We start from the raw sequence: 57,671 nt of genomic DNA, 5'->3' as shown, positions 1-57,671 counted from the left end.
GCTTCTCGTAAAAATTTTAAAGAAGCCGAAACCCAAAACAATTGGTTTAAAAGTGATTTTATAGACTTAAAAAAAGGCGATGCTTTACACCTTCCTGTTGCAGATAATAGTATTGATGTGGCAGCGCAAAATTGTTTGTTTAATATTTTTAAAACTGAAGAATTAAAAAAGGCTATTTCAGAAATGTATCGGGTTTTAAAACCACATGGGCGACTTGTAATGAGTGATCCCACTTGCGAGCAAACAATGAGCGAGGAACTCCGAAACAACGATAAGCTTAGAGCATTGTGTTTAAGTGGAAGCCTCCCTATAAAAGAATATGTAAAGATGCTTACCGATGCTGGTTTTGGAACCATCGAAATAAGAGCTAGAAAACCATATAGAATTCTAGATCCATTGCACTACAATACAGAAGAATTAATTTACATTGAATCCATTGAAGTGGCTGCCATAAAAGATCCAATGCCGAAAGACGGCCCTTGTGTTTTTACTGGAAAAGCTGCCATTTATTACGGTAAAGAGGATTATTTTGATGATAAAAACGGACATGTTCTATTACAAAACCAACCCCTTGCTGTTTGTGATAAAACTGCTAACACCTTGAAAAATTTAGAGAGAAATGATATTTTTATTTCTGAATCTACTTGGCATTACGACGGCGGTGGATGTTGTTAAACTATAACTTAACAGTAAAATCTAACCAATAACATATGTTTTAAAAAGTAAGTTATTGAATAATATTCCGACTTTATTATGGAAAATCCTTATCATAAAAATAGATTTTAAAAGCTAAGAAGAGCATCCTTTGGAAAAGTATTTCGACATTATAAAAAATTCGTATTCAGGATATTTTAATTACCTGATTTCTGAAATTACCAGCTTCCATTGGGAGAATTACTTTTATGGACTACTCATTATTTCTTTCACCATTTGGGGTCTCGAAATTTTATTTCCTTGGCGAAAAAATCAGAAAATTTTTAGAGAAGATTTTTGGTTAGATACCTTCTATCTCTTCTTTAATTTTTTCTTATTAAATCTTATTGCATTAATTGCACTATCCAATACCGCAGCCGAAATTTTTAATGATTTCCTAAATGTTTTCGGAGCTTCACTTTCTAATTTTCAACTTTTTGATGCTTCAAAACTACCTTGGTTATTAGGCCTATTTATCTTTTTTATAGTAGCCGATTTTATTCAATGGGGAACACATATTTTATTACACAGGATTCCATTTCTTTGGAATTTTCATAAAACACATCATTCCGTAAAAGAAATGGGATTTGCAGCTCACTTTCGCTATCATTGGATGGAACCAGTAGTTTATAAATCTATTTTATACATTCCTATTGCTATTATTGGAGGTTATAACATCGAAGCAGTGGCTATTGTTCATTTTTTTAATATTACTATTGGACATCTAAACCATGCAAATATTGGTTGGGATTATGGTCCGTTTAAATACATTTTAAACAATCCTAAAATGCATATTTGGCATCATAGTAAAGAAATGCCAAATAAATATGGGGTTAACTTCGGAATTACATTGAGTATATGGGACTATATATTCAAAACTAATTACATTCCTTACAGCGGAAGGGATATTGAATTAGGTTTTCATGATGACGATGAATATCCGAAGAAATTTATAAATCAGGAATTATATCCATGGAGTTCTAAAGAGAATTCAATAAACAAAAAAAAGTAAACTCCTTGCGGAAAAACTGCGAGGCATTAAGAGGGATAATCAACTACCTCGGGGCAAGCCCACGAGGTATTCAAAGGAAACAAATTTAACTCATTTCGACGCAGAGCGTCGGGGAATTAGACCCTCTATGAGGGATTAAAAATATTTAACCCTAAGCTCTTGGCAAACTCAGTACAGACTTTAGGGCATTAAAATCTTAAATAGTGAGTAAAAGCACTATTTTTCGCTCAAACTTAAAAAGTAAAGATGAGTTCAGTATATTTGAACTATAAATAATAAAAATATGGCAACTAATAAGATTCAAGATAAAATAGATGCAGCGCTTTTAGAAGAAAGAAAAGTTTTTCTTTGGGGCCAAGTAGATGATAAATCAGCAAAACATGTTATAGACAGATTGTTGTATTTAGATTCTATAAATAATGAAGAAATTAAATTAATAATAAATAGTCCAGGAGGGTATGTTACTTCTGGTTTTGCTATTCATGATACCATGAAGTCTTTAAAAAGTCCTGTTTCTACAATTTGTACAGGTTTAGCAGCTTCTATGGGTTCTATATTACTTTCAGCAGGAGAAAAAGGAAGACGTTTTGTTTACCCATATGCAAGAGTAATGATTCACCAGCCAAGTGGAGGTGCACAAGGACAAGCTTCTAACATTGAAATTCAGGCAAAAGAAATTATTAAAACAAAAGAAATTGGTGCAAGAATTTTAGCCGATAACTGCGGACAAGATTTCGATAAAATAATGAAAGATTTTAATCGTGATTATTGGATGGATGCCAAAGAATCTTTAGAATATGGTATTATTGATGGGGTTTTAGAATAAAGAACCATTTGTTTATATAACTAAAAGGATGTTTTACATGGTAGAACATCCTTTTTTTATGTTTTTTAAGTATCTTTCTTCATTGTTGTACAACTATCCAAAATGTAACGTTAATGATGTATCTAAAAAGATTACTACTCCTCTCTCTTCTATTAATTGGAGTTTCGTGTAAAAATACTTCAGAAGAAAAAGAAAACGCAACACTAGAACGTCCCAATATAATTTTTATCATGTCAGACGATCATGCTTACCAAGCCATAAGTGCTTATTCTGATAAATTGATAAACACTCCAAATATAGATAGGATTGCAAAACAAGGAATGCTTTTTACCAATGCCTCTGTTACCAATTCTATTTGCGCTCCTTCCAGAGCAGTAATCTTAACAGGAAAACATAGCCATATCAACGGAAAAATAGACAATAATTTCCCTTTTGACACTACCAATGTTACGTTTCCTAAACTTTTTCAGCAAGCGGGCTATCAAACCGCAATGTTTGGAAAGCTTCACTTTGGCAACAATCCAAAAGGAGTAGACGAGTTTAAAATATTACCAGGACAAGGAAATTATATTAATCCCAAATTTATTACCAAAGAAGGCGACACTACTATTACTGGGTATGTAACCAATATCATTACCGATCTAACTTTAAACTGGTTAGACAACAAAAGAGATGAAGAAAAACCTTTTATGTTGATGTATCTCCATAAAGCGCCACACCGACCTTGGTGGCCAAGTCCTGAAAAATTCAAAGAATATACACAAAAAACATTTCCAGAACCTGAAACATTATTTGACGATTATAAAAATAGAGGCACTGCTGCCAAAACTGCCGAGATGAATATACTTTACCATATGAGATATGGTCACGACAGTAAAATAAGACCAGAAACTTTAAAAAGAATGGGGAAGGTAACTCCAGAAATGGAACCTATTCCTGGTGGTTTTACGTATCCATATAGCAGAATGAATGAGAAGCAAAAAGCATTATATGACCCCATTATAGACAGTATTAATAAAGATTTTGAAGAGCATTGGCCAAATATGACCGATGAAGAAAAAATGAAGTGGAAATACCAACGCTATATGCAAGATTATCTAGGCACCATTGCTTCTGTTGATGATAATGTAGGAAGAGTATTGGATTATCTGGAGGAAACAGGACTTGCCGAAAACACTATTGTTGTTTACACCTCCGATCAAGGTTTTTACCTTGGAGAGCACGGTTGGTTTGACAAACGTTTTATCTATGAAGAGTCTTTTAAAACTCCCTTAATAATAAAATGGCCAGATGTTATCAAACCTGGAAGTAAAAACAACGATATGGTTCAGAATCTAGATTTTGCTCCTACTTTTTTGGATGCTGCTGGAATAAAAATACCAGAAGATATGCAAGGAGAAAGTATGTTACCAATTTTAAAAGGTAAAGACACTGCATGGACTAGAGATGCCGCATATTATCATTATTATGAATACCCAGGGGTACATATGGCAAAGCGTCACTATGGCATTGTGACCAAAGAATACAAGCTGATCCATTTTTATTATGATGTAGATGAATGGGAATTATACGATAGATTAAAAGATCCACATGAATTGAATAATGTGTATAACGACCCAAATTACCAAGAGGTAGTTAAAAAACTGAAAGAAAAACTCAAAACATTACGAGAAAAATATAAAGATTCCGAAGAGCTAGATCAGCATTACATTAATATGTATAAACAAAAAAATATAACTAAATAGGATAGCATCTTTATTGGAGCTTATTTTTTCATAACCTCATTATTTCTTTGCTCAAAAAAACGTTCCAAAACAGTTTGGGATGGTTTTTCTTGTACGGTAAACCTATTTTGCTCACTTATATGGTTGCCTCCTTGCGGGAACCACTTCCATAAAAAACCTCCAGCAAACCATGGTTCATCCCATATGTTTTGATAAAGTGATAATAAGCAATTGGTTTGTGCTTCATAATTGGCAGGTAACTTAGACCGGTCATGTTTCCATGGTTCTTTGCCAGAAAAATCTATACTTCGATAGCCATACTCTGTAAAAACAACTTGTTTTCTTTTCTTGGCTGCAAAGTTTTTCATTGTTTCTTTATGAACTTCCCAACCAGACTTTAAATCGGTTAAAGAAGGTGTTTTCTTCTCAGAAAGCGGGAAATAAGCATCAATTCCAATATAATCTAATTCATTCCAAAAAGGAACCTCTTGATATACATCCCAATTTTCTGCATACGTCAATTTTCCATGATATATAGTTCTAATCTTTTTTATAAGACGCTTAAAGAAGTCAGGCCTATTAACTACAAATTGATGTAACTCGGTTCCAATACAAAAAATAGCTATATTTAATTGAGAAGCTAGCGATGCAAAATCTAGAATATAGTTTTCATATTGTTGCTCCAACGCTATCCAATCTGCTTCGTTAGTCATAACTATATCTCCAGTAAATAAACCATTCCAAACCCAAAGTTGTGGTTTCAACATCACCTGAATATGGAGCGAATCTAAAAGCTCTTTATGCTGACTTATCCCTACTGAAGTTTCTCCAAACCACTGTTTTTCCTGATTATAAATGATTTTTGGATGATTAATATCTTTCATAAATGCAAAAGGCATTAATGAAACATAATTAGCATGTACTTTTATTATTTCTTTAACCTCCGTTATAGCCAAAGAGTCTTTTGAAGCTACTAAACTAACGCCATGAATTTTTTTCTCATGAGAAACATCATCAGATTTGCAACCTAAAAAAAATAAAGTAATACCTGTAATGAGTAATAAAAATCTATTCATCAATACAATATATAATGAACTTTTTATTTTGCGTAGCGCATGCTATGTCTTTCAAAAAGTGTCTCATCTAGACAAATTTCAGTTTATTTTCGGTTAAAAACAAAAAGTTTAAACCAGTTCAATATAAAAATTGGCAATTAGTTTTTCTAAATTAAATTATTATTGTGCTATAAAAGTTTACGGAATTTATTGAACTCCACTTATACCAAGGTTCAAATGGGTTTTCAAAATAGGCTCCTTGCTATCAATAAAAATAAATAAAAAAGGATTTTAGTAATGTCGCTTCTTTAAACTACTTATTTTATGATGATTCGCACTTAGTCTTTTTTCTTATAGCGAAGCGGTCTTTTATTTTTACTCAGAACAGGCTTTGGGGAATCCCCCTCAGTGAGGGATTTAATAGAAACTGAAATATTCTTTAAAAATGAAAGTATTCATACAAGCCTCATTTAAACAAACCCTTCTTTCACAATACAATTTAAAATTCTTCTAAATTAAAAATTATATATAAGTTCTTATCTTGTATAACGACATATATTCTATAGCTAAATTAATACATGAAACATATTGCAATAATTGGAAATGGAATTGCAGGAACTACTGCGGCAAGACATATCCGAAAACTAAGTAATTATAAAATAACCATTATTTCTGCGGAATCTAAATACTTTTTTTCAAGAACTGCATTGATGTATGTGTATATGGGGCATATGAAATTTGAACATACGCAACCTTATGAGAATTGGTTTTGGGAGAAAAATAACATAGCGCTTAAAGAAGGGTTTGTTACAGAAGTGGATACCGATAAAAATACACTTGTTTTTAAAGATGGCTCCACCCTAAGTTATGACAATTTAATTATTGCTTCAGGCTCTAAGCCTAATAAATTTGGATGGCCTGGTCAAGATTTAAAGGGAGTTCAAGGTCTTTACTCCAAACAAGATTTAGAACTTTTAGAAGTTAATGCTCCTAATAATAAAGCTTGTAAAAAGGCTATTATTGTTGGTGGCGGACTTATAGGTATTGAACTTGCAGAAATGCTTCGTACCCGAGAAATTCCTGTTACATTTTTAGTGCGCGATAAAGATTTCTGGGGAAGTGTACTTCCTTCTGGCGATGCTAATTTGATAAGCAAACATATTAAAACTCACCATATCGATTTACGATTAGAAACAGAACTTAAAGAAATTATCGGAGACGAAAATGGTCGTGTAAAATCTGTTATTACTTCAAAGGGAGAGGAAATTGAATGCAATTTGGTAGGACTTACTGCTGGTGTTTCGCCTGCTGTAGACTTTTTAAAAAATAGTTCTATTAAAACTGGAAAAGGCGTAAAAGTTAATAAGTATTTAGAAACTAATATTCCAAACGTTTATGCCATTGGCGATTGTGCACAACAACTTGAACCCACAGGCTTACGAAATCCTGTTGAAGCTGTTTGGTACACTGGCCGTATGATGGGAGAAGTAGTAGCACAAACTATCTGCGGAAATAAAACAGCATACAACCCTGGAGTTTGGTTTAACTCGGCTAAATTCTTTGATATTGAATACCAAACCTATGGTTGGGTGTGGGCAAAACCTAAAGATTATGAAGCTCATTTTTCATGGGAAGTTCCCAATGGAGAAAAGCGCATTACCTTGGCGTATCATAAAAACACCAATGCTATTCTTGGAGTAAACACTTTCGGAATTCGTTTAAATCATAAAACTTTTGATTCTTGGATTTCAGAAAAAAAAAATATTGATTACGTAATAGAACATTTAGAGAAGGCTAATTTTGATCCAGAATTTTACCATTCTCATTTTTCAGCCATCAAAAAAGCATTCAAAGAACAGTTAAAAACTGATAAAAATTGCATATGAATACCACAGTACAAAGAAACATGTCTTTAGCGGGAGAGCCTCCAGTAGCGCTTAATTTTCTTCAAAAACTTGCTGTTATTGTAGGAATGTTTGGTCTAGGAGTTTTACTGCTAGCTATTTTTAATGTAAACTTTCCTAATAAAACCTTGTGGTTAACGCTATCTCTTAGCTCCTTAATATTTGGAGTGCTACTATTTTCCTACGGAGCCTACAATAACAAATACGCTGGAATTAAAAACGATGCTGTGTGGTTTAAATCCATTTCTTCAAGAGGCTTTTTAGCTTGGCTTTTAGGGATTGCCCTTACTGGCTTTTACATTGTTTTATACTTTTACCCACAATATCTAGGATTACGAACAGAAGGAAGTAATGTAGGGCTTATAGGATTATTTGATCCATTAAGTACGCTTTTAAGTGGTAATCCTGCCAGTCAATGGTTTGTATATGGAACGCTGTATACCGTTGCTATTCTAGCTTTCGGAATTAAATTTTTGTGGAAATATCGCCATAATCGCTATGAAGTATTACGAACAATTAGTGTGATGTTTTTTCAATTATCCTTTGCGTTTATCATTCCAGAATTAATGGCACGTTTAAATAATTCTGAAGCTTATAATATTCCGTATTACGATTTAAAAAATATTTGGCCACTAAGCTATTACAATTTTGACCAATATAGAGTTGATGGTTTCATAAGCTCCGGAGATATAGGTCTTGCTTTGCTTATATTTGGAATTGTTTCTATTTTAATTATTACTCCTATTTTAACTTATTTCTACGGAAAACGTTGGTATTGTTCTTGGGTTTGTGGTTGTGGCGGACTAGCTGAAACTTCTGGTGATTCTTTTAGACACTTGTCCGATAAAAGTTTAAAAGCATGGAAAATAGAACGTTGGTTGGTGCACAGTGTTTTGGTGTTTTCTGTATTGATGACCGTAGCTGTAGTGCATAGCTACCTCAATTATGACGCTAGTAAATACTGGCTTAATAAAGATGCTTTTTTAATAAGCGTAGCTGTTTTTCTAGGGGCATTATTTGCAGTAATCTGGTACTTTAAAAGAGACGAATTACAAAAAGATGCTCAATATGGAGCAATTGGATACTTGGCTATTATTCTCGGACTCATTGCTATTCATTATTTCAGCGGGAGTAATATCTTTATTTTCAATCCTGAAACTCTTCGTAAAACCTATTCATTTTTTATAGGTTCTATTTTTTCGGGAGTAATAGGCACTGGTTTTTATCCCATTTTAGGAAATCGAGTTTGGTGTCGTTTTGGTTGTCCTATGGCAGCAATTCTGGGACTGCAACAACGTTTATTCTCAAAATTTAGAATTACAACCAATGGTGGGCAATGTATTTCCTGCGGAAACTGCTCTACTTATTGTGAAATGGGTATTGATGTTCGTGCATATGCACAAAAAGGAGAGAACATTATTAGAGCGTCATGTGTTGGCTGCGGAATATGCTCTGCCGTTTGTCCACGAGGGGTCCTTAAATTAGAAAATGAAAGTCCCAAAGGACGTATCAACAGTGATGCGGTTTTACTAGGAAATGATGTGAATTTACTCGATTTAATTAAACAAAATAAATAATACTATAATTTCTGTGCGACTCAACATTAGATAGTATTTTTGCAACCTAATTTAGGCGATTGTAAATGAAGCTCATTAAAGTTATTATTCCTGCTTATAACGAAGAAAAATCTATTGCTCATGTTATAAATGAAATTCCTGAAGTTGTTGAGGAAGTTATTGTTGTAAATAATAACTCTACCGACACTACAGAATTTGTTGCTAAAAAAGCAGGAGCTACTGTCCTTACTGAAAATAAAAAAGGATATGGGTATGCTTGTTTGAAAGGCATGGATTACATTGCAAAACAAAAAAAACAACCTGATATTATTGTTTTTCTTGATGGCGATTATTCCGATTACCCAGAAGAACTTACCAAAATTGTTGCCCCCATTATTGAAAATGATATTGATTTTGTTATTGGCGCCCGTGTTGAAGAATTCCGCGCAAAAAACTCAATGACTCCACAACAAATTTTTGGAAATTGGCTAGCTACAACCCTTATGAGGATATTTTTTAATGCTAAGTTTACCGATTTAGGTCCGTTTAGAGCTATTAAATATAATAAGCTAATTGCTTTAAACATGGAAGATAAAACCTATGGTTGGACAGTAGAAATGCAATTAAAAGCAATAAAAAAGAACTACTCGTATGTAGAAATTCCAGTACGTTACAAAAACCGAATCGGAGTTTCTAAAGTATCTGGCACTGTAAAAGGAAGTGTTATGGCAGGTATCAAAATATTAGGTTGGATTTTTAAATATAGTTTTAAATGATTTTAGAAATTGTTTCCTATACTATTTTAGTCATCTACGTTACTTCTTTGCTGCTTATTCTTTTTTATAGTTTAACACAATTGAATTTATTGATAAACTATTTAACCTATAAAAAAGCCCCGAAAAATGAACCGAAATTTAATTTAACACAACCCGAAGAAGTTCCAAAAGTTACCATTCAACTTCCAATATACAATGAAGAATATGTAGTAGATAGATTACTTAAAAACATTATAAAACTAAAATATCCTTCTGATAAATTAGAAATTCAGGTGCTAGATGATTCTACAGATGAATCTATTACAAAAACTTCAGAAATAATAAATAAATTTCAGCAAGAAGGAGTTGATATAAAACATATCACTAGAAAAAATCGTGTTGGATTTAAAGCTGGGGCTTTGAAAGAAGGTTTAGAGATAGCTTCGGGAGAATTCATAGCTATTTTTGATGCCGATTTTCTTCCAGCTCCTCATTGGCTTCAAAAAACTGTCCCCTATTTTAAAGATCCTGAAATTGGAGTGATACAAACCCGCTGGGGACATCTTAATCGAAATTATTCTTTGCTTACCAAAATTCAAGCTTTTGCGTTAGATATGCATTTTACTATTGAGCAAGTTGGAAGAAGTGCTAAAGGTCACTTTATCAATTTTAATGGAACAGCTGGTATTTGGAGAAAAGCATGTATTCTGGACGCAGGGAATTGGGAAGGAGATACACTTACCGAAGATTTAGACCTGAGCTACCGAGCGCAAATAAAACACTGGAAGTTTAAATATTTGGAAAATGTAGAAACCCCCGCCGAACTTCCTGTTATTATTAGTGCGGCACGTACACAACAATTTAGATGGAATAAAGGAGGTGCTGAGAATTTTAGAAAAACAGTTCGTAATTTATTAGCTTCCAAAAACATTTCTAACAAAACAAAGTTCCACGGATTCATACACTTACTCAATAGTTCTATGTTTTTGTGTGCATTTCTCATTTCGGTTTTAAGTGTTCCTATTCTCTTTATAAAACAACAAGATTTTATTCCAAATTGGGTTTTCAACCTTACTGGAATTTTTATTTTAAGCACCTTAATTCTTTATGTTTGTTATTGGTTTACTTATAAAAATATCCAAGGAAAGAGTTGGAAAAACATCCTTAGCTACACCAAAACATTCCTTACTTTTTTTACTGTTATTTTAGGTTTTACGCTTCATAACAGTTTTGCGGTTATAGAAGGCCACCGAGGAAAACGAAGTGAATTTGTACGCACTCCTAAATTTAATATCAAAAATATATCAGATTCATGGAGGGGAAATAAATATATTTCTAAATCAATTTCTAGAAATATTATTTTAGAGGCCCTGCTAGTTCTCTACTTTGCTTTTGGGATATTTAGTGCCTTTAAATTGAATGATTTTAGCCTATTTCCTTTTCACTTAATGCTGGTTATTGGTTTTGGTTTTGTATTTTTCCATTCAATTAGGTCAAGAATATAAATGTTAGATTATTGGAAAGCACATAAATTTCCGTTGTTATTTGTACTTGCATCCCTTCTATTTTATGCAAGCTTTGCGTACGATTTACAACGTGCAGACACTACAAAACTTTTAGGCTTATATATAGGCCTTTTTTTCTTTTTCTATAAAATAATTCAATTTGAGAAAAATAACTTTAGGTTTCTCTTGCTATTTGGAATTGCCTCTCGATTTGTATTTTTTGCAGCAACGCCCAATTTGTCACAAGACTTTTATCGGTTTATTTGGGATGGTAAATTACTTCTAGATGGAATAAATCCCTTTCAATATACCGTTGAGCAATTACTAGCTTCCGATTTTTTTTCTGCGGAAAATTATAAAGGCTTACAAGAAGGTATGGGAAACCTCAACGCATCTCATTACAGCAATTACCCTCCTATTAATCAATTGTTTTTTTATTTAAGTGCACTGCTTGGTGGAAAAACAATTTTAGGAAATATTATCATTTTACGAAGTTTCATCATTTTATCCGACATTGGGATTTTATATTTTGGGCGTAAGATTTTACAATTATTACAGCTCCCAAAACATCAAATATTTTGGTATTTTTTAAATCCGTTTATAATTATAGAACTTACCGGAAATCTTCATTTTGAAGGCATTATGCTATTCTTCTTTGTAGTTTCCTTATACTTCCTTCTTCAGCAAAAATGGATCATAGCCGCACTATTTTTGTCTATATCTATTTCTACTAAGTTAGTGCCACTGCTCTTCTTACCACTTTTTTTACGTTGGTTTTTAAAAGATTTTCAGCAAATAAAAGGAAATGCATTTCAGCTCATCGGGTTTTATTCAATCACTATTTTAGGCTTTATTGCTTCATTTCTTCCCTTTCTCTCCTCAGAATTAATAACTAATTATACGGAAACAATTGGACTCTGGTTTCAAAAATTTGAGTTCAATGCAAGTATCTATTATATCGTTCGAGAAATAGGATTTTACAGAAAAGGTTATAATATTATCGAAACAGCAGGAACACGAATGGCCATTGGAGTATTTATTTTTATATGGCTTTTAGCATTCTTAAGAAAAAACAATCAGCCAAAAACATTGTTTATTTCCATGCTTTTGGCTGTTAGTTTTTACCTTTTTATGAGTACCACAATACACCCTTGGTATATTGCTACGCCTCTATTATTGGGTGTTTTTACTAGCTATAAATATCCAATTATATGGTCTGCGGCTACTGTGTTAAGCTACCATGCCTACGCTCATCCAGTTTTTCAAGAAAATTTATGGATTGTAACGCTTGAATATTTAATAATTTATAGCTGTTTTATATACGAAGTGTTTTTTAACAAACGCCTAATCAAGTAACTCGGAATAAGCTACAAGGTATTCAAACAAAATAAATTTAACTCATTTCAACGCAGAGTCCTTAGGCAAACTCAGGACAGGCTTTGGGGAATTAAAGCATTTTTAAATTGATAACTTCTTGTTTTGTAAGATGTCTCCAAGTCCCTCTAGGCAAGTCTTTCTTTGTAAGTCCGCCATAAGCAACTCTATCTATCTTCAATATTTCATAGTCTAAATGCTTGAAAATACGAGTAACTATCTTATTTCTATTACTGAAGATTTTAATTCCTACCTCATTTTTATTTCCTCCTTCAATAAAAGTAATCTCTTCTACTTTTACCTCTTTTTCATCAATAACCAACCCTTCTCTCACTTTATGAAGGTCTTCATGACGGAAACTTTTATCTAGGGTAACATGATAAATTTTTCTAAATCCTTGTCCTTGCGTAAGACGTTTAGAAAGCTCTATATCATTAGTAAACAATATTAATCCTGTGGAGTTTCTCTCCAACATTCCTACAGTTGCAATTCTACTTTTTGTGGAGTTTCTTACCAAATCCATTACAGTACGTTTTCCTTTTTCTTCGGAATTTCCAGTAATAAATCCTTTTGGCTTATTCAATAAAACATATGCTTTCTTCTCTGGAGTAATGTTCTGTCCATCAAATTTTACTTCATCAGACAACTTTACCTTATAACCCATTTCGGTTATAACTTCACCATTTACAGTTACATTACCAGATGCAATATAAATATCTGCATCTCTACGAGAGCAAACACCGCTATTAGCTATGTATTTATTCAATCGTATTTCATCTGGAGATAACTGACTTTTCTTCTGTGTAGGAGTATTTTTTACTGGAGCATTTCCTCTAGCAAAACTCTTACTCTTCATATTCCCACCTTGTCTTCCTGAGAACTTTTTACTACCACCACCTTGCCTACTAGAACTCTTTCCTTTTCTGGATTTATCCTCTCTACTCATAAACTTATTTTTTGCAAAGATATGGTAATCAAAATCAAATAATAAAAGATTGTCAAAAGATAATTATAATTGGAAATATTGTTGTGTTATAAAAGTTAACGGAATTTATTGGACTCCACTTATATCAAGGTTTAAATGGAATTTTCAAAATAGACCTATTGCTATTAATAAAAATGAATAAAAAGAGGATTTTAGTAATGTTTTTTCTTTAAACTACTTATTTTAGGGTAGTTAGAATTTAGTCTGGCTCTAGTCTAGAATTGTGTTGTTTATTTGTTAGCTCTAATTCCAATCCAAATACCAATGACTTCATGCTTTTCATTTCTTTTGCTCGCCCAAAAGAAACGAAACAAAGAAAAAGGCGCCTTAACCAATGAATTTGTTCGACAACGAGGTCGAAAAAACGTAACCTAAACTCTGTATTGCTGTACTCCTGATTTCAGAGCTTTCGATCACTATTCTACGGATAAGGATTTTAGCTGCGCTAGCCATCAACGCTGTTTTTAACTAGAGCATTTAGTCTTTGCTCTTTTTTATACCGAAACGGACTTGAGTTTTTACTCGGACATTAGAATTGGAAACTAAACCACCCTGTACCCATAGGTATAGAAGTTAATAACAGGCTGGAACTCTATTTCCCACAAATGCTTCTTTTATTCCCAATAAGCGCCCTCCGAAAAAAGAGAATAATATAGCTGTGGATATGTAACTGAAATTTACAGAGCCTCATAAAAAATTACATAATTCTATTTAATACCAAGTCAATATCTATTAATAAAATACTTAGCACCCCAGAAACAATGATAAACTTTAAAATATTGTGCAGTACCAAATAGTGAATTTTTGTTGTGGAGCGCCACAGAAAAAATATAAATACAACCATAAGCAACATACAGGCATAAAAGAAAATATACATATATCCAACTGCAAAAGTTGTAACTAAAAGATAAGCGGGAATTAAAGTTAATAAACTCAAACAACTTATCAATATTTTTGACATCCGCTCTCCATAAACAACTGGTATTGTTTGATAATTATGTGCAATATCTCCTTTTATATTTTCTAAATCTTTTACCATTTCTCTTATCAGAATAATAAGAAATAAGAAAATTGCGTGTACGAAAATTACATGTTGAAAGTTTTTATAATAGACAAAAACTGCAAAAAATGGAGTAATTGCTAGCGTTGCAGAAACGAAATTCCCAATAAAAGGAATTTTCTTCAGTTTATGTGAATATAACCATATCCCAAAAATGTAAAGTGAGAAAAAAACTACTGCTCGGAACGACACATAGCTAGCAAAAATAACCGATATAAAATTCAGTATAAAATAAGTTGATAATTTGAATCGCTGACTTACCAATCTATCTAACATTGTTTTTGTAGGACGATTAATTAAATCTTTCTCAACATCATAAAAACTATTAATTATATATCCTGAGGCAATTGCAATAGCTGAAGCAACAACAATAGCGAATAAATTGGGATCGAATAAAATTTTCCGAACAGGAATATTAGGCGCCAAAATATAAATAGAAGTAAGGTATTGTGCAATAACAATAACCAATACATTATAGCCACGCACTACCGAAAAGAGGCTCAATAACTTTAAAAATAATAGCTTTTGCCCCCGATTAAACATAAGGAATGAGTTTTTAGAAGTTATAAACTACCTCCAATTTATGTCCTGCTAAAGCTTTCCTTGCTTTTTCAATATCTTGAGTGAATCCTAAAATGTACCCACCACCACCAGAACCGCAAAGTTTAAGATAATAATCGTTGGTATCTATTCCTTGCTTCCAAAGCTTATGAAATTGAGCAGGAATCATTGGTTTAAAATTATTCAAAACAGTATTAGAAAGGTTTTTAAGATTTCCAAAAAGCGACTTTACATCTCCCTTTAAGAAGTCGTCCACACAAGCATCTGTTTGCTTGATAAACTGGTCTTTCAACATATTTCTAAAACCTTCCTGCTTCATGTTCTCCATAAATATTTGCACCATAGGAGCAGTTTCCCCAGTAGTTCCACTATCCAATAAAAACACAGCTCCTTTTCCATCAATTGTTTGGGAAGGAATGCCAGTTGGTTCTATATTATCTTTAGAATTAATTAAAATTGGCAGACTCAAATAGCTGTTTAAAGGATCTAAACCAGAAGATTTTCCGTGGAAGAAAGACTCCATCTCACCAAAAATCTTTTTAAGTTTTAATAATTTATCTCTAGTTAAATTCTCTAATACAGTAATCTTATTTGTAGCATATTTATCGTAAATAGCAGCTACCAATGCTCCACTACTTCCTACCCCATAACCCTGTGGAATGCTACTATCAAAATACATTCCGCCAGCAACATCTTTATTTAATTTCTCTAAATCAAAAGTTACCAATTCAGGTTGTGAAGCCTCAAGCTCTGCTAAATAAATCGAAAATCGTTGAAGACTTTTATTAGATTTTTTTGCTTCCGCAGATAAATCATCACTTACTTTTAGTGCTCCATTATAGAAATTGTATGGTATAGACAACCCTTTGGAGTCTTTAATGATTCCATATTCTCCAAAGAGGAGTATTTTCGAGTAAAATAAAGGTCCTTTCATGTGTTTATTTTTTACCGTTTTTTAACGGTCACATGGAACATCCAAATAATCCTTTTACTATATGTCTAAAATTAGACATGGATGTTTCATATTCTAATACTAATGGATACTAATTAATAATTTCAATATTTTCTCCGCCAAGTATTTATAAATATAAACAATTTCAGCGGTAAAGGCAAAGTTCATTTATTATATAATGTGCTGCTTCAATAAATTATCAACTATCAATCGAGTAAGCTCCAAAACCAATTTGGTCGCAAATATACTGCTCGTTTTTACAATATGCAACGAGTTCATTTTTAATAAACTTCAAAACCTCCTCTTTTTCACTTTCTGGATATAACACATGTACATTTGCTCCTGCATCCAGCGTAAAACACACATTGGATCCAGTTGCTTTTCGAAACTCCCATATTTTATCAATAATTGCCAAGGTGTTTGGTTTCATCAAAATAAAATAGGGAATAGAGGTCATCATCATAGCATGAAGGGTTAAAGCCTCACTCTCCACTACTTCTATAAATCCTTTTATATTGCCCGTTTTAAATATTTCTATAAGCTTTGAAATATTTTTATGTGCTTGCTCAAAACGATGCTCTGCAAACGGATGACCCTCCATCAAGCTATGTCCTACGGTACTACTAACCTTTTTTTCTCCTACATCTACTAATAAAATAGTGTCTTGATAATTATTGAAAACATTGGCTACGTCTCCATCATACTTTACTCCAAATAAATCGGTGCTATTTGTTATTTGTTGATGCGCACCCCAGCCAACTAAAGGCCCTTCTATACTTCTACAAGCACTTCCTGAACCTAAGCGTGCCAAAAAAGACGCCTTTTCAGTAAAAAATGTAGTTGTAGTTTCAGGAACCAATTGCTTCTCCATACTCATTAAACACAAGGCTATTGCACTCATTCCACTTGCAGAAGATGCAATCCCACTACTATGAGGAAAAGAATTATGTGTTTCTATTTTAAAATGATAATCGGTTAAAAAAGGTAGATATTTCTCTATTCGCTTAAAGAAAGTTTCTATTTTAGGCGCAAAATCCAATTTTAATTCTCCATCTAAATACACCTCAAAACTAAAAGTATCTGTACTATTATTAGCTCTTTTTGTGTAGGACAACGTTGTCTTTGTATGGCAATTATTAAGCGTAAAACTGATAGAAGGATTTGCAGGAATTTGATGTTCCAACTTCCCCCAGTATTTTACTAAAGCTATATTACTAGGCGATTGCCAAGTAAAGCTCCCAGTTTCTAATTTGCTTTTATATGGAGATGGAATAAAACTAGCTACCGTCATTTAAAAAAAAAGTTTAGGCAAATATAACTCAAAGAAATATCCACCCCTAATTTTTATCGTTCCTATAAAACTAAAGGCCATAAAATAGGCTATCAATTGCAAGTCAACTCTCTCAAGACAAAACGTGAGACAATAAGAGAAAAATCAAAAAAAAACAAGCGTTAAAAACTGAAACCTCCCTTAATAAGTAAACTACCTCGGAATAAGCTCACGAGGCATTAGAAGAAAAAACTAAAAAACATTTCGAAGCAAGCTTCGGAGCATTCAAATCTCGATTATCGAGTAAATTACTTTGCACTAAAAATCAATTTGACACGAAATCAAAAATAAATCTTTTATTCCCTGCCTAACGGAACTCTTCTATGTTGTGAGAAAGATATATCTGTAAATTATGACAAAAAATTGTGTGAAATAATATAAAAAATAAGTTCATAACAATACTTATAAAACAAATATGAGATTTGAAAAATAAATTGTTATTTTAGTGCATATTTACGAGTGCTATGTCAAAAAAACTTACCAGAATATTAATTGCAGTAGTAGTATGTTTAGTTGTTGGCTTTCTCTCTGGATTTGCCACACAAAGCTCTGTAGACACATGGTATCCCACACTCAATAAGCCCTCTTTCAATCCTCCAAATTGGATTTTTGCCCCTGTATGGACAATCTTATATATTATAATGGGAATTTCCGCTGGAATTGTATGGGCAAGAGGTTTTTATCATTTATGGGTAAAAACAGCGTTGTATCATTTCGGATTTCAACTGTTATTTAATGCTATGTGGAGTATTGTTTTTTTTGGATTTCAAAAACCATTTTGGGCTTTACTCATCATAATAACACTTGTTGTCCTCATTTTACTTACCATTAAATGGTTTAAAGTAGTAAATAGGGTAGCTGCGTATTTGTTAATTCCTTACTTATTATGGGTTTGCTTTGCCACCATCCTAAATTTTAGCATTTGGCAACTTAATTAAGTTACTTCTGTTATTGCTTTAGCAACAATATAAGCACCCGTCCATGCATTTTGGAAATTAAATCCTCCTGTAATGGCGTCAACATTAATAACCTCACCAGCTAGAAACATATTCTTACAAATTTTACTTTCGTAGGTTTTAAAATTAATTTCTTTTAAATCTACTCCTCCAGCAGTTACAAACTCTTCTTTAAATGTACTTTTCCCATTCACATCAAATGTGGCCTCTGTAAGTTCTTGTGATAACTGCTGTAGTTGATTTTTATTAATTTCCGCCCATTTATGCAGATTTGTAATCCCTGAAACCTCTAATATTTTAAACCATAATCGTTTTGGAATCTCAAACGGACGCGTATTAAAAACAAGCTTTTTAGCCTCGGAAGTTTTTAATTCTTTTAAATCCGATAAAACTTCTTCCTGATTATATGTTGGTAACCAGTTTACTTGAATTTTAAACTGATAATTCTGTTCAAATAATTTACGAGCTCCCCATGCTGATAACTTTAAAATAGCAGGGCCGCTCATTCCCCAATGCGTTATTAAAAGTGGTCCTTTTGCAGTTGCTTTTTGTCCGTTTTCTAGTTTTATAGGATTATTTTTACGGTCTATTAATTTCACTTCCGCAGGAGATGAGAGTCCCATTAACCCATTAATTCGTATATCTTTGATGTTAAAAGTAAATAAAGACGGAACTGGAGATACAATTGTATGTCCAAGTGCTGCCAACTGATTCCATATTTTAGGGTTACTCCCAGTGCTGATTACAATTTTTTTTGTCTGAAAAATACCTTGTGAAGTTTCAATCTCCCATGAAGAATTTTCGGACGATAACTCTTTTATATTCTTAACTCCACAGCTGGTATTTACTTTTATACCTAACCGCTCTGTTTCTGCTAAAAAACAATCGATAATAGTTTGTGAAGAATCACTTTCTGGAAACATGCGCCCGTCTTCTTCAATTTTCAAAGCAACCCCTCTGTCTTCAAAAAAAGCAACCGTATCCCCGCTACAAAATGTATGAAAAGGACCTCTAAGTTCTTTCTCCCCTCTAGGATATGATTTTACTAATTCATTGGGAACAAATTCAGCATGCGTAACATTACAACGTCCGCCACCAGAAACTTTAACCTTGGTGAGTACTTCCTTTCCTCGCTCCAAAATAACTACTTTTAATTGCGGATTATGGGTTGCAATTTGTATGGCCGAAAAAAAACCAGCAGCGCCACCTCCTACAATTATCACATCGAATATCATGGCGCAAAGATACAGTTATTTTGAGTTTAATAGTTGATAGTTGATAGTACAAAAATTGATGAATTATAGGAAACAAGAATAAAGATGCTTCTCTGTTCTCTTATCTCCCGCATACTTTGTAATGAATACTTAATTCTGCTAACTGCTACTGAAAACTGTACACTACTCTTCAGACTCCCGATTATTTATTCCCGCATAAAGCATACTTTATACTTTGTACTCCGTACTCTATACTTAATACCGCCTATTATTCACTAATTCGTTCAGGAAAATCGGTTATAATCCCATCAACTTTAAAAGATTTCATTTTAGAAATATCGACTGGCTCGTTAACCGTCCACGGATATATTTTAAAATTTTTAGCATGCATTTTCGCTACATTCTCAGCGTTTAAGCTTTTATATGAAGGGTGAATAGCAACAGCATTTAGCTTTTCACCTTCTGCTATTGCATCATCAATTTTTTTACTGACTAAAATTCCAATTGGCATTTCTGGGTTTAAGCGATGTGTTTCTTCTAGCTCTTCCCATTTAAAGCTCGAAATGATAAAATCGGAGTTTTCCCATCCTTTTTCAGTTATGTACTGCTGAAGAATTTTATGGACAGGAACTGCTGTATTTGATCCTTTTAATTCTATATTGAGCACTACTCTTTTATCAATCAAATCCAAAACCTCATTTAAAGTTGGAATTTTCACTCCTCCTTCTAAAGACAACGTATCTAAAGTTAACTTTGTATAATTCTCTATAGAACCTGTAGCTTCTGTTAAACGGTCTACTGTATCGTCATGAAAAACAATTATAGAACCATCTGCAATTTTAAAAACATCTATTTCTATGGCGTCGGCTCCAAGAGCTATTCCTTTTTCTATGGAAGGTAAACTGTTTTCAACCACATGCCCTCGGGCACCTCTATGTCCAATAATAATGGGTTCTTGCATCTGACTATAACTTTGAAAAAACACTAACAGTGCTCCTAAAACAACTACTTTTTTTATCATTTTTATACAAATAAATATATCTTGAATAATTGATTTTTAAATATTTTATATGATTACAAAAAAATCACTCTCTCTTAAAAGCTGTTGCTTTATTTATTTTCCTTTGTGAAGGTTATTATTTTAGTCATAATTAATCCTTCCATAAGGGTTTCATATAAAATTTAGAGCTTAAAAATAAATGATTCTAAAGGAGCCAACGATACATTTATAAAACCTTCACCATTTCTTAATATTAGCTTGTTATTTTGTTGATATAACAAGTCCTCTAATTCATAGGTATTTTCCGATAACCCCCATAGAGAAATGATATCTTGAGGAATTCTAAGTTCAAACTGATGCGAAACTTCTGTATCAAAATTAGTAACCACAATTAGCTTTTCTTCCTTAGAGAATCTAACAAAAGAAAAAACACGGTGGTTATAATTTTTGGTATGTTCTTTATTATAATAATGAATTTCTCGACTCTCCCCAGTAAGGGCATCATTACTTATGGCAATATTCAATAAGCGTTTGTAAAAGTTACGCAACGATTTTTCTTCTTCGGTTGATTGTCCGCCATCAAATTTTCCTTTATTCATCCATCTTTGGTGGGCTGGAACTCCAATATAGTCAAAAATGGAAGTCCTACTTGGATCGCCAAAACCAGCATCCTCAGCGCCAGGCTCCCCCAATTCTTGTCCAAAATAAATCATTAACGGAGACGTTCCAATTGTTGCTAAAACCGTCATTGCAGGTTTTGCAGTATTAGCATTTCCAACAAACTCAGGACTCGCAATACGCTGTTCGTCATGGTTTTCAAGGAAATATAGCATATGAGATTCGATATCATTATACTTATTCCGAACAACTGGAATATGGTCTGTCCAGCCATAGCCTTTCATAATATGCTTCAACGAATCGTACATATCAACCTTATCATACAGATAATCCATTTTCCCTAAACGAATGTAATCTCGATATAAATCAGGATTGTACACTTCCGCCATTAAAAAGGCATCTGGATTTTTCATTTTGATTGCAGAATTCATATAACTCCAAAACTCTACGGGCACCATTTCTGCCATATCATAACGGAATCCATCAACCCCAAAATCAAGCCAATACAAGGCAATATCTTTAAACTTTACCCAAGAGGAGGGCACCTCTTTTCCTTGCCAGAATTCAAAGTGTTTTTTATAGGACTCGCTATCAAAATTTTCTGGTAACGTATCAAATTCTCTATGTCCTTCTGGAGATACTCCATAATTTACTTTTACCGTTTCATACCAATCGTTTTGATCTGGCTTAGAAGCTCTAGACCCATTTCCTGTCCATTTAGCAGGATTTTCATCAAATTCTCCATCAATTAAAGCATTTGCTTCTCCTCCAAGTGGCAAATATCCATCTCTCCAATCTGGAAGAGAAAAAGCTTCGTTTGGCGAATAATAAAAGTTATTATTTTTATGATAAACAACCGAGGTATCATCAGAAGCTCCAAAACTTTCTACACCTTCTGGATTGCTAATTCCCTCGTAATCTCGAGCCACATGATTGGGAACAATATCAATAATTACTTTTAAATTCTTGTGGTGAGTACGATCAATAAGCTCCTTAAATTCTGTTAACCTATTTGCGGGATTGGTTGCTAAATCAGGATTTACATTGTAATAATCTTTTACCGCATAAGGAGAGCCTGCACGCCCTTTTACCACCTCTGGGTCGTCATTAGAAATTCCATACTCCGTATAATCATTCACTAAAGCATGATGCGGAACTCCAGTATACCAAATATGCGTTATTCCTAAATCTTTAATTTCCTGCAAAGCTTTATCGGTAAAATCGGCAAATTTACCAACTCCGTTTTCCTCAATAGTCCCCCATGGTTTATTGTTGGTATTAGTATTTCCAAACAAGCGTGTAAACACTTGATAAATTACAATTTTTGAAGGTTTTACCTCCTTAGTTTCTTCCATTGTTTTTGTATTAGAACAAGCAACAACTAAAGATACTAAGATTATAAAAAGGAAGGTGCTTTTTAGTTTTATCATTTTACAAAACTTCAATAATATAACTCGTTTTCCCAGCTATTTCCAGTTTTTCTTCTAAAGAAAAATTCTTTTCAGAAATAATATCTTTCCCTTGTTTAGCCTCTTTTAAATTTTCTTTAAAGCGACTCAAATCTAAGCTACGGTTTTCACTACTATTATTAACAACTACCATTACCGTTTGGTTTTCATTACTTCGAAAATATACATACACTTCATTCTCTGGGAGGTATTGTGTTGTTTTTCCTGAATGAATTACCTCCTTATTTTTTCTCCAATTAAAAAGCTTCGAAGTAAAATTAAAATACTCATTTTGCGTTGCGGTTCGTCCGGAGGATAAAAATGCATTGTTAGAATCTCCTTCCCATCCGCCAGGAAAATCTCTTCGGATATCGCCATCCCCTTTTCCTTTGTCGCCTTTCATTCCTATTTCCGAACCATAATATAATTGTGGAATCCCTCGAACGGTAGCCATTAAGGTCATAACCAATTTATAATCTTCTATATTTTCATAAATTTGATTGATACGTCCTGTGTCGTGATTTTCAGCAAAAACAAGAATATTATCAATATCAGGATATAAAAAATCGTTTACAAAATTTTCATATAACTGAATCGTTCCTTTATCCCACGACGGATTTTCCTCATTAAAAACGCTAGTAACAGCGTCGTGCAACGTAAAATCCATTACACTCGGTAAATGCGTGTTATAATTTTGAATAGCTCCTACTTTACTATCCTTTTGCCAATAGGCAATTTGAGCTTGATCGTGCAGCCAAATTTCTCCTACAATATTAAAATTTGGATACTCATCCATAATAGCTTTAGTCCAAGTTGCAACTCCCTCTTTATCGTTATAAGAATACGTATCCACTCTAAAACCGTCTAAATTGGCATACTCAATCCACCAAATAGCATTTTGAATTAAGTAATTTAACACCAACGGATTTTGCTGATTTAAATCGGGCATCGTTTTTACAAACCACCCATCCATGCACATTTTATAATCAATTTCCGAAGCATTTGGATCCATTTGCGTACTCATTCGGTAATTTGTTTGCGCATACCCAGGAAATTGATGAATCCAATCGTAAGTAGGTAAATCTTTAATCATCCAATGCTCCACTCCCCAATGATTCACCACATAATCCATAATAAGTTTCATTTCTCTTTTATGCAGTTCACTCCCCAATTTTTTATAATCTTCGTTAGTTCCGTAACGGGCATCAATTTTGTAAACATCGCTTTGTGCATAGGTATGATATGAGTATTTGGCATCGTTATCCTCACAAAGTGGCGTACTCCAAATTGCAGTTGCTCCAAGATTTTCTATATAATCTAGGTGTTGAATAATTCCATCAATATCGCCTCCATGACGACCACCTTGCTCTTCTCGGTTTGCTTTTTCTGTTAATGCTGAATTGCTATCGTTAGTAGGGTCTCCATTAGCAAAACGGTCTGGCATTACTAAATAAATCATATCAGAGGAGTCGAAACCTTTTCGGTTGGCTGAATTTTCACGTCTCGACTTTAATGCGTACTCCTTACTATCAACAATTTTTTTTCCTTTTTTAAAATTGATCGTATAATTTTTTGCTGAAGCATTTTCAGTTTCAATAGTAACAAACAGATAGTTTGGATTCTCGGTTTTTTTAACCTCTTTGATTTCTAATCCGTCAATTTCTGGCGTTAAAGAAGAAATATTATCTCCATATACCATTAATTGAAGTTCTGTTTTCTGCATTCCACTCCACCAAAATGGTGGCTCAATTTTTTTTATTTGTGCTTGCAGTGAAACACTTAAAAAAACAAATACTATTGTGATAATAAAAGAATTTTGATTTTTCATCTGTTACTATTTATTGTTTTTGAATGGTCCGATGGAATGCCCTTGATTATCATATTGGTTGGTTTCCAAATTTGTTAATGGGCAATTCACAAGACTATCTTTAAGTTAATTATTTTATTTACAGTATTTTACATACCCCATAAAGAACACTACCTCTCAAAACCTTTGCTTTACTCATCTCCTTTTGTAGAGGTAACTATTTTGTTTATTACAAATCCCTAAAATCAGGTGCTCTCTATTTTTCTATAATACTAATAGCAAAACCTCCTCCTGGTGCTGAAGTAAGCGTTAACTTTGACGTATTAGTTACTGTTTGTTTTGTAATTTTATATGCCTGCGGATTGGTTTTATAATGAGCATCTTTAGCATCAGCATAAATAATAGCTTCGTATTTTTTTCCTTCCTCTAAAAAATCCAAAGAAATTTTTGTGGTACGAGACTCCAAGCCATTTACATTTCCTACAAACCAATTATTAGTTCCTTTGGCTTTACGCGCAACGGTAACATATTTTCCAGGCGCTGCTTCTAAGTATTCACTCTCATCCCAATCTACAGCTACGTCTTTTATAAACTGAAAAGCATCTAGAAAACGGTTGTAATTTTCTGGAATATCGGCAGCCATTTGCAACGGACTATACATGGTTACGTACAATGCCAATTGATTGGCAATAGTTGCATTTAAATGCGAGTTGTTATTCGGATTCATTTTACTGATATCCATTTCGAAAATTCCTGGTGTATAATCCATCGGACCACCAATTAAACGTGTAAAAGGCAATACCGTTACATGGTTTGGTTTTGAACCTCCAAAAGCTTGGTATTCGGTTCCTCTAGCAGATTCGTTTCCTATTAAATTTGGATACGTACGTGCAATTCCTGTTGGACGAACTGCCTCATGCGCATTTATCATAATCTTATAATTGGCTGCTTTTTCTAATGCGTATTGATAATGATTTACAATCCACTGATTGTAATGATTTTCGCCTCTTGGCAAAATATCTCCTACATATCCAGTTTTTACAGAGGTATATCCGTGGTCATTCATAAATTTATAAGCTGCATCCATATGGCGCTCATAGTTTCTAACAGAGCTTGACGTTTCATGGTGCATCATCATTTTAATTCCTTTTGATTTGGCGTATGCATGTATTTCTTCCACATCAAAATCTGGATAGGGCGTTACAAAATCAAACACATAATCTTTAGATTTTCCAAACCAATCTTCCCAACCTACATTCCATCCTTCCACTAAAACAGCATCAAACCCATGCTTTGCAGCAAAGTCGATATATTTTTTTACATTTTCAGTATTGGCGCCATGGGTTCCATTGGGAGTAGCTTTAGAATAATCTGTTTCTCCTAATTTAATAGAAGGAAAATCGTTGGTATATGCCCAAGAACTTTTTCCTGTAATCATTTCCCACCAAACCCCAACATATTTAACTGGCTTAATCCACGAAGTATCATCTATTTTAGAAGGCTCGTTTAGGTTATAAGTCATTTTAGAATTCAGAATATCACGCGCATCGTCACTAGCAATTATGGTTCTCCAAGGCGTATTAAATGGCGCTTGCAAATATCCTTTATCTCCATTTGCATCTGGAGTTAACCACGATTCAAAAACCATGTTTTTATCATCCAAATTAAGATGCATTGTAGAATAATTAATCAGAGCCGCCTCGTGTAAATTAATGTACAATCCGTTATCGGTTTTCATCATTAAAGCGGTTTGTACGCCTGTTGGAGAAAATGGTTGTTGAGAAGCATTTGGAGTAATAGCATCTTCCATTTCTTCACGAATTTCAGACAACTTAGATTCGGTATAATCATACTCCTGCGTATCATAATCTCCAGGAATCCAAAAAGCAGTATGATCTCCAGCCATTGCAAACTGGGTGTGCTCCTCCTTAATAACAAAGTACACTAAGTTTTCTTGCTGAGGAAACTCATAACGGAAACCTAGTCCGTCATTAAATAAACGAAAACGAATCCTCATTTTTCTAGCAGTTTCTGCTTGTTTTAAGGTTACCGCTAGCTCATTATAATGATTTGTAATTTCTGAAACTTCTCCCCAAACTGGTTTCCAAGTCTCATTAAATGTATTGGTTTGAGTGTCTTGAATAGAAAAATTATTAACCAACGATTTTTCATCATTTTTCAACTCAAAACCAAGTTTACTTTCCTTTATTATTGCTTGTCCTTTATAGGTTAATTTATAAGTTGGCGTTCCGTCTTTCAGCAAAGAAAAATCCATAACGAAATTTCCGTCAGGCGATTTTAATTCTTGCGCAGAGAGACTACTTATCACCATCAAACAAGCGCATATATTTATTAGTATTTTTTTCATATTGTGTTTTTTTAACGTCATGCTGGATTGTGTTAACTAAACTTCGACAAGCTCAGTTTGACAAGCTCAGTTTGACAAGCTCAGTTCGACAATAATTCAACAGAATCAATTTAACAATAACCCGCCAAGCATTGTACACCAATATCTCGACGAGTTCAGTTTGACATTAATTTATATGGTTGTTGAAGTTGCTTTTACCTCAACTTCTTTTCCGTTCAATTCAATTTTTAAATCCTCTTCTCCTACAACTGTAAATGTAGTTTCTTGATGACTCACATCTACTTTTACAATACTTCCTCTAAAATTAACTTTAAAAGAAAAAGCTTTCCATTGTTTTGGAATCCGAGTTTCAAAAGTTAGGTTTCCATCTTTAATTCTCATTCCTCCAAAACCTTCAACAATACTCATCCAAGTACCCGCCATAGAAGTAATGTGTAACCCTTCATGAACCTCTTTATTATAATCGTCTAAATCCAATCTAGAGGTACGTAAATAAAAGTTATAAGCCTGTTCCATTTTATTTAAAACAGCAGCTTGAATACTGTGAACGCAAGGCGATAACGAAGATTCATGCACCGTAAAAGGCTCATAAAAATCGAAATGACGTGCCAATTCTTCTTTACTAAAATGGGCTTCAAAAAAGTAAAATCCTTGTAAGGTATCTGCTTGTTTTATGTAAGGCGAACGCAAAATTCTATCCCAAGACCATTTTTGATTTATTGGTCGCTCGTCTTTTGAAAGATTTGCTACGGTAATTAATTCTTTATCCAAAAATCCATCCTGTTGTAAAAATACTTGATGCTCTTCACTGTAAGGAAAATACATATTTTGAGCAACTTCCAACCATTGTTTTATTTCTTCAGAAGAAAGCTTTGCTTTTGAAATAACTCGTTCGTAATCTGAAGCATATTCCAACTTTACTTTCTCAATATTTTCGGTAGCATATTCAATACACCACTTTGCAATATAATTTGTAAACCAATTGTTGTTTACGTTGTTTTCGTATTCATTAGGCCCCGTAACTCCAAGAATTACATATTTATTTTTAGCTGTTGAAAAGTTAGCTCTTTGGTGCCAAAAACGAGCAATTGCTATCATTACCTCCAAGCCCATTTCTGGAATGTAACTGTAATCTCCCGAATAGCGAACGTAATTATAAATAGCATACACCATGGAACCATTACGGTGAATTTCTTCAAAGGTAATTTCCCATTCGTTATGACTCTCTTCTCCATTCATTGTTACCATTGGATACAAAGCAGCTCCATTTTTAAAGCCTAATTTCTCTGCATTTTCTATAGCTTTTGATAAATGGTTGTAACGATATTTTAAAAGATTTCTAGCTACTTTATCGTCTTTGGTAGCCATATAAAAAGGAATGCAATAAGCCTCGGTATCCCAATAAGTACTCCCTCCATATTTCTCTCCTGTAAATCCTTTTGGACCAATATTTAAACGAGCATCTTTTCCAGAATAGGTTTGATTTAAATGAAAAATATTAAATCGGATTCCTTGTTGCGCTTTTACATCGCCATCAATAGTAACATCTGCCATTTCCCAAATAGAAGCCCAAGCCTCTTTTTGCTTTTCTAGCAAGGCATCAAAACCAATTTTTGAAGCATTGCTTAGCACTTTTAATGAAGCTTCTACAAGATTTTCTGCTTTATAATTTAAAGAAGTAACATAGCCTCCCATTTTTTCAATTGCAGCAGTTTCTCCTTTTTTTGCTTCAATAGTATATGAAAAAGCAGCTTTTAGCGCTTCAATATTTTCTTGTGGAGCAATGGTTAGCTTCTCATTATTCAAGAATAATGTACTAATCATTCCAGTACACACATGGTATTCTGTTTTATTGGTTTTAGAAACTACATACCCAAAATCATTTTGGGCTTCCGTTTTATAAACATCCCAGAAAGCATCGTCCCAATTAGTATCTTCATTAGTAATTCCACCATCTACGTATGGTAAAAAAGTAATTTCTGCTGAAGTATTTAGCGGTGTTACCTCATATTTTATAGCTCCTACTTCGTCTATTTCTAAACTTAAAAAACGAGTAGCAGTAACTTTTATCTGCACATTGTTTGGCAAAGTAGCTTTAAAACTACGTTGATGCCATCCTTCTTTCATATTTAATTCTCTACGGAAATCTTCAACCGATTTACACGTATTTAAATCTAACATTTCACCATTAACTAGCACGTTAATTCCTATCCAATTTGGCGCATTAAGTACTTTAGCAAAATACTCTGGATATCCATTTTTCCACCAACCAACACGAGTTTTATCAGGATAATAAACCCCTGCTATATAACTCCCTTGGAAAGTAGCACCAGAATAATGCTCTTCAAAAGTTGCACGTTGCCCCATAGCACCGTTTCCAATACTAAATAAACTTTCAGACGACTTTACTTTTGCTGGCTGAAATCCTTCTTCTATTAATGACCATTCGTTTGGTACAATATAATCCTGATTCATTTTTATTTAGGTTGAAGTGTTTTTAAAAAATTAAATGTTATTTCTGTGAAGCTCGAAAAATTATAATCGGCTTCTCTTAAGTTTTGTTCGTTTCCTAATCCTATTGAGATCATTCCTGCTGTATTTGCTGCTTCTATTCCTGCTTCGGCATCTTCAAAAACAATACAGTTATTTGGAGCTACATTAATTTTTTCTGCAGCAATTAAAAACACCTCTGGATTAGGTTTTGCTTTGGTAACGCTATTTCCATCAACTATAACGTCAAACAGATCCATTATACCTACCTTTTGTAAGATTTTAGGAGCATTTTTACTAGCCGATCCCAATGCAATTGGATACCCTTCTTTTTTAATCTCTGCGAGGATCTCTTTTATGCCAGGCAAAATATCTGCTGCTGTCATTTTATCAACATACGTTAGATAATCGGCATTTTTATTGGCTGCTAACTCATCAAATTTCTCTTGAGAAACTTCTGCATTAGCCCAGTTCAATATTTTCTTTAAGGAGTCTACTCTACTTACCCCTTTAAGTTGTTCGTTTTGTTGGTGTGTAAGTTCAAAGTTAAATTCGGCAGCCGCTTTTTTCCACGCTAAAAAATGGAACTTAGCAGTATCTACAATAACGCCGTCTAAATCAAATATAAATCCTTTTTCTTCCTTCATTTTAATTTCTTTTAAAACAAAGACTAATATTTTAGAAATACTAATCTATGGTATATGCAATAGCTTTTTTATTAACGATAAGTAGGTTTGCCAATCCGGCTAAAATCAAGCAAATTCCAGCAACAATCATGGAATAAATAGTTTCTTCTCCTATTAATTTATAGGCATAATTTATACCTCCTATTGCAGCTATTATCTGCGGAAGCACAATAAACATATTAAAGAGTCCCATGTAAACGCCCATCTTATTAGCATCGATAGAACTGGATAACATAGCATAAGGCATTGAAAGTATACTTCCCCATGCAATTCCAATTAATATAAAACTGATATATAAATAAGAAGGATCAGGAACATAATACATAGATATAAATCCAATCCCTCCTAAAATCAAGGAAGCCATATGGGTATATTTACGGTTTACACGCTTTCTGGAGGCATAAAAAGTTAGCAACAAAGCAAAAACCATGGAAGAAAGTCCGTAAACCCCCATTGCAGAACCTACATTATCTGAGGCATCTTGATATTTTTTATTGGCAACATTAAAGGCTGTTTGCTGTGCTACCTCTTGAAAATTAAAAGCTGTTTCTACGGGAGCTGGTGCGTTATAAACATGCTCGGTAAGAGCTGGCATTGCAAGGCTCCACATGGTAAAAAATGCAAACCAGCTAAAAAACTGAATCACTCCTAACTTAATCATGGTAGGAGGCATATTCCCAATATTTTCAATAATATCTCTTACAAAATGTCCTTTTGTTTCAGCTTTCATTTTGTTAAAAGCCTCCATGTCTTCCGGCGGATATTCGTCCGTAGTAAAAATGGTATAAAGAATACTGGTTATAAAAACAAGAGCTCCAATAGCAAAGGCTATTTTAACCGACATAGGGACTATTCCTGGTGCGGCTTCATTGCTTACTCCTAAGTAATTAACCAACCATGGCAAATTACTAGCCACCCAAGTACCAATACCTATAATAAGTGTTTGCACAACAAAACCATATGAACGTTGCGACTCATGTAATTTATCGGCAACGAGCGCTCTAAAAGGTTCCATACTTACATTAATGGAAGCATCTAAAACCCATAGGAGACCTGCTGCAACCCATAATGCTGGAGAATGAGGTACTATAAATAAGGCTATAGAACTTAAAATAGCTCCAATAAGAAAATAGGGTCGGCGTCTACCTAGTTTGGAATGCCAAGTTTTATCACTTAAATACCCTATAATGGGTTGAATTAACAAACCTGTGAGGGGAGCTGCAATCCATAGAAGAGGAATATTGTCTTTTTCAGCACCGAGTGTCTGAAAAATACGAGACATAAACCCTCCTTGAAGAGCAAAACCAAATTGAATTCCTAGAAAACCGAAACTCATGTTCCAGATTTCCCAGAAACCTAAAATACGCTTTTTCATTATCGTAATGTGTTAGTTTATTATACGATAAGCGCTATGACTTATCAAAGCTTAATTTAAATTGAGAAGTAAAAATATAAACTTTGACGGCTGCAAGATAGTATTTTAGCAGATAAGAAACTAATAGTCTTACTATTAAACTTTAACAACTACGAAAACTACTAGATAGGTTTCGTAGATTCTCGTTCTAGAATAGAGGTTTTTATAACCTCTGTTTTAAAACTCGATTCATCATCATTTGTTTCAAGTCGGTCGATTAACATTTTAGCTGCTTTTTCTCCCATTTCAAAACCATGCTGAATAACAGTGGTAAGAGTTGGGTAAGAATATTTAGATAAAATTCCGTCGCTAAAACCTATAAAACTCATTTCTTGAGGGATCTTAAATCCGCGGTTATGCGCTTCTCTCATTGCTACCACGGCATATAATTCGTTCACCCCAAATACAGCATCAAATTTTTCAGTATCAAAAAGATGCTTCACTTTTTCGTCTAATTCTTCTACTTTATCAACCTTTACAATTAAATTTTCATCTAATTCAATTCCAGCATCATAAAGTGCATTTACATAGCCTTGCGTACGGAGTTTCCCTATAGAAATATAATCGGCTGTAGTAATTAAAGCAATACGTTGACAACCCGAATAAATTAAATGTTGAATGGCATTATAAGAAGCTCGGGCATCGTCTATTATAATTTTATCACAATAAATTTCGTCGGAAGTTCTATCAAACATCACTAAAGGCATTCCTTGATTAATTACTTCCCGTAAGTGATGAAAATCCTTCTTTAAGAGCGTTTCTTTTGAAAGTGATAATAAAAACCCATCTATTTGTCCATTAGCCATCGTTTCCATATTAATCACTTCTTTATCAAAAGATTCGTTGGACAAACAAACAATTACATTATAACCGAGCTCATTTGCCTTCTTTTCGATTCCACTAATAATTAACGTAAAAAAATGATGGACAATTTCAGGAATAATTACTGCTATATTCTTAGTTTTTTTGTTCTTAAGACTCAGCGCAATATTGTTAGGTTTGTAATTATAGAGTTTGGCAAAAGCTTGTACTTTCTCAATAGTATCTTTACTAATTTCAGAGCTATTACTCATTGCTTTAGACACTGTAGAAATAGAAACATCTAGCTCTCTAGCTATCTCTTTAATTGTAATTTTTTTCTTCATTATATAGCAGAAATTAGATTTTAATATATGCAAAAATACATACAATAATTGCTCTTTTCCAATTTAAGCACAGAATTCTGCTTTTATGAAAAATTAAACTATTCACAATAATCCACTTCATTTATTATGAATAGTAAAATTAAAGTCTATGAATAGAGCTTTCTGTTAAAAAATAAAAAGTTCTCAACACTAAAACGTTTTCGTGACCCTCCAAACGAACTCCAACGTTTTCTTTACTCAAATTTTACATAGTTTTAACGCCGAGAAGTAAAAATATAAGCTAACAATTATCAAAACTATTTTACAATTTCTTATGAAAATAATTAAAAAAATAAGCCTACTAATGTTCCTAATACCGGTATGCATTTTTGCGCAACAATCGGTTAGTGGAGTTGTTACAGACGCTTCAACAAATACCCCAATTCCAGGTGTAAATGTTGTAATAAAAGGAACAACTACAGGAACAACTACAGATTTTGATGGTCAGTTTACCATTAATGCTGAAAATGGCACAGTTATTCAATTTTCTTATATCGGTTTTAATACACAAGAAAAGCCTGTAACGGGAGCAACTATGAATGTTGTACTAACAGAAGATACCCAACAACTAGACGAAGTTGTAGTTATTGGGTATGGTTCCGTAAAGAAAAAAGATGCTACTGGAGCTGTAGACCAAGTTTCTACGGAAGATTTTAACCAAGGACCTGTTTTAAATGCAGGGCAATTAATTACAGGTAAAATTGCCGGGGTATCTGTTACTTCTGGTGGTGGAGCCCCTGGTGAAGGTCAGAATATTGTAATTCGTGGACAAGGATCTTTATCGCTCAACAGTTCGCCTTTATACGTAATAGATGGGGTTCCAATTGCAGATAGTGGCGTTGGAGGTGCTAGAAGTCCGCTAAACTTTATCAACCCTAATGATATTGAAAGTATGACGGTTCTTAAAGATGCATCGTCTACGGCAATTTATGGAGCTAGAGCTGCCAATGGAGTAATTATGATTACTACCAAAAAAGGAAAAGGCAACGATTTTAAATTTAGCTATTCTGGTTCTACAACCCTTTATACCCCTACAAATTATGTAGATGTTATGGATGCCAATGAGTTTAGAACTCTCGTAAATGAAGTAGGAAGTGCAGATGCAATTAGTCGTTTAGGAGCTAGCAACACAAACTGGCAAGATCAAATCTATGGCGATGCTTTTGGATTTGAACACAACCTTAGTACCACAGGAAATATTGCTGGCTTTATGCCCGTAAGAGCTTCTATTGGGTATACCGACCAAGATGGTGTTTTACAAGGGGATAACTTTGCTAGAACTACAGCATCTATTAATCTACGTCCATCTTTTTTAGATAATCATTTAAAAGTTGAGTTAAATGGACGCGGTTCGTATACCGAAAACAAGTTTGCCAATAGGGATGCTATTGGGACGTCTGTAGATTTTGACCCAACACAAGCTATTTATGACGAAAACTCTCCTTTTGGCGGTTACTTTACTTGGCTAAACAACGATAATGTTCAAAATAGTTTAGCGCCAACAAACCCTGTTGCCTTAGTTAATTTAAAAGATGATACTGCGGAAGTAAGAAGATTTATTGGAAATGCTAAAGTTGACTATAAACTTCATTTCTTTCCAGATTTAACAGCTACTGTAAATGTAGGATTGGACAAAAGTAATAGTCACGGAAGAACAATAGTTTCAGATCAAATGCCTTCTTCTCAATTAGACTGGAACGGATCTTTTTCTAATTACACAAACGAAGCTACCAATAAATTATTCGACGCTTACGCTACTTATTCAAAAGAAATTGATGTTCATTCCATAACTGCTGTAGCTGGATATTCTTATCAGAGTTTTGAAAATGATAATTACAGTTTCGATAGTGAGGCAGAAGAAGAAGGAAACAACCCTATTAGAATTGATAAATGGAGAAGTGTTTTACTTTCTTACTTTGGAAGATTTAATTACAACTTCGATAACAGATATTTAGTTACTGCAACTTTAAGAGCAGATGCTTCTTCTAAATTAAATCCAAACGACCGTTGGGGATATTTTCCTTCTGTAGCAGTAGCTTGGAATTTAAACAACGAAAGTTTCTTAGAAGATTCAGAAGTAATAAACCAATTAAAATTAAGAGTTGGATATGGTGAAATTGGAAATGTAAATGGTTTAGGAGATTATAATTTCCTAACTAAATATACAGCCAGTAGAACCAATGCAAATTACCAATTAGGAGATGGCTTTTACCAAACCTATAGACCAGAAGAATACAATGAAAACTTACGATGGGAAGTTGGTAAAACGCTCAATGTTGGAGTAGATTACGGATTTTTTAACAATAGAATCTCTGGTTCTGTAAATGCTTATTTAAAGAAAACAGAAGACTTAATAAGTTTTGTAACTGTAGACCCATTTACAAATTTCTCTAACGGTATCGACAAAAATATTGGAGATATGGAGAACAAAGGAATTGAGTTTGAACTAAATGTTGTCCCAGTACAAACCGATACTTTTAATTGGAGTATTGGTTACAATATTTCTGTTAATAGCAATGAAATTACCAATCTTCCAGATCAAGTAGAAGTAGGAGGAATTAATGGTGGAACTGGTAATAATATTCAGCTACATAAAGAAGGATACTCTCCTTTTAGCTACTGGGTATACAAACAAGTCTATAATGAAGCTGGAGCTCCAATTGAAGGCGCTTATGTAGATAGAAATGGTGATAACCAAATAAACGACGACGACCGTTATTTATACAAAGACCCTTATGCAGATGTTATTATGGGTTTAAACACCAATTTAAACTACAAAAATTGGGATTTAGCGGTGGTTACAAGAGCAAATATTGGAAACTATGCCTATAACAATATGGCCTCTAGTAAAAGCTATGAATTAAGGGCTACTGAAAATAGCATTCTTACTAATTTACATAGAGATTACTTTAATTCTAGATTCCAATCAATTACGGAAACTAATTTACAAAGCGATTATTACATCCAAGATGCTTCCTTTATTAAAATTGACAATATCACTTTAGGATACACTTTACAAGATGCTATTCCAAACACAAGTTTACGTTTTTACGGTTCCGTACAAAATGTAGCCACTTTTACAGATTATGACGGACTAGACCCTGAAATTGGTGGAGGTATCGACAACAACTTCTACCCAAGACCTAGATCTTTTGTATTTGGTGTTAATCTTAATTTTTAATCAGAATTTACAATGAAAAACACATATAAATTACTCATCGCATTATTGGCAACTGGAACCATTATGGTTTCTTGTCACGACGACCTTGATCAAACTCCTATCGATCCAGATAGTTTTACAGAGCAAGATGTTTTTGCTAATGCAGACGAAGCAAAAGGGGCACTAGCCAAACTATATGCTAGTTTAGCCCTAACTGGGCAAGAAGGTCCTGCTGGAGATGCAGATATTACAGGTATAGACGAAGGTACTTCTCAGTACACAAGAATGCTTTTTAGTTTAAACGAATTAACTACAGACAATGCCGTTGTAGGTTGGGGAGATCCTGGTTTACCAAATTTACACGCCATGAGCTGGAATGCAAGCAACGACTTTGCTACGGCAATGTACTATCGTTTGGCGCAAGAGGTTTCTTTTTGTAATTCTTTTATTGAAAAAGCTACTCCGCTAAACGATACTCCAGAAGTTGCTTCTTTTATTGCTGAAGCAAGATTTCTTAGAGCTTTTGCCTATTACAATTTAATAGATTTTTATAGTGATGTTCCGCTGGTTACAGTTGTTTCTACCGATTTACCAGAACAAAACACAAGAGCTGAGATTTTCAGTTTTATTGAATCAGAATTAACAGAAATAGAAACTTCTCTTAAAGAAAGTGGCGCTAATGAATATGGACGTGTAGATCGAGTTGCTGCTTGGGCTTTATTGTCAAAACTTTATTTAAATGCCGAAACTTGGATTGGAGAAGCTAAATATACAGAAGCAATTACTTATTCAAACAAAGCTATAAATTCTACTTATGCTTTAAACACAACAGATGCCAATGGAAATGGTTCTGCCTATGATGAACTTTTCTTAGCCGACAACGATTCTAATGGAGCACAAAATGAATTTATTTTTGCACTGAATTTCGACGGAAATCAATCAAGAACCTATGGAGGTACTACCTTTTTAGTACACGCAGCTGTTGGAGGTTCTATGGAGCCTGCAGAGTTTGGTGTTAATGGCGGGTGGGCTGGCCTACGTACTACAAAATCTTTAGTTGAAAAATTTCAAACCTCAATTACAAATTCTGACGACGATGGAAATCCAATTGAGTGGGCAGACTCTAGAGCAATGTTCTACACCGATGGACAGTCGTACGAAATTAACACTATTGCTAATACTTTCACAGACGGTTATGCAATTACTAAATTCAAAAATATCGACTCTCAAGGAAATGCTGGGAGTGATGAAGGAGGAGATTTTGTAGACACCGACCTCCCAATTATTAGAGTTGCCGAAATCTATTTAAACTACGCAGAGGCTGTTGTTAGAGGCGGATCTGGAGGCGATTTAAATACGGCTACAAATTATATCAATCAAATTAGAGCACGTGCTTTTGGAAATAATTCTAACAATGTTTCTAGCAGCAATTTAACCCTTGATTTTCTTCTAGATGAAAGAGCTAGAGAATTATACTGGGAAGGTCAACGTAGAACCGATTTAGTTCGCTTTGGATATTTTACTTCAGGAAGCTACCTATGGCCATTTAAAGGTGGTGCAAAGAATGGAACTGGTGTAGAAGACTACAGAAACTTATTCCCATTACCTAGTAATATTGTTTTAATCAATACAAACCTAACTCAAAACCCTGGTTACTAACCTAAACTAATTAAGATGAAACATTTATGATTAATTCTATACACACCGCAAAATGATTTTATAAATGTTCCATTTGACCGTTAAAAACAATAAATATAAACAGATGAAAAAAATATCACTTTTACTACTTGCTTTTATAGCTACTTTAAGTTTTAATGCTTGTTCTGATGATGACGAATTCACTTTCGTGGCAAAGCCTGACCCAGAAGGTATTGCATTTGAAAATACGGTATTAGACTCCTACCCTCTTGAAGCTTCAAATGGTGACAATCTAGCGGAAAGATTTGTATGGAATGCTGTTGATTTTGGAGTCTCAACTCCAGTTTTTTATGAACTACAAGCTTCTACAACTACAGGTTTTGAAGGAATTACTGTATTGGGAAGTAACCTAAGCGAAACAAATTACGGGGTTACAGTAACTAATATGTTAAGCTTGGCAGAAGAAGCAGGACTAGATAATGATCCTGAAACGGAAGCTCCTAATACAGGAACCCTATACTTTAAAGTTAGAGCGTATGTTGGGAGTAATGGCGGGAATACTGTTGAGCAATTTTCCGATTCTCTACCTATTAATGTTGAATTAGTAGAAAATACAGAGGAAGTAGAAAGCATTGTTACCACCTGGGGATTAGTAGGAGATGCAACGCCAAATGGATGGGATGGTCCAGACGTCTCTTTTGTTAAAACCGAGGATCCAGATGTAATTATTGCGTATGCTAACCTTATAGAAGGTGAAATTAAAATAAGAGAAAACAACGATTGGGCTCTTAATTATGGAGATACAGGAGCAGATGGAACACTAGAAGAAGGAGGAGATAATATCCAAGTAGAAGCTGGTTCTTACAAAGTGACCTTCAACACAAAAGAACTTACCTACACAATAGAACCTTTTACATGGGGATTAGTAGGTTCTGCAACTCCAAATGGCTGGGATGGTCCAGATGCTGCATTGACTTACGACCCAGCTACCGATTCTTGGTCTGCAACAGTTACACTTGTAGACGGCGAAATGAAATTCCGTCAAAACAACGAATGGGTGGTTGATTACGGAGACACAGGTGCAGATGGAATGCTAGAACAAGGTGGAGATAACATTGCAGTTAGCGGAGGAAACTATAATGTAACTGTAAGTTTTACAAAGTTAACCTATACTTTGGAAGCTCAATAACCTATCTATAAAATTAAAGAAAGTCGGAAAACTAGATTCGTTTTCCGACTTAACTTCCATTACTAAAACTAAACCATGAAAACTAAACTCCTATACTTTTTTGTAACCAGTTTTTTAATCTTATCGTCATGCTCAAACAATGATGATAGTTCTACTACCCTCCCAGAACCTACCACTACAGAAGCTGGAGAAGTAACCCCTTTAGATCTCACAAAATATGAGAGCGGAAACAATGTAATGATGCAAACCTTCTATTGGGATGTAGAACCAAGAGGAGATTGGTGGGATATTTTGAGCGAAAAAGTAGCTGGTTGGGCAGATGCAGGAGTAGATCGCCTTTGGTTACCAGTTGCCACTAAAGGTCAGTCTGGAGGTTACTCTATGGGGTACGACCCTTCAGATTATTTTGATTTTGGGGAATATGAACAACATGGAACTACAGAAACACGATTTGGAAGTAGAACCGAATTAGAAAATTTAATCAAAAAAGCGCACGAAAATAATCTTGAAGTTATTGCAGACATTGTAATAAATCATAATTCTGGTGGTGGCGAAGAATACAATCCGTATAGAGATAAAAACACCTATACTTTATTTGATGAAACTCATGGAAATGCATCAGGTTTATTCAATAGAAATTACGAAAATTTTTATCCTAACAGTACTAGTAATTATGACGAAGGAAGTCTTTTTTATGCTGAACAGAACTTGGATCATAACCAAGATTATGTTCAAAATTGGCTTTGGAAACAAGATAATTCTGTAGCAAAATACTATAAAAACACTATGGGATTTGATGGCTGGCGTTTTGATTATGTTTTAGGGTATGAGCCATGGATTGTAAAAGCCTGGCTTGATGAAGTAGGCGGATTTTCTGTAGCCGAATTATGGGATGGTAATCCCGTAGTTTTAAAAAAATACATTGAAGAAACAGGAAGTAATGTATTCGATTTTTCTACTTTCTATAAACTCGAAGAAGCTTTAGACCGATATGAAGATCTGACTTATTTAGACAAAGAAATGCTTTGGCAAACCTACCCTGAAAAAGCAGTCACTTTTACCGCTAATCACGATACCGAAAAAGATAGCAATGAAGATAACTTTATAATGGCCGAAAATAAATTAATAGCCTATGCTTACATTTTAACACACCCTGGCTATCCTACAATTTTTTATTCTGATTATGAAAATGAAGCTTTTCAAGAAGAAATAAAACAACTTATAACAATTCATAACAGTTTGGCAATTGGGGAAACGGAAATTTTATATGTTGATGCAGACGAATATATTATGAAAAGAAAAGGAACATCCGAAAATCCAGGTCTTATTATTTATATAAATACTTCTGACACTACTAAAAGACGTACCGTTAAAAGCAATTGGACAAGCAGTACATTAATAGATTACTCTTTAAATTCCACATATGCTCCTTACACTAAAGAAGATGGAGAAGTGAATTTAGAAGCACCTGGAAAAGGTTATGCTGTATGGTCTACCACTACTCCACAGGAGTAAGAAATTTTTTTTTAAAATACACATTTTTCAAAATGCTTAAACGCTTTTGAAGTTAGCAACGGAGAACTATTAGGTTCTCCGTTTTATTTTTCTTCAACTTAAATTTTAACAGTATTTACTACATTTAATAATATAACAAAATACTAAGATAAAAAATATCAATGTTAAAATTATATGCATTTTTTTTACTATATTCACACTATATTATTATAATTTAACAATTATCTGATGATCCTTTTTCAACACAAGCTAACTGGAAAAAAGATTACTCATTGTTAAATAAAGCTAACTATTTGAACTTTAAAATTTAATTGTATGAAGAACAATTTAATCAAAGGCTTAGCCTTGGTTGGAGCATTTCTGTGTTTCAGCATGGCTAAAGCCCAGACTGTGAGTGGAACAGTCTCTGACGCTACTGGCCCTCTCCCAGGGGCAAACGTTCTAGTAAAAGGAACATCCAATGGAACACAAACAGATTTTGACGGAAATTACACTTTAGACAATGTGGATGCCACAGCTACTTTAGTGTTTAGCTATGTTGGATTTACATCTAAAGAAGTAGCTGTTAATGGGCAATCTACTATTAACGCAACACTTACTGAAGACGCGCAGGCTTTAGATGAAGTAGTAGTTATTGGATACGGTACTACTACTAAAAAAGATGCAACAGGAGCAGTTGCGGTAGTTAATTCTGAAGATTTTAACCAAGGGGTTATTGCCTCTCCAGAGCAACTTATTCAAGGTAAAACCGCTGGGGTTCAAATTACTCAAACAAGTGGGGAGCCTGGTGCTGGGGTTCAAGTTAGAATTAGAGGTACGGCCTCTGTTCGTTCTAACAACAACCCTCTATTTGTTGTTGATGGAGTACCGCTTGCAGGAGGAAATACTGCAGCAGACGGTGCAGATTTAGGAGCGGGAACTAGCTCTGCTAAAAACCCACTTAACTTCTTAAATCCTAATGACATTGAAAGCATGACCGTTTTAAAAGACGCTTCGGCAACTGCTATTTACGGTTCTCGTGCTGCAAATGGAGTAATTATTATTACTACTAAAACAGGAAAAGCAGGTCAAGGAGGGAAATTTGAATTCTCTTCAAACACCAGTGTTTCAGTAGCTGCAAAAAAATATGATTTACTTGACAGAGAACAATATTTAGGCGCTATTACCCAATATGGTGGTGACGCTAATTCATTAGATTTTGGTGCAGATACAGATTGGCAAGACTATTTATTAAGAACTGCCTTTTCTACAGATCAAAATATTGCTTACTCAAACAACTATGGCTCTGGATTTGTAAGAGCTTCTTTTAGTTATGGTGATCAAAATGGAATAATTAAAAACTCCTCGCAGGAAAGAATTACTGGTAGGTTAAATTTATCTCAACGTTTTTTAGACGATAAATTGAAACTTGATTTTAATGGAACCATCTCAAGAATAAATGATGATGCTCCTATGATTACTAATACTGCTGGTTCCACTGGAGATTTATTAGGAGCCACTTATTTTGCTAATCCAACTTGGCCTACAGATCCTTCTTTTTCAACTGGTAGTGATTTAATTCCTTCTCAGGCCTTAAACTATTTTAAAGACCAGACCAATACAAACAGATATTTAGCAAATATTTCTGCAGAATATGAAATTATTGATGGGTTAAAAGCAAAAGTAAACCTTGGATATGATGAATCTTCTGCTGATAAAAATCAAGCACTTTCTGGAAATATTTCTGGATTAAGTAATGGTGCTCCTGTTAACGGTAGAGGTTTTTTTGCTGAAAACTATAATAAAAACACTCTTTTAGATGCAACCTTGAATTATGTAACGGAATTTGAAAACTCTAAACTTGAAGTATTAGTTGGATATTCCTTTCAGAGCTTTAAAGCCGCTGGTAAAACAATTCAAGGATTTGGATATTCTTCTACAAATATGGATGAAATGTTTGATGAGCTAGAAATATCAAGAAATATAATAGAAAATTCTATTACAGGTTCATATCAACAGTATGGTTTTGATTCAGATGGATTATTTGTTAATAGACTATTTCCTGAAGTTTCAAGTAACGAACAACTTACTCCTCCATCAAACGTGCCGTTGGCAGCTGTAACTGGCGACACATATAATAACACAGATGAATTACAATCGTATTTTGGAAGACTTAATTATACACTATTCCAAAAATTCATTTTCACCTTCACTTTAAGAGCCGATGGTTCTTCAAGGTTTGGTCCAGATAACAGCTATGGATACTTCCCTTCCGGTGCTTTTGCATGGAGACTAGATGAAGAAGATTTTATTGGAGAATCTTTTTCAACACTTAAACTTCGTCTAGGATACGGTATCACTGGTAATCAAGATGGCATAGGATATGGTAACTTTACATACAGACAACGTTTTGGAGGTATTGGTATAGGAAATGGTGGAGATGTAAACCCACCTACTCTAGGACTAGTTGCATTTCCTCAATCGGGTCTTAAGTGGGAAGAAACAGCGCAAGCTAATATAGGTTTTGATTTTGGATTTATGGATGAACGCCTAAATGGTAGTATTGATCTTTATCATAAAACCACAAACGATTTACTACTAAAACAAGAAGCAGCACAACCTTCTCCGCAACCTTTTTACTTTGATAATGTAGATGCTGACGTTATTAATAAAGGAATTGAATTTGCTATTAATTACGATTTTATTCAAACCGATAACCTAAACTGGAATGTGGGCTTTAACATAGCTTATAATGACAATATGGTGAAAAATTTTGATGGCCAAATTCAAACAGGAGCTATTAGCGGTAATGGACTAACTGGAGCATATGCTCAGTTATTAACCGGTGGTCATCCTTTATTCTCCTACTATTTAAGAGAATTTGGAGGATATGATCAAAACGGAATTTCTATTTACCCAAATGGAGATATTCAAGAATTTGTAGGGAAAAGTGCTTTGCCAAAAGTAACTTCTGGTCTCTCTACCAGTTTATCATATAAGAATTGGGATTTCAATGCATTCTTTACGGGTCAGTTTGGTCAATATCTATATAACAATAATGCTAATGCATTCTTTACTGCTGGTATTATTGGGGGTGGAAAAAATGTTACAGAAGATGTATTAACTAATGGAGAGTCTGCTGCAAATGCACCTGATGTTTCTACAAGATTTTTAGAAAAAGGAGATTTTGTTAGACTTCAAAATGCTTCTATTGGATACAGCTTCCCTATTAAAAAAGATTGGTTCCTTGATGCATTAAGATTTAACGTAACTGGACAAAATTTATTTGTAATTACAGATTACTCTGGCTTAGATCCAGAAGTAAATACGCCAAAGCCTTTAAACGACATTCCTTCTCTAGGAATAGACTACACAAGTTTTCCAAGGCCAAGAACGATTACGTTTGGTATTAATGCAACATTTTAAAAAATTGATTTATGAAAACATATAAAATATATAATCTATTAATAGCTGCTCTCCTCCTTGGGATAACTGGATGTACAGATCTGGAGATTGAAGAGACGGATTCTCGGTTTCCAAATTTATCTGGAGAATTTACGGGAGTTGATGCAGCTGGAAGTTTGGAAAACTTGTATAACTCTGTAAGAAGTCAAGTTCAAACACAAGAAAACATGTATGGTATCACCGAAGTATCATCAGATGAATTTTTGGTTCCTACAAGAGGAACAGATTGGGGAGATAATGGAGTATGGAGAACATTACATAGCCATACTTGGAGCACAACTCACAATCTTATCAAAAATACATGGAATGAATTAAATTCAAATGTATATAATGCATCTACTATTATTGATCCTTTAAGTGAACCTACACCTCAACAAGCAGCTGAAGCTAAATTTATTAGAGCTTATAGCATGTTTTGGTTAATCGACCTTTTTGGGCAAGTGCCTTTTAGAAGTCCTCAAGATGGTCCTGATGTAACTCCTTCAGTAATGACAAGAGTAGAAGCTTTTGATTTTGCTGTTAAGGACTTAACGGAAGCTATTCCTGCTCTACCTAGCACTGGTCCTGGAGATGGTTTAGTAAAGGCATCTAAAGCATCAGCTCGTTATTTACTTGCTAAACTAATGCTAAATAAACACATTTACACTGGAGCAGGTTCTCCAAATGCAGCTGATATGACACAAGTTGTTGATTTGGTAAACGCAATTCAAGGAGATGGTTTTGCACTTCAACAGGGATATTTTGAACTTTTCACAAGCGATACTGATAACGAAACAATATTTTTTACTACTTCCGACATAGGGTCTCGTATTTGGAATGGATTACATTACAACCAAGGAGCTCCAGATAACACTGGTGGTGGATGGAATGGATTTACAACTCTTGCTGAATTTTACGATTTATTCGAAGGCGATCCTAATGTAAACACCCCTGGATCTGGACAAGAGGAACGAAGAGGTTTTGTTCCTACTGGAGGTGTAGCAGCAACTGGAGATGATATAGATGCTGATGGAGATGGAATAAAAGATGGTTCTAATATTGGTTATGGTTTCCTTATCGGACAACAATACGGTCCTAAAGGAGAACAGCTTAAAAACCGACAAGGGAACCCTCTTTCTTATACTAAAGACTTACCAGGACTTTTAGGTAACAATGAAGTAACTGGAATTAGAGTTCTTAAATACAGTCCAGAAAATGGTTCTTTTGCTAACCATATGGTGCTATTTAGATATGCCGATGCACATTTAATGAAGGCTGAAGCTATTATGCGTGGAGGTACTTCTTCTGGAGAAGATGCACTTACTTTAGTAAATGATTTAAGAACACTTAGAGGCGCAACCCCTTTTGGCTCATTAACAGAAGAAAACTTGTTGGATGAAAGAGGTAGAGAATTGTATGGCGAATATTGGAGAAGAAACGATTTAATTCGCTTCGGAAAATTTAATGACACATGGGAGTTTAAAGATAATACTGAAGCGTTTAGAGTATTATTCCCTATTCCTGAAACTGCTATTATTACTAATCCTAACCTAACTCAAAACGAAGGTTACTAAATAGAGTTTTTAACTATTTTTGAACATGCAAAACGCCTCTTCACAGAGGCGTTTTCTATTCTGTTAACTTTAATAAAAATCCTTTATTATGGATATTTTCAATAGCTATTGTAGCATCTTTACTTAAATATTTTCGAAGATGAGAAATAAATACATTTAAACTCTTTCGGTTAAAATAATCATTTTCTCCCCATATACTTGTTAGAATATCTTTATGCGGCGCTAATTCATTTTTACGCCTCCATAAAAACAGTAACAATTCACTTTCCCTTGAGGTTAGTGAAATAATCTCTTCCTCAAATTTTAACTGCTGAAGCTTAGGATTAAAAATATACCGTCCAATTTGAATTTCATTAAAATTTTCTTCATTACTAGTAACTTGTAACCTTGATAACAACGTCTGTATTCTAACTACCAATTCTTCTTCATCAATCGGTTTCTTTAAATAATCTACTGCTCCTAAAGAAAATCCTTTTAAAACATCAATTTTTAAAGAACGTGCTGTTAAAAATATAAAAGGAACAGATGGGTATAAATCTCTAATTTTTTCTGCCAATGTAAATCCGTCCATTTCTGGCATCATTACATCTAAAATTAGTAAATCGAAATTCTCTTTTTCCAGAATTGCCAAAGCCTTGACTCCATTGGTAACCCAATGCAATTGAAAATTCTTCATTTTTAAATATTCACTCAGTAAATACCCAAGGGAATTATCATCTTCTACTAATAATATTTTATTCATTTCCTTTTTGTTTCATTTTAACACTTCTTAGGCTTTTACCGAGGTAATTGATGGGGTACTTTAATTGTAACTACAGTTCCTTCGTTAATTTTACTTTTCAAAAACACCTTCCCTTTATGCAAGCGTATTACTTGCTTTACATAACTTAGTCCAAGACCGTAGCCTCGCACTTTATGGAGATCGCCAGAGATTATTCTATGATACTTTTTAAAAACATTCTTCAATTCATTTTCTGCAATTCCAATTCCATTATCCTTCACTTCAACATACATTTGATTGCCCTTTGTAACCGCTGTTAATCTTATTACTGGTTTACCTTCAGAATATTTCTTGGCATTATCTAATAAATTATTAATGGCATTCTCTAAATGATTTGGTTCACACAAAATCCAATACGCTCCATCTTGAAGTTCATATTCAAAATCTATATTTTCCAAATTGGATAATTTAGAAAAAGAAGTTGCCAAGGAAAGCAAATTAGGTCTAAAATCTGTTAATTGTAAATCCATCACACTTTTTCTACTCTCCAAACCTGCCAAGTCCAAAACCTTTTCAATTTGAACTTTCAATTTATTATTTTGCTCTCTAATAATAGCTACAATTGGCTTTGTTTCGTCAGTAGCTTTTTCAGACAACAATTTGGTAGCAAGCCCTATTGAAAAAACAGGAGTTTTTAATTCGTGTGTAAGGTTATTTATAAAATCATTGGTAGTAGTTATAACACTCCGCTGCCAATAAAGCGATCGTAACACCCATATTACAACGAGAATAATAGCTATTATAAAAATTAAACTCGGAATAGTTAAGCCATTTAATTGTGAAAGAAAATAATTATTCAAATCTTCAAACTGAAGCTCTAAAATTAATCGTTCATTTATTTTATCAGGTAAATATCCACTAAGAACTATCGGAAATTTAAGCTGCTCTTCATCGGAAACTTTATAATTAGGAGATGTTAAATATACAGTGGAATCGTTTTTAAAAAGACGGTAATTAAATTCAGATTTAATTCCACTTTGCATCAATCGGTCTACTAAAAAATCATTCAAAAAATAACGAGAAGCATCTTGAATGCTATCTACACTCATCTTAAAATAGGAACTGTCTTTGGTAATAGCCTGTTCCATTAAAAAAGTTAGTTCATTTTGGTGATTCAAATCTTGCTTAATAGCTTGTACCGCCTGCCCTGCTTTAGAATTAAATTGAACCTTTGCTAAATTCAATCCAACTTTTAAGTATTGATATTGAATAAAAGCCAACCCAATTACCGAAATAATGAAAATTATAATATATCCTTTTTTGAAATTGAGCATACTTACTAACTTAACAATCTGCCACAGCAGAAATTTATAGGCATTATTACCTCAGAAAGGGTTTAATACCTCAAGGCTTCCCTCGAAGTTCTTGATTTAAACAAATCTAAAAAATAAATCGACTTATGGCCTCTCTCATTTTAAATATCACTTTATGAGAACTATAATTTATAAAAATCTGTAACTCATTAAGCAATTATTAATCTAATTAACCTTTCATTAATCTTTTTCGTTTATCATTAACCTCAACATATATAAAACCTTACTATTTTAGTAGTGTTCAAAATAGTTTAAATAATTCTTCAACAATTAACTATGAAAAAAGCTAGCTTTCAAGTTAGCTTTTTTTAATGTAAAACTTTCTCGGAGCTTGTCTAATCAAAGTTAGATGGACTAGTCAACGAGATAGTATAAAAAAGTTAGAACATTTCAAAGCAAATTCTCTGGCAAAATCAGGACAGCCTTTGAAATATTTAAATCTCGATTATTGAGTAAGGCAATAACTAAAAACAAATTAACTACCTTGGGATAAACCCACGAAGGATTTAAAAAACGACTATAGAATTATGATAAAAAAGTTTTTACTATTTCTAATTGCATCTATTTTATTTTCTTGCAATAAGGAAGAGAAACTTTTTACGTTTATAAATCCTTCAAAAACTACCATTAATTTTAATAACCAATTAACAAATACACCAGATCTTAACATTCTTAACTACCTCTATTTTTACAATGGCGCTGGGGTTGCAACTGGAGATTTTAATAACGATGGTTGGCTTGACCTTTATTTTACAGCCAATCAAACTAATGATAAACTGTATCTCAATAAACAAAATTTTCAATTTGAAGATATTACAGAACTAGCGAGAATTGATAATGCAAAAAATTGGACAACCGGTGTTACAACGGTAGACATAAATAACGATGGTTGGCTAGATATTTACATTTCTAAAGTAGGGGAACTCTCCAATAAAAGTCATAATCTCCTATACATTAATCAAGGGGTTGATAAAAATGGCGTTCCAACTTTTAAAGAGGAAGCTAAAAAATACGGCTTGGCAATTTCTTCTTATGCAACTCAGACAACTTTCTTTGATTATGATTTGGATGGCGATTTAGATATGTACTTACTTAACCATTCGGTGCATCCAAACAGAACGTATGGAAGTGGCAAAAAAAGAAATACGGTGGACTCTTTATCGGGAGACAGGCTTTACAAAAACGAAAATGGATTTTATAAAGACGTTTCTAAAGAAGCTGGTATTTACCAAGGAAGTATAGGTTACGGGCTGGGCATTTCTATTTCAGATATAAATAATGACGGTTATCCAGATATATATGTGGGGAATGATTTTTTTGAAAACGATTATTTATATCTCAATCAAAAAAATGGAACTTTTAAAGATTTGATTGCTGAAGATGAAACAAAATTAGGGCATACGAGTCATTTTTCCATGGGAAATGATATTGCCGATATCAATAATGATGGAAATGCGGATATTATTTCTGTAGATATGCTTCCAGAAGAATTGAAGAGTTTTAAAACCTCTGGAACCGAATATAATTTCCAAACTTATAGTGGATATCTTAAAAATGGATATGCACCTCAATTTATGCAAAATGCGCTTCATCTAAATAATGGAAATGAAAATTTCACAGAAACTGCCTATGCAAGCGGATTATCAGCTACAGAATGGTCTTGGGCTCCACTTATTGCCGACTTTGATAATGATGGAAATAAAGACGTTTATATTACCAATGGAATTTTAGGAGCTACTAACGATATGGATTTTATCAGTTTTATAGCAAATGAAAATATCCAAAAACGACTTAGTAAAGGCATGGAAAAAGAAGACATGACTTTTATAAATGAAATTCCAAAAAAGCATGTTCCTAATTATTTCTTTAAGAATAACGGAAATCAAACTTTTAAAAACACAACCAAGGATTGGCTTTCCGAAACCCCTTCTTATAGTAATGGTGGCGTGTATGCCGATTTAGATAATGATGGCGATTTAGACCTTGTGGTAAACAATACCAACGAAAAAGCCTTTATTATAAAAAACAACACGAAAGAACATTTTGACACTAGAAATTATTTGAAAATTAAATTTAAAGGATCTGATAAAAACACATTTGGAATTGGAGCCAAAGCAACTGTTTATTCAGATTCTTTAAAACTATCAGCAGAAAATTTCAATACAAGAGGATTTATGTCGGCAGTAGCTCCAGAACTTCACTTTGGATTAGGAACACATTCAGAAATAGATTCAATACGTATTATATGGGCGGATGGAAAGTCGGAAAAAATAACGCATCCTAAAGTAAACGTTACTATTACGGCCTCTCATAAAAATGCACAAGAGAATTATTCCTACAAATCAACAAACACAAATTCTTATTTAAAAAATGTAAGTGCACCGCTTACATTCAAACATAAAGATTTTACTTCTATTGAATTTAATAGAGATCCTCTTGTTCCTTTTGCAAATACCAATCAAGGTCCTAAAACTACTATTGCAGATATTAATAACGATGGTTTAGATGATGTTTTTATTGGAGGAGCTAAAACACAAAGTTCTACTTTGCTTTTGCAAACAAAAGATGGCTCTTTTGAAGAAGTTCAAAAAAATATTTTTGAAGAAAATGCCATCAATGAAGATGTTGACAATTTATTTTTTGATGCCGATAATGACGGCGATAAAGACTTAATTGTTGTAAGTGGAGGAAACGAATTTATTACTGGAAACCCTCTTTCTCCTAGACTCTATTTTAATCAAAATGGATTGATGATGAAAGACACACTTCAGTTTAAAAATATTTTTATAAATGCCTCAACTGTTAACGCAGTTGATATTGATAATGACAACGATTTAGATATCTGTATTACCTCCAACGGTATTCCAAGAGCGTTCGGAAAAACACCAAAGCAATATATTTTTCAAAATGATGGAAATGGAAGCTTTAAAGATATCTCCTCCTCCTATGCAAAAGCTTTTCAAAATATAGGAAATGTTCAAGATGCTATTTGGATTGATATTAATAAAGACAATTTCTTAGATCTTATAACGGTTGGACACTGGATGCCGATTTCTATTTTTATTAATGATGGAAAACAACTAAAACTTCAAAAAAATAATCTTGGAGAGAGCAATGGTTGGTGGAATACTTTAGAGGTAGCCGATTTTGATAAAGACGGAGACTTGGATCTAATTGCTGGAAATTGGGGACTTAATACTCGCCTAAAAGCTTCAAAAGAAGAACCTATTACACTATATAGTAACGATTTTGACGATAACGGAAACATTGAACCTATAGTTACTTATTTCTATAAAGGGGAAGAAACTACCTTTTCTTCAAAAGACGAAATTGTAAAGCAAATCCCAATGTTAAATAAAAAATTCCTCTCCTATACCGATTTTGCAAACGCTTCTTTTTCTGAATTGTTTCCAGAGGAAAAACTAGAAGCAGCGTATAAAAAAACAGTTTTTGAACTCGCCTCTTGCTATTTTGAAAACGATGGAAATGGAAATTACACCAAACATATTTTACCATTTATGGCGCAGAGTTCTGCTATTTTCGATCTTCAAAAAGATGATTTTAATAATGATGGATATGAAGATATTTTACTAGTTGGAAACAATTATGAAATAAGCACACAATTAGGAAGATTAGACGCTTTACACGGCTTGTTATTAATAAACAACAAAAATGGTTTTTTTAAGGTTTTAGAAAATCCAACGTTTGACATTCCAGGGCCTGCAAGGAACATCAACAAAATAAATATACAAGACAAAACTTATTATATAGTTACTATAAATAATGGTAATCCGATTTTTTTAGAAAAGATAATAACTCCATGAAAAAGATAATTTTTACATACTGCATTTTTAGTTTATTTATTTCTTGTAACTCCAAGAATAAAAATAAAGAGCGTATTGAACCTGATAAAGAAACGCTGTTTACACTTGTATCTCATGAAGAAAGCGGTATTGATTTTATAAATGAAATTGAAAACCAGAAGGATTTTAACATCTTTAAATACCGAAACTTTTACAATGGCGGAGGTGTTGCCATTGGAGATATTAATAACGATAATCTCCCCGATATCTACTTAACAGCTAACATGGGGAAAAACAAACTTTTTCTTAATAAAGGAGATTTTAAATTTGAAGATATTACAGACAAAGCAGGTGTAGGTGGTGATAAACCTTGGTCTACTGGAGTTACTATGGTGGATATAAATAGCGATGGATTATTGGATATTTATGTTGCAAATGCTGGAAACATGGAAGGAAACAACCATGATAATGACCTCTACATTAATAATGGCGACTTAACTTTTACTGAGAAAGCAAACGATTATAATTTAGCAAGAAGCGGCTTTACCACCCATGCTGCTTTTTTTGACTACGATAAAGATGGCGACCTTGATGCGTATATCTTAAATAATAGTAATATTCCAGTAAGTAGTCTCGGGTACGCTGCACAAAGAAAAGTAAGGGCTCAAGATTGGGAAGGAGTCCCTGATATTTTTAAAGGCGTTGGAGATATGCTTCTTAGAAATGACGACGGAAAATTTGTAGATGTAAGTGAGGAAGCTGGTATTTATGGAAGTCTTATTGGTTTTGGTTTAGGTGTTATGGTTAGTGATATTAATCAAGATTCATATCCTGATATTTATGTCTCTAACGATTTTTATGAACGAGATTATCTATATATCAACAATCAAGATGGTACTTTTAGGGAAGAAATAAAAAACTGGACTTCTCATTTAAGTCTTTCTTCCATGGGAGTGGATATGTCGGATATTAATAACGACGGACTTGCAGATATTTTTATTACCGATATGCTCCCAGAAGGAGATGAGCGAACAAAAACTGTAACCGAATTTGAGGGATATGATATTTTTAAACTGAAACAAAGTAAAGATTTCTCTCAACAATTCATGCAAAACACCCTACAGGTAAATAATGGAAATGAAACTTTTTCCGAAACCGCTTATTTCAGTGGTATTGCAAAAACAGATTGGAGTTGGGGTGGTGTATTATTTGACATGGATAACGATGGATATCGAGATATTTATGTAGCAAACGGAATTAATCATGACTTAACAGATATCGATTTTGTAAACTTCTTTGCTAATGAAATCATCCAAAAAATGGCGTTAACTGGCAAAAAACAAGCTATCGATTCAATTATCGACAAAATGCCTGTTAAACCAGTACCCAATTATGCTTTTAAAAACAATCAAGATTTAACTTTTAAAGACGACACAAAAGAATGGGGACTCTACCGCCCGAGTATGTCAAACGGAGTGGCGTATGGAGATTTGGATAATGATGGAGATTTAGACCTCATTGTTAATAATGTAAATATGCAGGCTTTTGTATATAAAAACAACAGTGATAAACTCACAAACAACAACTTCATAAGAATCAAATTAGTTGGTGAGAGTCCGAATGTTTTTGCTATCGGAGCAACTGTAAAAATGTACATAAAAGGAAAAACACAACTTTATGAACAAATTCCTTACAGAGGTTTTCAATCTTCTATGGACTATATCATGACGATTGGAATTGGAAATGCTGAAAAAATAGATTCTATAAGAGTTATATGGCCAAATAATACAACTAAGAAATTGGAGCTTGTAGATGCAAACCAAACACTTACTCTAAAACAAGCAGAGGCAGTCGATATTTATAAAATTCCGAAGAGAAAAGAACTCAAAACTTTCTTTACAGAAATAGAAAATAATGTTGTTAAACCTCATAAAGAAAATAATTTTGTAGACTTTGATTATGAAGGATTAATTTCTAAAATGACATCACAAGAAGGCCCTGCTGTGGCAAGTGGCGATATAAATGGAGATGGTAATGAAGATTTGTATGTTGGTGGAGCAAAAAATCAATTAGGAAACTTATACCTCAATTTAGGAAACGGAAAACTTCGTAAAGCAGAACAAAAAGTATTTGAAGAGGATAGTTTTTTAGAAGATACCTATGCTTCTTTCTTTGATGTAGATGGAGATGGCGATCTTGATTTAATGATAGGATCTGGTGGAAATGAAGAAAGAGATGCTACTAATTACAAAGCACGACTGTATCTAAATGACGGAAAAGGTAAGTTTACAAAAGACAAAAACACACTCCCTTCTACTTTTCATAATATTTCTGTAATTGCTCCCTACGATTTTGACAATGATAATGACATTGATGTATTTATTGGGTCTAGAAGTGTTCCAGGAACTTATGGCGTAAATCCGAAGCATTTATTTTTAGAAAATCAAGGAGATGGCACTTTTAAAGATGTAACAGAGAGTAAAGCATACGACCTAAAAGATGCAGGTATGATTACCAATGCTAAATGGGTTGATATTGATGGAGATGCTATAAAAGATTTAATTCTAGTTGGCGATTGGTTAGCTCCAAAGATTTTGAAAAATTCTGGTCGAAGATTAACGCTAGAAAAATCTAATTTAGATAATTACAGCGGTTGGTGGAACACCATAGAAAATGTAGATCTTGATAAAGATGGCGACCAAGATTTAATCCTTGGAAATCAAGGATCCAATATTGCATATAAAGCCACAAAAGATGCTCCAATGCGAATGTTTATAAACGATTACGACAATAATGGTACTATAGAGCAGATTGTAACACATTCTATTAATGGAAAAGATATGCCTATTCATATGAAGAAAGAATTAACAGCACAATTATCATCATTAAAAAAGCAAAATCTAAAGGCTTCTGAGTATTCTAAAAAATCCATTCAAGAGTTATTTTCAAAAGAAATTTTTGATCGCTCCATTAAAAAAGAGGTAAATATTACAGAATCTGTTGTTGCTATAAATAATGGAAATGGAAACTTTACAGTTAAAAAACTTCCAAACCAAGTACAACTTTCTTGTGTTTGTGATATCAGTACTACAGATCTCAATGGCGATGGAAATCTAGACCTCATTATGGCTGGGAATAATTATGAATTTAAACCTCAGTTTTCAAGGTTAGATGCCAATTATGGAAGTGTCCTTCTAGGCAATGGAAAAGGCGATTTTGAATGGCAAGATTATAATAAATCTGGCTTTTTTGTAAAAGGAGAAGTAAAAAAAATAGAGCAATTTAAAGATGCTGCTGGTAATTCATTCCTTTTTGTTGCAATTAATAATGAACAACCAAAAATTTTCAAAATCAATGAATAGGTGCTATCTGTACATAGTAACGATTTTTATGATTGCTTCTTGTAAAAAAGAAGGCGAGTTGTTTATGAATCCTTCTGAAAAAGAAACGGGTATTAATTTTACAAATACACTCACCGAAACAAACGATTTAAACATCCTAGATTACCTATATTTTTATAACGGCGGTGGTGTTGCGGTTGGAGATATTAACAATGATAATTTACCCGATATTTTCTTCTCTGGAAACCAAGTAAAGAACAAACTTTATCTCAATAAAGGTAATTTAAAATTTAAAGACATTTCGGTTGCTGCTGGTGTGGAAGGAAACAGCACGTGGAATACCGGAGCCGTTATGGGCGATGTTAATGGCGATGGTTTTTTAGACATTTATGTGTGTGCAGTAGTGGGAATTAATGGATTTAGAGGCTATAATGAACTGTACATAAATAATGGCGACACTACTTTTACTGAAAGTGCTAAAGAATATGGTTTAGACTTTGAATCTTATAGCTCCTCTGCAGCGTTTCTAGATTACGATTTGGATGGCGATTTAGATATTTATTTATTGAATCATGCTGTTCATACTCAAGAATCTTTTGGTAAAGCAGCGCTTAGAAATCAAAGAAATTATGAAACAGGCGATAAATTATTGAGAAACGACAACGGAAAATTTACCGATGTAAGTGAGCAAGCCAATATCTTTGGCGGTGTAAATGGATATGGATTAGGAATTGCTATCTCCGATTTTAATCAAGATGGCTATCCAGATATTTATGTTGGAAACGACTTTCATGAAGACGACTATTATTATCTTAATAATGGTGATGGTACTTTTACTGAAAGCTTAAAAAAGCATTTTGGGCATACAAGTCGGTTTTCTATGGGAAATGATGTTGCAGATATTAATCACGATGGTCTCCCAGATATTTTGTCTTTAGATATGCTCCCAGAAGATGAAGCTGTTTTAAAATCTTCAGCAGGGGATGAAAATGTGCAAATGTTACAAATGCGTACCGAAAAACTAGGATACCATTATCAATATACTAGGAATATGCTTCAGTTAAATAATCAAGACGGAAATTATACTGAAACAGCTTTGATGAGCGGGATTGCGGCAACCGATTGGAGTTGGAGTGCCCTTTTTGCTGATTATAATGAGGATGGAGAGCAGGATCTTTTTATAGCTAACGGAATTCCAAAACGCCCTAACAACTTAGATTTTATAAAGTTTACCTCTAATGAACAGATTCGTAAAAAACTAGATAACACAAAACTTGTAGACCAAAAAGCATTGGAATTAATGCCTTCTGGAGCCTACCATAATTATATTTTTGAAGGGAAAAAAGAAACTCAGTTTTCAGACCAATCTGGGAAATGGATTATAAAAGATAGCTTAATTTCTGGCGCAACTGCCATGGCAGATTTTGATAATGATGGCGATATTGATTTAGTAACAAATAACATCAATCAACCAGCAACGCTTTACATCAATAAATCAACAAACAAAAGAAACTATTTAAAACTGAAGTTCAATTACACAAAACCAAATAGCCTTGCCATAGGAACCAAAGTTTTTGCCTACCAAAAAGGAATTTTACAATTTCGTGAATTATATACCGTTCGTGGATTTCAAGCTTCTTCTGAGCCTTTTATCCACTTCGGATTTCCTACAAATTCTAAAATAGATTCGTTGGTTATTGTATGGCCAGATAAAACATATCAAACCTTAAAAAACATTAATCCGAATCAATCAGTAACAATTTCAGCTGAAAAAAATAGAAATCAATTTGCCTACAACTCTCTAAAGAACAAACAACAACCCCTTTTTACAAAAGTAGAAGGAAATTTAGGAATTAACTACAAGCACAAAGAAGATGATTATATAGATTTTCTAAGACAAAAATTAATTCCTTATCAAATTTCCGATCGTGGACCTGCAACCGCAATTGGCGATTTAAATGGGGATGGGAAAGATGATATTTTTTTCGGAAGCTCAAAGTTTAAACGTTCTCAAGTATATTTTCAAAATGATACTGGTTTTATAAAACAAACAGATAATTTTATAAGAAATGATTCTATTAACGAAACTGTGGTTGCCTTAATTTCAGATTTTAATAAGGATGGTAAGAATGATATTTTTACAGGCAATGCTGGCGGTGATTTCTACGGGGAATCTAAACCCTTAAATGATGTGGTGTATTATAAAAAAGACAGTTTCTTTATTAAAAGTATCCTCGAAAATGAGTTTGAAAACACCTCTGTAATTAAACCTTTTGATTTTGATACCGATGGAGATCTAGATGTTTTTGTAGGTAGTAATACTGTTTCTTACGACTTTGGAGCCATTCCAAACTCTTTTATTCTAAAAAATGAAAATGGAAAATTTGAGGCTCTTAAAAATTTAGAATTGCAAAAAGCAGGAATGGTTACCGATGCTATTTGGACGGACTTTACAAATGATGGCACAAAAGATTTAATTGTGGTAGGAGAATGGATGTCGCCAAAATTCTTCAGCAATCAAAATGGTAATTTTAAAGAAGTATTTCCTTCCGAAGAAAAACTAAACGGACTTTGGAGGAGTATTACTGAATTTGATATGGATGGTGATGGTGACAATGATTACCTATTAGGAAATTGGGGAACTAATTCTAAATTTAAGGCTTCCAAGGAATACCCAATGCGGATGTATTATGCCGATTTTGATAACAACAAACGCACAGAAACAATTTTGGCGACCGAAAAAGATGGAGCTTACTATACCGTAGCAAATTTTGATGAACTTTCAGAACAATTAGTTTCTATAATGCGAAAAAAGTTTACTGACTATAAATCTTTTGCAGGAAAAAATATAGAAGAAGTTTTTGGTGAGAAATTGCTTAACAATGCCACCCTCTTAGAGGTTCACACCTTGACATCTGGTTGGCTAGAGAATGAAAATGGAAAATTTAAATTTCATGCTTTCGAAAGGAAATTACAAACGGCTCCCATTACTAATTTTTTAAAACACGACTTTAATAATGACGGAAAAGAAGAAGTTTTAGCTGCTGGAAATTATTTTGGAGTAAAACCGTATCATGGAAAATTTGATGCTTTTCCTGGGGCACTCATAAGCAACAAAAAGAATATTCAGCTAACCTCAAATATTGGATTGGATTTATCAAACAAAGCTATTACACAGTTAAATACTATTAGAATTAACAATCAAAATTACCTTTTGGTAACAGTAAATAATAACGGTGCAGAACTGTACCAAATCAAAAATCTCGGGGGAAATCCATGAGGTTTTCAAACAAAATAACCTTAACTCATTTCGACAAAAAGCGTCGAGGAACTAAACCCTCTGTGAGAAATTAAAAAACAATTAAAATGAAACGTATTTCCCTCTTATTATTTAGCGCTTCCCTTTTATGCATTATTGCTTGCAATAAGGAAGAACAGCCTATTGAAGTAACTTCAG

At 33.6% G+C, this 57,671-nt stretch carries 36 protein-coding genes (2 of these 36 cut by a window edge); 20 read left to right on the top strand and 16 right to left on the bottom strand.

Annotated elements, in window-relative coordinates; translation table 11 throughout:
• The 4 genes from arsM to AC13CQ_RS07395 form a co-directional block, all read left to right on the top strand.
• Nucleotides 1–675, top strand: the 3' portion of a protein-coding gene (gene arsM, locus AC13CQ_RS07410; protein ID WP_474506651.1) for an arsenosugar biosynthesis arsenite methyltransferase ArsM. It extends 294 nt beyond the left edge of the window; the window shows 675 of its 969 coding nt (coding positions 295–969); its start codon lies off the left edge, out of view; its stop codon occupies nt 673–675.
• A 130-nt stretch (nt 676–805) separates the two neighbouring features.
• The gene (locus AC13CQ_RS07405; RefSeq protein ID WP_335588591.1) at nt 806–1,705 is read left to right on the top strand and encodes a sterol desaturase family protein; all 900 of its coding nucleotides are present in this window, start codon (nt 806–808) and stop codon (nt 1,703–1,705) included.
• Between the two features lie 283 nt (nt 1,706–1,988).
• Nucleotides 1,989–2,531, top strand: a complete 543-nt coding sequence (locus tag AC13CQ_RS07400) for a ClpP family protease (RefSeq protein WP_008610666.1) — start codon at nt 1,989–1,991, stop codon at nt 2,529–2,531.
• Between the two features lie 113 nt (nt 2,532–2,644).
• On the top strand, nt 2,645–4,276 hold the full coding sequence (locus tag AC13CQ_RS07395) for a sulfatase family protein (RefSeq protein ID WP_474506652.1): 1,632 nt from the start codon (nt 2,645–2,647) through the stop codon (nt 4,274–4,276).
• A gap of 20 nt (nt 4,277–4,296) precedes the next feature.
• Here the strand turns inward: AC13CQ_RS07395 and AC13CQ_RS07390 are convergent, their stop codons facing one another.
• A complete protein-coding gene (locus AC13CQ_RS07390; RefSeq protein WP_474506653.1) occupies nt 4,297–5,331 on the bottom strand; it encodes a glycoside hydrolase family 113 in 1,035 nt (344 codons plus the stop codon).
• A gap of 557 nt (nt 5,332–5,888) precedes the next feature.
• Between AC13CQ_RS07390 and AC13CQ_RS07385 the strand changes: the two genes are divergently transcribed.
• The 5 genes from AC13CQ_RS07385 to AC13CQ_RS07365 all read left to right on the top strand — a co-directional run bounded on the left by AC13CQ_RS07385 (nt 5,889) and on the right by AC13CQ_RS07365 (nt 12,386).
• Nucleotides 5,889–7,196, top strand: coding sequence for an NAD(P)/FAD-dependent oxidoreductase (locus AC13CQ_RS07385; protein WP_474506654.1), 1,308 nt, complete (start codon nt 5,889–5,891; stop codon nt 7,194–7,196).
• A complete protein-coding gene (locus AC13CQ_RS07380; protein WP_474506655.1) occupies nt 7,193–8,791 on the top strand; it encodes a 4Fe-4S binding protein in 1,599 nt (532 codons plus the stop codon). Before AC13CQ_RS07385 ends, AC13CQ_RS07380 begins: the two co-directional genes overlap by 4 nt.
• Before the next feature lie 65 nt (nt 8,792–8,856).
• Nucleotides 8,857–9,546 (top strand): glycosyltransferase family 2 protein, encoded by a 690-nt coding sequence (locus tag AC13CQ_RS07375; protein ID WP_337899753.1) that lies wholly within the window; start codon nt 8,857–8,859, stop codon nt 9,544–9,546.
• Nucleotides 9,543–11,030: a cellulose synthase family protein gene (locus AC13CQ_RS07370; RefSeq protein ID WP_474506656.1), complete on the top strand. Its 1,488-nt coding sequence runs from the start codon at nt 9,543–9,545 to the stop codon at nt 11,028–11,030. Before AC13CQ_RS07375 ends, AC13CQ_RS07370 begins: the two co-directional genes overlap by 4 nt.
• The gene (locus AC13CQ_RS07365) at nt 11,031–12,386 is read left to right on the top strand and encodes an MptA/MptB family glycosyltransferase (RefSeq protein WP_335588584.1); all 1,356 of its coding nucleotides are present in this window, start codon (nt 11,031–11,033) and stop codon (nt 12,384–12,386) included.
• A 91-nt stretch (nt 12,387–12,477) separates the two neighbouring features.
• On the opposite strand, the gene AC13CQ_RS07360 is transcribed toward AC13CQ_RS07365, so the two are convergent.
• The 4 genes from AC13CQ_RS07360 to AC13CQ_RS07345 all read right to left on the bottom strand — a co-directional run bounded on the left by AC13CQ_RS07360 (nt 12,478) and on the right by AC13CQ_RS07345 (nt 17,253).
• A complete protein-coding gene (locus AC13CQ_RS07360; protein ID WP_008610675.1) occupies nt 12,478–13,350 on the bottom strand; it encodes a pseudouridine synthase in 873 nt (290 codons plus the stop codon).
• 736 nt (nt 13,351–14,086) lie between these two features.
• Entirely contained in the window at nt 14,087–14,992 is a 906-nt protein-coding gene (locus AC13CQ_RS07355) for a geranylgeranylglycerol-phosphate geranylgeranyltransferase (protein ID WP_008610676.1), read from the bottom strand.
• Nucleotides 14,993–15,005: 13 nt separating this feature from the next.
• The gene (locus AC13CQ_RS07350) at nt 15,006–15,944 is read right to left on the bottom strand and encodes a mevalonate kinase family protein (RefSeq protein WP_456867828.1); all 939 of its coding nucleotides are present in this window, start codon (nt 15,942–15,944) and stop codon (nt 15,006–15,008) included.
• 217 nt (nt 15,945–16,161) lie between these two features.
• Nucleotides 16,162–17,253, bottom strand: a complete 1,092-nt coding sequence (locus AC13CQ_RS07345) for a diphosphomevalonate decarboxylase (protein WP_456867829.1) — start codon at nt 17,251–17,253, stop codon at nt 16,162–16,164.
• 503 nt (nt 17,254–17,756) lie between these two features.
• Here AC13CQ_RS07345 and AC13CQ_RS07340 point away from each other — a divergent pair.
• Nucleotides 17,757–18,230 (top strand): TspO/MBR family protein, encoded by a 474-nt coding sequence (locus AC13CQ_RS07340; protein WP_008610680.1) that lies wholly within the window; start codon nt 17,757–17,759, stop codon nt 18,228–18,230.
• On the opposite strand, the gene AC13CQ_RS07335 is transcribed toward AC13CQ_RS07340, so the two are convergent.
• The 9 genes from AC13CQ_RS07335 to AC13CQ_RS07295 form a co-directional block, all read right to left on the bottom strand.
• On the bottom strand, nt 18,227–19,483 hold the full coding sequence (locus AC13CQ_RS07335; RefSeq protein WP_474506657.1) for a BaiN/RdsA family NAD(P)/FAD-dependent oxidoreductase: 1,257 nt from the start codon (nt 19,481–19,483) through the stop codon (nt 18,227–18,229). The genes AC13CQ_RS07340 and AC13CQ_RS07335 overlap by 4 nt on opposite strands.
• A gap of 247 nt (nt 19,484–19,730) precedes the next feature.
• Nucleotides 19,731–20,483, bottom strand: a complete 753-nt coding sequence (locus AC13CQ_RS07330) for a glycerophosphodiester phosphodiesterase (RefSeq protein WP_456867831.1) — start codon at nt 20,481–20,483, stop codon at nt 19,731–19,733.
• Nucleotides 20,484–20,644: 161 nt separating this feature from the next.
• A complete protein-coding gene (locus AC13CQ_RS07325) occupies nt 20,645–22,510 on the bottom strand; it encodes an alpha-amylase family glycosyl hydrolase (protein ID WP_474506658.1) in 1,866 nt (621 codons plus the stop codon).
• Between the two features lies 1 nt (nt 22,511).
• Nucleotides 22,512–24,356, bottom strand: a complete 1,845-nt coding sequence (locus tag AC13CQ_RS07320; RefSeq protein ID WP_456867833.1) for a glycoside hydrolase family 13 protein — start codon at nt 24,354–24,356, stop codon at nt 22,512–22,514.
• 235 nt (nt 24,357–24,591) lie between these two features.
• Entirely contained in the window at nt 24,592–26,703 is a 2,112-nt protein-coding gene (locus AC13CQ_RS07315; RefSeq protein WP_456867834.1) for a glycoside hydrolase family 97 protein, read from the bottom strand.
• 171 nt (nt 26,704–26,874) lie between these two features.
• Complete coding sequence (locus tag AC13CQ_RS07310) at nt 26,875–29,178, bottom strand: glycoside hydrolase family 65 protein (RefSeq protein WP_456867835.1); 2,304 nt, start codon at nt 29,176–29,178, stop codon at nt 26,875–26,877.
• A gap of 2 nt (nt 29,179–29,180) precedes the next feature.
• Nucleotides 29,181–29,840: a beta-phosphoglucomutase gene (gene pgmB, locus AC13CQ_RS07305; protein ID WP_456867836.1), complete on the bottom strand. Its 660-nt coding sequence runs from the start codon at nt 29,838–29,840 to the stop codon at nt 29,181–29,183.
• Between the two features lie 40 nt (nt 29,841–29,880).
• A complete protein-coding gene (locus tag AC13CQ_RS07300; RefSeq protein WP_008610700.1) occupies nt 29,881–31,254 on the bottom strand; it encodes an MFS transporter in 1,374 nt (457 codons plus the stop codon).
• Nucleotides 31,255–31,415: 161 nt separating this feature from the next.
• Nucleotides 31,416–32,438: a LacI family DNA-binding transcriptional regulator gene (locus AC13CQ_RS07295; protein WP_008610701.1), complete on the bottom strand. Its 1,023-nt coding sequence runs from the start codon at nt 32,436–32,438 to the stop codon at nt 31,416–31,418.
• Between the two features lie 313 nt (nt 32,439–32,751).
• On the opposite strand from AC13CQ_RS07295, the gene AC13CQ_RS07290 reads away from it, so the two are divergent.
• From AC13CQ_RS07290 to AC13CQ_RS07265, 6 genes are all read left to right on the top strand, one after another.
• Nucleotides 32,752–35,658 (top strand): SusC/RagA family TonB-linked outer membrane protein, encoded by a 2,907-nt coding sequence (locus AC13CQ_RS07290; RefSeq protein WP_456867837.1) that lies wholly within the window; start codon nt 32,752–32,754, stop codon nt 35,656–35,658.
• Nucleotides 35,659–35,670: 12 nt separating this feature from the next.
• Nucleotides 35,671–37,296, top strand: coding sequence for a RagB/SusD family nutrient uptake outer membrane protein (locus AC13CQ_RS07285; protein WP_337899778.1), 1,626 nt, complete (start codon nt 35,671–35,673; stop codon nt 37,294–37,296).
• A 103-nt stretch (nt 37,297–37,399) separates the two neighbouring features.
• A complete protein-coding gene (locus AC13CQ_RS07280) occupies nt 37,400–38,464 on the top strand; it encodes a SusE domain-containing protein (protein WP_474506659.1) in 1,065 nt (354 codons plus the stop codon).
• 75 nt (nt 38,465–38,539) lie between these two features.
• The gene (locus AC13CQ_RS07275) at nt 38,540–39,979 is read left to right on the top strand and encodes an alpha-amylase (RefSeq protein ID WP_474506660.1); all 1,440 of its coding nucleotides are present in this window, start codon (nt 38,540–38,542) and stop codon (nt 39,977–39,979) included.
• A 315-nt stretch (nt 39,980–40,294) separates the two neighbouring features.
• Nucleotides 40,295–43,384 carry a SusC/RagA family TonB-linked outer membrane protein gene (locus AC13CQ_RS07270; protein ID WP_474506661.1) on the top strand — a complete coding sequence of 1,030 codons (3,090 nt, stop codon included), beginning with the start codon at nt 40,295–40,297 and terminating at the stop codon, nt 43,382–43,384.
• An 11-nt stretch (nt 43,385–43,395) separates the two neighbouring features.
• Nucleotides 43,396–44,976 carry a RagB/SusD family nutrient uptake outer membrane protein gene (locus tag AC13CQ_RS07265; RefSeq protein ID WP_335587969.1) on the top strand — a complete coding sequence of 527 codons (1,581 nt, stop codon included), beginning with the start codon at nt 43,396–43,398 and terminating at the stop codon, nt 44,974–44,976.
• A gap of 55 nt (nt 44,977–45,031) precedes the next feature.
• On the opposite strand, the gene AC13CQ_RS07260 is transcribed toward AC13CQ_RS07265, so the two are convergent.
• Both AC13CQ_RS07260 and AC13CQ_RS07255 read right to left on the bottom strand, forming a co-directional pair.
• Nucleotides 45,032–45,718, bottom strand: coding sequence for a response regulator transcription factor (locus AC13CQ_RS07260; protein ID WP_008610708.1), 687 nt, complete (start codon nt 45,716–45,718; stop codon nt 45,032–45,034).
• Nucleotides 45,719–45,753: 35 nt separating this feature from the next.
• Nucleotides 45,754–47,031: a sensor histidine kinase gene (locus tag AC13CQ_RS07255; RefSeq protein ID WP_008610710.1), complete on the bottom strand. Its 1,278-nt coding sequence runs from the start codon at nt 47,029–47,031 to the stop codon at nt 45,754–45,756.
• Between the two features lie 566 nt (nt 47,032–47,597).
• Between AC13CQ_RS07255 and AC13CQ_RS07250 the strand changes: the two genes are divergently transcribed.
• The 4 genes from AC13CQ_RS07250 to AC13CQ_RS07235 form a co-directional block, all read left to right on the top strand.
• Nucleotides 47,598–50,894, top strand: a complete 3,297-nt coding sequence (locus AC13CQ_RS07250) for a VCBS repeat-containing protein (RefSeq protein ID WP_456867841.1) — start codon at nt 47,598–47,600, stop codon at nt 50,892–50,894.
• A complete protein-coding gene (locus AC13CQ_RS07245) occupies nt 50,891–54,235 on the top strand; it encodes a VCBS repeat-containing protein (protein ID WP_456867842.1) in 3,345 nt (1,114 codons plus the stop codon). The genes AC13CQ_RS07250 and AC13CQ_RS07245 overlap by 4 nt, the downstream gene beginning before the upstream one ends.
• Nucleotides 54,228–57,494, top strand: a complete 3,267-nt coding sequence (locus AC13CQ_RS07240; RefSeq protein ID WP_456867843.1) for a VCBS repeat-containing protein — start codon at nt 54,228–54,230, stop codon at nt 57,492–57,494. The genes AC13CQ_RS07245 and AC13CQ_RS07240 overlap by 8 nt, the downstream gene beginning before the upstream one ends.
• Before the next feature lie 86 nt (nt 57,495–57,580).
• Nucleotides 57,581–57,671, top strand: the 5' portion of a protein-coding gene (locus tag AC13CQ_RS07235; RefSeq protein WP_456867844.1) for a vanadium-dependent haloperoxidase. 1,271 nt of this gene lie beyond the right edge of the window; only the first 91 of its 1,362 coding nucleotides appear in the window; its start codon is at nt 57,581–57,583; its stop codon lies off the right edge, out of view.

It is taken from the genome of Galbibacter sp. L-19 (assembly GCF_056857615.1).
Note: the sequence above shows the minus strand (reverse complement) of the source record. Positions and strands in the feature narration are given on the sequence as shown.

Coding starts and splice junctions, on each gene's coding strand:
- AC13CQ_RS07390 (WP_474506653.1), bottom strand. CDS start 5,331: ATGAATAGATTTTTATTACTCATTACAGGTATTACTTTATTTTTTTTA.
- AC13CQ_RS07260 (WP_008610708.1), bottom strand. CDS start 45,718: ATGAATAAAATATTATTAGTAGAAGATGATAATTCCCTTGGGTATTTA.
- AC13CQ_RS07395 (WP_474506652.1), top strand. CDS start 2,645: ATGATGTATCTAAAAAGATTACTACTCCTCTCTCTTCTATTAATTGGA.
- AC13CQ_RS07325 (WP_474506658.1), bottom strand. CDS start 22,510: ATGATAAAACTAAAAAGCACCTTCCTTTTTATAATCTTAGTATCTTTA.
- AC13CQ_RS07250 (WP_456867841.1), top strand. CDS start 47,598: ATGATAAAAAAGTTTTTACTATTTCTAATTGCATCTATTTTATTTTCT.
- AC13CQ_RS07245 (WP_456867842.1), top strand. CDS start 50,891: ATGAAAAAGATAATTTTTACATACTGCATTTTTAGTTTATTTATTTCT.
- AC13CQ_RS07335 (WP_474506657.1), bottom strand. CDS start 19,483: ATGATATTCGATGTGATAATTGTAGGAGGTGGCGCTGCTGGTTTTTTT.
- AC13CQ_RS07350 (WP_456867828.1), bottom strand. CDS start 15,944: ATGAAAGGACCTTTATTTTACTCGAAAATACTCCTCTTTGGAGAATAT.
- AC13CQ_RS07400 (WP_008610666.1), top strand. CDS start 1,989: ATGGCAACTAATAAGATTCAAGATAAAATAGATGCAGCGCTTTTAGAA.
- AC13CQ_RS07360 (WP_008610675.1), bottom strand. CDS start 13,350: ATGAGTAGAGAGGATAAATCCAGAAAAGGAAAGAGTTCTAGTAGGCAA.
- AC13CQ_RS07345 (WP_456867829.1), bottom strand. CDS start 17,253: ATGACGGTAGCTAGTTTTATTCCATCTCCATATAAAAGCAAATTAGAA.
- AC13CQ_RS07365 (WP_335588584.1), top strand. CDS start 11,031: ATGTTAGATTATTGGAAAGCACATAAATTTCCGTTGTTATTTGTACTT.
- AC13CQ_RS07275 (WP_474506660.1), top strand. CDS start 38,540: ATGAAAACTAAACTCCTATACTTTTTTGTAACCAGTTTTTTAATCTTA.
- AC13CQ_RS07375 (WP_337899753.1), top strand. CDS start 8,857: ATGAAGCTCATTAAAGTTATTATTCCTGCTTATAACGAAGAAAAATCT.
- AC13CQ_RS07280 (WP_474506659.1), top strand. CDS start 37,400: ATGAAAAAAATATCACTTTTACTACTTGCTTTTATAGCTACTTTAAGT.
- AC13CQ_RS07330 (WP_456867831.1), bottom strand. CDS start 20,483: ATGATAAAAAAAGTAGTTGTTTTAGGAGCACTGTTAGTGTTTTTTCAA.
- AC13CQ_RS07255 (WP_008610710.1), bottom strand. CDS start 47,031: ATGCTCAATTTCAAAAAAGGATATATTATAATTTTCATTATTTCGGTA.
- pgmB (WP_456867836.1), bottom strand. CDS start 29,840: ATGAAGGAAGAAAAAGGATTTATATTTGATTTAGACGGCGTTATTGTA.
- AC13CQ_RS07295 (WP_008610701.1), bottom strand. CDS start 32,438: ATGAAGAAAAAAATTACAATTAAAGAGATAGCTAGAGAGCTAGATGTT.
- AC13CQ_RS07285 (WP_337899778.1), top strand. CDS start 35,671: ATGAAAAACACATATAAATTACTCATCGCATTATTGGCAACTGGAACC.
- AC13CQ_RS07315 (WP_456867834.1), bottom strand. CDS start 26,703: ATGAAAAAAATACTAATAAATATATGCGCTTGTTTGATGGTGATAAGT.
- AC13CQ_RS07290 (WP_456867837.1), top strand. CDS start 32,752: ATGAAAATAATTAAAAAAATAAGCCTACTAATGTTCCTAATACCGGTA.
- AC13CQ_RS07270 (WP_474506661.1), top strand. CDS start 40,295: ATGAAGAACAATTTAATCAAAGGCTTAGCCTTGGTTGGAGCATTTCTG.
- AC13CQ_RS07300 (WP_008610700.1), bottom strand. CDS start 31,254: ATGAAAAAGCGTATTTTAGGTTTCTGGGAAATCTGGAACATGAGTTTC.
- AC13CQ_RS07355 (WP_008610676.1), bottom strand. CDS start 14,992: ATGTTTAATCGGGGGCAAAAGCTATTATTTTTAAAGTTATTGAGCCTC.
- AC13CQ_RS07380 (WP_474506655.1), top strand. CDS start 7,193: ATGAATACCACAGTACAAAGAAACATGTCTTTAGCGGGAGAGCCTCCA.
- AC13CQ_RS07385 (WP_474506654.1), top strand. CDS start 5,889: ATGAAACATATTGCAATAATTGGAAATGGAATTGCAGGAACTACTGCG.
- AC13CQ_RS07320 (WP_456867833.1), bottom strand. CDS start 24,356: ATGAAAAATCAAAATTCTTTTATTATCACAATAGTATTTGTTTTTTTA.
- AC13CQ_RS07370 (WP_474506656.1), top strand. CDS start 9,543: ATGATTTTAGAAATTGTTTCCTATACTATTTTAGTCATCTACGTTACT.
- AC13CQ_RS07265 (WP_335587969.1), top strand. CDS start 43,396: ATGAAAACATATAAAATATATAATCTATTAATAGCTGCTCTCCTCCTT.
- AC13CQ_RS07340 (WP_008610680.1), top strand. CDS start 17,757: ATGTCAAAAAAACTTACCAGAATATTAATTGCAGTAGTAGTATGTTTA.
- AC13CQ_RS07310 (WP_456867835.1), bottom strand. CDS start 29,178: ATGAATCAGGATTATATTGTACCAAACGAATGGTCATTAATAGAAGAA.
- AC13CQ_RS07240 (WP_456867843.1), top strand. CDS start 54,228: ATGAATAGGTGCTATCTGTACATAGTAACGATTTTTATGATTGCTTCT.